General features: G+C 59.4%; 57 protein-coding genes and 1 tRNA gene (1 of these 58 running past the window's edge). 21 read left to right on the top strand and 37 right to left on the bottom strand.

From position 1 onward, the window contains the following. The 6 genes in view from flgG to ACR0KM_RS07075 are tightly spaced (at most 21 nt apart) and all read right to left on the bottom strand, a layout consistent with a single transcriptional unit that may run on beyond the window. Positions 1-167: the beginning of a flagellar basal-body rod protein FlgG gene (gene flgG, locus ACR0KM_RS07100; RefSeq protein WP_480823240.1), read on the bottom strand. Its footprint begins 619 nt before the window's first position; 167 of the gene's 786 nt are visible here — the first part of the coding sequence; its start codon is at positions 165-167; the stop codon falls past the left edge of the window. A 21-nt stretch (positions 168-188) separates the two neighbouring features. Next, positions 189-899 carry a flagellar hook-basal body complex protein gene (locus ACR0KM_RS07095; RefSeq protein ID WP_480823238.1) on the bottom strand — a complete coding sequence of 237 codons (711 nt, stop codon included), beginning with the start codon at positions 897-899 and terminating at the stop codon, positions 189-191. Further along, the gene (locus ACR0KM_RS07090; protein WP_170675403.1) at positions 899-1,171 is read right to left on the bottom strand and encodes a flagellar biosynthetic protein FliQ; all 273 of its coding nucleotides are present in this window, start codon (positions 1,169-1,171) and stop codon (positions 899-901) included. The genes ACR0KM_RS07095 and ACR0KM_RS07090 overlap by 1 nt, the downstream gene beginning before the upstream one ends. A 4-nt stretch (positions 1,172-1,175) precedes the next feature. After that, positions 1,176-1,466: a flagellar hook-basal body complex protein FliE gene (gene fliE, locus ACR0KM_RS07085; protein ID WP_480823236.1), complete on the bottom strand. Its 291-nt coding sequence runs from the start codon at positions 1,464-1,466 to the stop codon at positions 1,176-1,178. Between the two features lie 12 nt (positions 1,467-1,478). After that, positions 1,479-1,865, bottom strand: coding sequence for a flagellar basal body rod protein FlgC (gene flgC, locus ACR0KM_RS07080; RefSeq protein ID WP_480823234.1), 387 nt, complete (start codon positions 1,863-1,865; stop codon positions 1,479-1,481). Positions 1,866-1,877: 12 nt separating this feature from the next. After that, complete coding sequence (locus ACR0KM_RS07075; protein WP_480823232.1) at positions 1,878-2,264, bottom strand: FlgB family protein; 387 nt, start codon at positions 2,262-2,264, stop codon at positions 1,878-1,880. Positions 2,265-2,353: 89 nt separating this feature from the next. Here ACR0KM_RS07075 and ACR0KM_RS07070 point away from each other — a divergent pair, with 89 nt between their 5' ends. The 6 genes from ACR0KM_RS07070 (at position 2,354) to ACR0KM_RS07045 (ending at position 9,596) form a co-directional block, all read left to right on the top strand. Further along, the gene (locus tag ACR0KM_RS07070) at positions 2,354-3,691 is read left to right on the top strand and encodes a FliI/YscN family ATPase (RefSeq protein WP_480860685.1); all 1,338 of its coding nucleotides are present in this window, start codon (positions 2,354-2,356) and stop codon (positions 3,689-3,691) included. A gap of 86 nt (positions 3,692-3,777) precedes the next feature. Beyond that, positions 3,778-4,617, top strand: coding sequence for a flagellar motor protein MotB (locus tag ACR0KM_RS07065; RefSeq protein WP_480860684.1), 840 nt, complete (start codon positions 3,778-3,780; stop codon positions 4,615-4,617). A gap of 97 nt (positions 4,618-4,714) precedes the next feature. Then, entirely contained in the window at positions 4,715-6,010 is a 1,296-nt protein-coding gene (locus ACR0KM_RS07060) for a flagellar hook protein FlgE (protein WP_480823226.1), read from the top strand. 33 nt (positions 6,011-6,043) lie between these two features. Then, positions 6,044-7,495, top strand: a complete 1,452-nt coding sequence (gene flgK / locus ACR0KM_RS07055) for a flagellar hook-associated protein FlgK (RefSeq protein WP_480860683.1) — start codon at positions 6,044-6,046, stop codon at positions 7,493-7,495. Between the two features lie 2 nt (positions 7,496-7,497). Continuing rightward, complete coding sequence (locus tag ACR0KM_RS07050; protein ID WP_480860681.1) at positions 7,498-8,505, top strand: flagellin; 1,008 nt, start codon at positions 7,498-7,500, stop codon at positions 8,503-8,505. After that, positions 8,502-9,596, top strand: a complete 1,095-nt coding sequence (locus ACR0KM_RS07045; protein ID WP_480823220.1) for a flagellar basal body P-ring protein FlgI — start codon at positions 8,502-8,504, stop codon at positions 9,594-9,596. Before ACR0KM_RS07050 ends, ACR0KM_RS07045 begins: the two co-directional genes overlap by 4 nt. Positions 9,597-9,623: 27 nt before the next feature. Here the strand turns inward: ACR0KM_RS07045 and ACR0KM_RS07040 are convergent, their stop codons facing one another. The 8 genes from ACR0KM_RS07040 to ACR0KM_RS07005 all read right to left on the bottom strand — a co-directional run bounded on the left by ACR0KM_RS07040 (position 9,624) and on the right by ACR0KM_RS07005 (position 17,334). Beyond that, positions 9,624-10,268 carry a DUF1523 family protein gene (locus tag ACR0KM_RS07040; RefSeq protein WP_480823218.1) on the bottom strand — a complete coding sequence of 215 codons (645 nt, stop codon included), beginning with the start codon at positions 10,266-10,268 and terminating at the stop codon, positions 9,624-9,626. A gap of 9 nt (positions 10,269-10,277) precedes the next feature. Next, the gene (locus tag ACR0KM_RS07035) at positions 10,278-10,544 is read right to left on the bottom strand and encodes a hypothetical protein (protein ID WP_480860679.1); all 267 of its coding nucleotides are present in this window, start codon (positions 10,542-10,544) and stop codon (positions 10,278-10,280) included. 1 nt (position 10,545) lies between these two features. Then, entirely contained in the window at positions 10,546-11,883 is a 1,338-nt protein-coding gene (locus ACR0KM_RS07030; protein ID WP_480860677.1) for a DUF6638 family protein, read from the bottom strand. Between the two features lie 371 nt (positions 11,884-12,254). Continuing rightward, positions 12,255-12,551: a hypothetical protein gene (locus ACR0KM_RS07025; protein WP_480823212.1), complete on the bottom strand. Its 297-nt coding sequence runs from the start codon at positions 12,549-12,551 to the stop codon at positions 12,255-12,257. Further along, positions 12,548-12,883, bottom strand: a complete 336-nt coding sequence (locus ACR0KM_RS07020) for a hypothetical protein (protein WP_480823210.1) — start codon at positions 12,881-12,883, stop codon at positions 12,548-12,550. Before ACR0KM_RS07020 ends, ACR0KM_RS07025 begins: the two co-directional genes overlap by 4 nt. Continuing rightward, positions 12,880-14,811 (bottom strand): AAA family ATPase, encoded by a 1,932-nt coding sequence (locus ACR0KM_RS07015; protein ID WP_480860675.1) that lies wholly within the window; start codon positions 14,809-14,811, stop codon positions 12,880-12,882. The genes ACR0KM_RS07020 and ACR0KM_RS07015 overlap by 4 nt, the downstream gene beginning before the upstream one ends. A gap of 54 nt (positions 14,812-14,865) precedes the next feature. Further along, positions 14,866-15,984 carry a hypothetical protein gene (locus tag ACR0KM_RS07010; RefSeq protein WP_480823206.1) on the bottom strand — a complete coding sequence of 373 codons (1,119 nt, stop codon included), beginning with the start codon at positions 15,982-15,984 and terminating at the stop codon, positions 14,866-14,868. 270 nt (positions 15,985-16,254) lie between these two features. After that, a complete protein-coding gene (locus ACR0KM_RS07005) occupies positions 16,255-17,334 on the bottom strand; it encodes a hypothetical protein (protein WP_480823204.1) in 1,080 nt (359 codons plus the stop codon). 257 nt (positions 17,335-17,591) lie between these two features. Between ACR0KM_RS07005 and ACR0KM_RS07000 the strand changes: the two genes are divergently transcribed. Next, complete coding sequence (locus ACR0KM_RS07000) at positions 17,592-19,775, top strand: esterase-like activity of phytase family protein (protein WP_480860673.1); 2,184 nt, start codon at positions 17,592-17,594, stop codon at positions 19,773-19,775. A 101-nt stretch (positions 19,776-19,876) separates the two neighbouring features. On the opposite strand, the gene ACR0KM_RS06995 is transcribed toward ACR0KM_RS07000, so the two are convergent. The 7 genes from ACR0KM_RS06995 to ACR0KM_RS06965 all read right to left on the bottom strand — a co-directional run bounded on the left by ACR0KM_RS06995 (position 19,877) and on the right by ACR0KM_RS06965 (position 26,940). After that, positions 19,877-20,428, bottom strand: a complete 552-nt coding sequence (locus tag ACR0KM_RS06995; protein WP_480860671.1) for a hypothetical protein — start codon at positions 20,426-20,428, stop codon at positions 19,877-19,879. 296 nt (positions 20,429-20,724) lie between these two features. After that, entirely contained in the window at positions 20,725-21,192 is a 468-nt protein-coding gene (locus ACR0KM_RS06990) for an Hsp20 family protein (protein ID WP_480823198.1), read from the bottom strand. 123 nt (positions 21,193-21,315) lie between these two features. Beyond that, on the bottom strand, positions 21,316-22,134 hold the full coding sequence (locus ACR0KM_RS06985) for a trypsin-like serine peptidase (RefSeq protein ID WP_480860670.1): 819 nt from the start codon (positions 22,132-22,134) through the stop codon (positions 21,316-21,318). Beyond that, positions 22,131-22,916: a trypsin-like serine peptidase gene (locus ACR0KM_RS06980; RefSeq protein WP_480823194.1), complete on the bottom strand. Its 786-nt coding sequence runs from the start codon at positions 22,914-22,916 to the stop codon at positions 22,131-22,133. The genes ACR0KM_RS06985 and ACR0KM_RS06980 overlap by 4 nt, the downstream gene beginning before the upstream one ends. Before the next feature lie 102 nt (positions 22,917-23,018). Then, positions 23,019-24,332 (bottom strand): glycolate oxidase subunit GlcF, encoded by a 1,314-nt coding sequence (glcF, locus tag ACR0KM_RS06975; RefSeq protein ID WP_480860668.1) that lies wholly within the window; start codon positions 24,330-24,332, stop codon positions 23,019-23,021. 3 nt (positions 24,333-24,335) lie between these two features. Beyond that, positions 24,336-25,436 carry a glycolate oxidase subunit GlcE gene (glcE, locus tag ACR0KM_RS06970; protein WP_480860666.1) on the bottom strand — a complete coding sequence of 367 codons (1,101 nt, stop codon included), beginning with the start codon at positions 25,434-25,436 and terminating at the stop codon, positions 24,336-24,338. A gap of 64 nt (positions 25,437-25,500) precedes the next feature. Beyond that, complete coding sequence (locus tag ACR0KM_RS06965) at positions 25,501-26,940, bottom strand: FAD-linked oxidase C-terminal domain-containing protein (protein ID WP_480823188.1); 1,440 nt, start codon at positions 26,938-26,940, stop codon at positions 25,501-25,503. An 80-nt stretch (positions 26,941-27,020) separates the two neighbouring features. Here ACR0KM_RS06965 and ACR0KM_RS06960 point away from each other — a divergent pair, with 80 nt between their 5' ends. Both ACR0KM_RS06960 and ACR0KM_RS06955 read left to right on the top strand, forming a co-directional pair. Further along, on the top strand, positions 27,021-27,731 hold the full coding sequence (locus ACR0KM_RS06960) for a DUF599 domain-containing protein (RefSeq protein WP_480823186.1): 711 nt from the start codon (positions 27,021-27,023) through the stop codon (positions 27,729-27,731). A 35-nt stretch (positions 27,732-27,766) separates the two neighbouring features. Continuing rightward, complete coding sequence (locus ACR0KM_RS06955) at positions 27,767-28,114, top strand: hypothetical protein (RefSeq protein ID WP_480860664.1); 348 nt, start codon at positions 27,767-27,769, stop codon at positions 28,112-28,114. Here ACR0KM_RS06955 and ACR0KM_RS06950 read toward each other — a convergent pair. The 4 genes from ACR0KM_RS06950 to ACR0KM_RS06935 form a co-directional block, all read right to left on the bottom strand. Further along, positions 28,111-28,596 carry a flavodoxin family protein gene (locus ACR0KM_RS06950; RefSeq protein WP_480860661.1) on the bottom strand — a complete coding sequence of 162 codons (486 nt, stop codon included), beginning with the start codon at positions 28,594-28,596 and terminating at the stop codon, positions 28,111-28,113. The two genes, ACR0KM_RS06955 and ACR0KM_RS06950, sit on opposite strands and share 4 nt — an antisense overlap. 3 nt (positions 28,597-28,599) lie before the next feature. Continuing rightward, positions 28,600-29,070: a 23S rRNA (pseudouridine(1915)-N(3))-methyltransferase RlmH gene (gene rlmH / locus ACR0KM_RS06945; protein WP_480860660.1), complete on the bottom strand. Its 471-nt coding sequence runs from the start codon at positions 29,068-29,070 to the stop codon at positions 28,600-28,602. 44 nt (positions 29,071-29,114) lie between these two features. Then, positions 29,115-29,474 (bottom strand): ribosome silencing factor, encoded by a 360-nt coding sequence (rsfS, locus tag ACR0KM_RS06940; protein ID WP_480860658.1) that lies wholly within the window; start codon positions 29,472-29,474, stop codon positions 29,115-29,117. A 165-nt stretch (positions 29,475-29,639) separates the two neighbouring features. Next, the gene (locus ACR0KM_RS06935) at positions 29,640-30,992 is read right to left on the bottom strand and encodes a mechanosensitive ion channel family protein (protein ID WP_480823176.1); all 1,353 of its coding nucleotides are present in this window, start codon (positions 30,990-30,992) and stop codon (positions 29,640-29,642) included. 103 nt (positions 30,993-31,095) lie between these two features. Here ACR0KM_RS06935 and ACR0KM_RS06930 point away from each other — a divergent pair, with 103 nt between their 5' ends. The 6 genes from ACR0KM_RS06930 (at position 31,096) to ACR0KM_RS06905 (ending at position 36,066) form a co-directional block, all read left to right on the top strand. Next, on the top strand, positions 31,096-31,191 hold the full coding sequence (locus ACR0KM_RS06930; protein WP_254438069.1) for an isopropylmalate isomerase: 96 nt from the start codon (positions 31,096-31,098) through the stop codon (positions 31,189-31,191). A 45-nt stretch (positions 31,192-31,236) separates the two neighbouring features. Beyond that, positions 31,237-32,640, top strand: a complete 1,404-nt coding sequence (gene leuC, locus ACR0KM_RS06925) for a 3-isopropylmalate dehydratase large subunit (RefSeq protein ID WP_480823174.1) — start codon at positions 31,237-31,239, stop codon at positions 32,638-32,640. 37 nt (positions 32,641-32,677) lie between these two features. After that, the gene (locus ACR0KM_RS06920) at positions 32,678-33,232 is read left to right on the top strand and encodes an HdeD family acid-resistance protein (RefSeq protein ID WP_480860656.1); all 555 of its coding nucleotides are present in this window, start codon (positions 32,678-32,680) and stop codon (positions 33,230-33,232) included. Between the two features lie 42 nt (positions 33,233-33,274). Beyond that, positions 33,275-33,880, top strand: coding sequence for a 3-isopropylmalate dehydratase small subunit (gene leuD / locus ACR0KM_RS06915; protein WP_480860655.1), 606 nt, complete (start codon positions 33,275-33,277; stop codon positions 33,878-33,880). Between the two features lie 387 nt (positions 33,881-34,267). After that, complete coding sequence (locus ACR0KM_RS06910; protein ID WP_480823168.1) at positions 34,268-35,047, top strand: hypothetical protein; 780 nt, start codon at positions 34,268-34,270, stop codon at positions 35,045-35,047. Beyond that, complete coding sequence (locus ACR0KM_RS06905) at positions 35,044-36,066, top strand: endonuclease/exonuclease/phosphatase family protein (RefSeq protein WP_480860654.1); 1,023 nt, start codon at positions 35,044-35,046, stop codon at positions 36,064-36,066. The genes ACR0KM_RS06910 and ACR0KM_RS06905 overlap by 4 nt, the downstream gene beginning before the upstream one ends. A gap of 151 nt (positions 36,067-36,217) precedes the next feature. On the opposite strand, the gene ACR0KM_RS06900 is transcribed toward ACR0KM_RS06905, so the two are convergent. After that, positions 36,218-37,096: a Rossmann-fold NAD(P)-binding domain-containing protein gene (locus ACR0KM_RS06900; protein ID WP_480823164.1), complete on the bottom strand. Its 879-nt coding sequence runs from the start codon at positions 37,094-37,096 to the stop codon at positions 36,218-36,220. Positions 37,097-37,178: 82 nt separating this feature from the next. On the opposite strand from ACR0KM_RS06900, the gene ACR0KM_RS06895 reads away from it, so the two are divergent. Continuing rightward, the gene (locus tag ACR0KM_RS06895) at positions 37,179-38,081 is read left to right on the top strand and encodes a LysR family transcriptional regulator (RefSeq protein ID WP_480860651.1); all 903 of its coding nucleotides are present in this window, start codon (positions 37,179-37,181) and stop codon (positions 38,079-38,081) included. On the opposite strand, the gene ACR0KM_RS06890 is transcribed toward ACR0KM_RS06895, so the two are convergent. Next, positions 38,078-38,605 (bottom strand): redoxin domain-containing protein, encoded by a 528-nt coding sequence (locus tag ACR0KM_RS06890; RefSeq protein WP_480860648.1) that lies wholly within the window; start codon positions 38,603-38,605, stop codon positions 38,078-38,080. The two genes, ACR0KM_RS06895 and ACR0KM_RS06890, sit on opposite strands and share 4 nt — an antisense overlap. A gap of 91 nt (positions 38,606-38,696) precedes the next feature. On the opposite strand from ACR0KM_RS06890, the gene leuB reads away from it, so the two are divergent. Further along, positions 38,697-39,800, top strand: coding sequence for a 3-isopropylmalate dehydrogenase (leuB, locus tag ACR0KM_RS06885; protein WP_480860646.1), 1,104 nt, complete (start codon positions 38,697-38,699; stop codon positions 39,798-39,800). Between the two features lie 60 nt (positions 39,801-39,860). On the opposite strand, the gene ACR0KM_RS06880 is transcribed toward leuB, so the two are convergent. Next, the gene (locus tag ACR0KM_RS06880; RefSeq protein ID WP_480860644.1) at positions 39,861-42,047 is read right to left on the bottom strand and encodes a transglycosylase domain-containing protein; all 2,187 of its coding nucleotides are present in this window, start codon (positions 42,045-42,047) and stop codon (positions 39,861-39,863) included. A gap of 257 nt (positions 42,048-42,304) precedes the next feature. Here ACR0KM_RS06880 and ACR0KM_RS06875 point away from each other — a divergent pair, with 257 nt between their 5' ends. Then, on the top strand, positions 42,305-42,643 hold the full coding sequence (locus tag ACR0KM_RS06875) for a P-II family nitrogen regulator (protein ID WP_170537262.1): 339 nt from the start codon (positions 42,305-42,307) through the stop codon (positions 42,641-42,643). Positions 42,644-42,677: 34 nt separating this feature from the next. Further along, positions 42,678-44,003: an ammonium transporter gene (locus ACR0KM_RS06870; RefSeq protein ID WP_480860642.1), complete on the top strand. Its 1,326-nt coding sequence runs from the start codon at positions 42,678-42,680 to the stop codon at positions 44,001-44,003. Between the two features lie 116 nt (positions 44,004-44,119). Here ACR0KM_RS06870 and ACR0KM_RS06865 read toward each other — a convergent pair whose 3' ends face one another. The 4 genes from ACR0KM_RS06865 to ACR0KM_RS06850 form a co-directional block, all read right to left on the bottom strand. After that, complete coding sequence (locus ACR0KM_RS06865) at positions 44,120-45,304, bottom strand: amino acid aminotransferase (protein WP_480860641.1); 1,185 nt, start codon at positions 45,302-45,304, stop codon at positions 44,120-44,122. Further along, on the bottom strand, positions 45,304-46,158 hold the full coding sequence (gene sseA / locus ACR0KM_RS06860) for a 3-mercaptopyruvate sulfurtransferase (protein ID WP_480860640.1): 855 nt from the start codon (positions 46,156-46,158) through the stop codon (positions 45,304-45,306). Before sseA ends, ACR0KM_RS06865 begins: the two co-directional genes overlap by 1 nt. Before the next feature lie 70 nt (positions 46,159-46,228). Beyond that, positions 46,229-46,501, bottom strand: a complete 273-nt coding sequence (locus ACR0KM_RS06855) for a CBU_0592 family membrane protein (RefSeq protein ID WP_480860638.1) — start codon at positions 46,499-46,501, stop codon at positions 46,229-46,231. Beyond that, on the bottom strand, positions 46,498-47,061 hold the full coding sequence (locus ACR0KM_RS06850) for a helix-turn-helix domain-containing protein (RefSeq protein WP_480860636.1): 564 nt from the start codon (positions 47,059-47,061) through the stop codon (positions 46,498-46,500). The genes ACR0KM_RS06855 and ACR0KM_RS06850 overlap by 4 nt, the downstream gene beginning before the upstream one ends. Before the next feature lie 106 nt (positions 47,062-47,167). Between ACR0KM_RS06850 and ilvD the strand changes: the two genes are divergently transcribed. Continuing rightward, positions 47,168-49,000 carry a dihydroxy-acid dehydratase gene (ilvD, locus tag ACR0KM_RS06845; RefSeq protein ID WP_480860634.1) on the top strand — a complete coding sequence of 611 codons (1,833 nt, stop codon included), beginning with the start codon at positions 47,168-47,170 and terminating at the stop codon, positions 48,998-49,000. A 161-nt stretch (positions 49,001-49,161) separates the two neighbouring features. On the opposite strand, the gene ACR0KM_RS06840 is transcribed toward ilvD, so the two are convergent. Further along, positions 49,162-49,980 carry a sulfotransferase family protein gene (locus ACR0KM_RS06840; protein ID WP_480861768.1) on the bottom strand — a complete coding sequence of 273 codons (819 nt, stop codon included), beginning with the start codon at positions 49,978-49,980 and terminating at the stop codon, positions 49,162-49,164. Between the two features lie 139 nt (positions 49,981-50,119). Between ACR0KM_RS06840 and ACR0KM_RS06835 the strand changes: the two genes are divergently transcribed. Further along, entirely contained in the window at positions 50,120-51,697 is a 1,578-nt protein-coding gene (locus ACR0KM_RS06835) for a DUF5928 domain-containing protein (RefSeq protein WP_480861770.1), read from the top strand. 36 nt (positions 51,698-51,733) lie between these two features. Here ACR0KM_RS06835 and amaB read toward each other — a convergent pair whose 3' ends face one another. From amaB to ACR0KM_RS06815, 4 genes are all read right to left on the bottom strand, one after another. Beyond that, complete coding sequence (gene amaB, locus ACR0KM_RS06830; protein WP_480861772.1) at positions 51,734-53,230, bottom strand: L-piperidine-6-carboxylate dehydrogenase; 1,497 nt, start codon at positions 53,228-53,230, stop codon at positions 51,734-51,736. 18 nt (positions 53,231-53,248) lie between these two features. Beyond that, positions 53,249-54,355 carry a saccharopine dehydrogenase family protein gene (locus ACR0KM_RS06825; protein ID WP_480861773.1) on the bottom strand — a complete coding sequence of 369 codons (1,107 nt, stop codon included), beginning with the start codon at positions 54,353-54,355 and terminating at the stop codon, positions 53,249-53,251. 336 nt (positions 54,356-54,691) lie between these two features. After that, complete coding sequence (locus tag ACR0KM_RS06820) at positions 54,692-55,207, bottom strand: SPFH domain-containing protein (RefSeq protein WP_480861775.1); 516 nt, start codon at positions 55,205-55,207, stop codon at positions 54,692-54,694. A gap of 468 nt (positions 55,208-55,675) precedes the next feature. Next, a tRNA-Met gene (locus ACR0KM_RS06815) sits at positions 55,676-55,752 on the bottom strand. Positions 55,753-55,766 lie beyond the last annotated feature (14 nt).

The following is a 55,766-nucleotide window of genomic DNA, read 5'->3' as shown; positions in this document are numbered from 1 at the left end:
GCATTCACCGCCCCCGCCCGCGCCATCTGCTGATAATGCAGATCGGCGAATTCAGCCCGCCGCGCGTTGTAGCCGGTGGTGTTCATATTCGCGAGGTTGTTCGAGATCGTCTCAACCCGCATCTGCTGCGCGGTCATGCCCGTCGCGGCAATTTTCAAAGCCCGCATATTGGTATCTCCTTTGTCAGATCAGCGCATCAGCGCCTTCAGGGCACCGCGCACCCGTTCATCCTCGGCCTCCAGAAAACTCTGGCCCAGTTCATAGGCGCGCTGAATCTCGATCATTCGCGTGACCTGCCCGATGGCGTTGACATTCGAGCCTTCGAGGAAGCGATGCAGCACGACCGGTTCATCCACCGGGTCGACCTGTCCGCCGGCGCGGAAATGGGTGCTGCCCTCGCGGACGAGATTTTCCGGGTCCGCCACGGAATAGATGCCAATCTGACCCAGAAGCTGGCCGTTGATACTGAGCGTACCGTCGCTGCCCACATCAATTGTCGTTGCATCGGGAGGAACAAAAACCGGTGCGCCATTGCTGTCCAGAACGCGGTGCCCGTCCATGGTGACCAGGTCGCCTTCAGCACTCGGTGAAAAGCTGCCCGCGCGGGTCAGGCGGTTGCCTGCAGGGGTCTCGATCATGAAGAACCCATCGCCTTCGATAGCAAAGTCAAACGACCCACCAGTCTCGGTCAACACGCCCTGTTGCAGAGAGGTGTTGCGCACCTGCGCCCGACTGAGCGATAGCGACGGGTTTCCCGGCATGTCCCGAACGAATTCTGAGAACACTAAGCCCTGCTGGCGATAGCCCGTCGTATTGGCATTGGCGATATTGTTGGCAACCAACCGCATCTCAGTCATCAGACCGGATTGGCGAGAAAGAGTGACATAGGCTGTGTCCATCAGCGGCCTCCTGCAATAAGCGGGATCAGCGTCCCGGTGAAAAAGGTAACGAGGGTCTGGGTCATGAACCCCATCGATATCCAGAACACGATGACAATAGCGATCAGCTTGGGCACGAAGGTCAGCGTCATCTCCTGCACCGAGGTCAGCGCCTGAAACAGACCGACCGCCAGACCCGAGATCAGCGCCACCGCCAGAATCGGGACCGAGGTGATCACCGCGACCCACAGCGCCTGACGGACGATGTCATAGAACAGACCTTCGCTCAGCATCGGGTCAGACCGGCATCCGCAGGATTTCCTGATAGGCCTCGACCACCTTGTTGCGGACGATCACCGCCGTCTCAACCGCAAGCTCGGTCTGCGCCAGCGCCTGCACCAGCGCATGCGGGTCGGCTTGCCCCACCATCGACGATTGCGCGACCTGTTCACTGTGTTTCAGCGTCGCGGCGAAGTCGCGAAAGGTGGATTGCAGCCCCTGCCCAATGCCCTGATGATCGGGATCAGCCTGTGTTGCGGGGCGGGCACCGGCATAGCTCTGCGCGGCGGTCAAAGATCGGATATCCATTCTGGCTTTCCTTTATTTTCTGAGCAAATCCATCAGGCTCGACGACATTTGCCGGGTCTGATCAAACATTTTGAGGTTGGCTTCATAGCTGCGCTGCGCCTCGCGGGCGTCGGCGATTTCAATCATCAAATCGACATTCGAGCCGCGGTAATGCCCGGTTGCATCCGCCATGGGATGGCCCGGATCGTAGATACGGGTCAGGTCCCGGCGATCCAGTTTGACCCGCCCGGCCTGCACCATCTGCTGGCCGCCTTTCTCGACGGTTTCAAACGGCACCGTCTTGCGCCGATACCCCGGCGTATCCGCGTTCGAGATATTCTCGGACACATGCCGTAGCCGAGCCGCCTGAGCACGCAAGGCGCTGGCCGAGGCGGTAAGGGAATGGGAAAAATCGCTCATATCCTATCCTCCTCAGGCCCGACCCAGAGAGGTGCGTAGAATGCCAATCGAAGAACGATAGATCGCAAGCGCGCGATCATGCTGCCGTTTGACATCGACCGCTTTCAGCATCTCTTCTTCCAGCGAAACGCCGTTGCCGTTGGGATCCCCAGACGGATCGGCCGTATATTCCGCCCAGTGCTGAGCGCCCGAACCGCCATGCAGGTGGCCGGCGCGGGTGGCGGCCATCGCTACCGTGCCCCTAGTTTTCTCAAAAGCGGTCTTGAAGGCCTCGATATCGCGGGGCTGATAGCCCGGCGTATCCGCGTTTGCCATATTGCGCGAGATAACCGCCTGCCGTTGACCAGCATGGGTTGCCATTGCGTACGCTGTCTTAAAGACGTTCAGGTCATAGAACATCGGGGCTTCTCCCTCGATCGATTTCAATCAAGGCTTAACCCCGATTCCTTTAGAAACCGTTTTCAGCAAAGAGTTTTGGAGGATCCGCGATGACCGATCTTGACCTGGCGCGTTTGAAGGGAGCATTCGACAGGCTGTCTGCCACACGGCATATGGGCCGCGTCACCAGCGTTGCGCGCGGTGTGATTGAGATTGATGGCCTGGCCGGGCGCGCCCGAATCGGAGATCACCTGACCCTGCGCCGCCGTTCCGGCCCTAATCTGGCCGGAGAGGTCCTGCATGTGGAAGCAGACCTGATCCACATGCTGCCCGCCGCAGCCCCCGACGGCGTGTGTCTGGGCGATCGGGTGATTCTGGAACACACGCCGGTCTTTGCCCCCGGCCAGCATTGGCTGGGCCGGGTGATTGACCCGTTCGGAAACCCTTTGGACGGCAAACCATTGCTGCCCGGGGTGCACGCGCAGGATCTGATGCAGGCCCCACCCGCCGCCGTTACACGCAAGCCGCTGGGCGAGCGGATGGAGACGGGGTTGGCCATGTTGAACACAGTTCTGCCCATCGTGCAGGGCCAGCGTGTGGGGCTGTTTGCAGGTTCAGGCGTCGGCAAATCGACCCTGCTGGCTACGCTTGCGCGGTCGATGCAGGCCGATGCGGTAGTGGTTGCGCTGATTGGTGAGCGCGGGCGCGAAGTGAATGAGTTCGTCGAGAACGCTCTTGGTGCCGAGGGGATGAAGCGGTCGGTCGTGGTCGCGGCGACCTCGGACCAGTCGGCGTTGGCCCGCAGGCGGTGCGCGTGGTCGGCGATGACCGTGGCCGAACATCTGCGCGACGAGGGGATGAACGTGCTGTTTCTGGCCGACTCGGTCACGCGTTTTGCCGAGGCCCATCGTGAGATCGCAGTCGCCATGGGCGAGGCAGCCTCGCTGCGCGGCTTCCCACCGTCGGTCACTCCGATGATCGCCAACCTCTGCGAACGGGCGGGACCCGGAACGGCTGAACAGGGTGATATTACGGCAGTCTTCAGCGTGCTGGTCGCAGGCTCGGATATGGACGAGCCCGTGGCTGACATCCTACGTGGAGTGCTAGACGGTCACATCGTGCTGAGCCGCGAGATCGCCGAACGCGGGCGTTTCCCGGCAATCGACCTCAGCCGCTCCGTGTCACGCAGCCTGCCCGGGGCGGCCAGTGCCGACGAGAATCAGCTGATCGCCGAGACCCGAAAACTGGTCGGCAGCTATGAACAGTCCGAAGTCATGATCAAGGCGGGGCTTTATGCAGAGGGTTCTGACCCTCTTTTGGATCAGGCCGTGCGCGTTCATGACGAACTGGACGGGTTCTTTGCCAGGCGCGAGACCGACAGTATCGCCAACAGTTTCAACCATTTGCAACTGATCCTGCGCAGGGCCGGGGCGAACCTGCCCCGCTGAGGAATTCAAGACAGTTTTAAGTGTTAAGCCCGCCTTAAGACCTGCGCTGCTACCCCGATAGACGGGTGATATAAAAGGTGGTGGAGATGGGTGCGCAAACCAATGCGGCGCCAATCATCATCAAGAAGAAGCGTGTGTCAGGCGGCGATGGCCACCATGGCGGCGCGTGGAAGGTCGCGTATGCGGACTTCGTCACGGCCATGATGGCCTTCTTCATGTTGATGTGGCTGCTGAATGCAACGACCGAGAAACAACGCAAAGGGCTGGCGGATTACTTCTCGCCGACGATTCCGGTCAATCCGGTCTCGGGCGGGGGTGACGGGGCCTTTGGCGGCAACAGCATGTTCTCGGAAAAGACGCTGGTGATGGATGGTACCGGGGCCAGCAACCGCAACCCGACCGAAGCGCAACAGGCGCGCGGGTCCACCGGGGTTGACGCGCGAGGCGGCGGCAAGGGCGCGTTTGAGGATTTCTCGTCCCTGGAAGCCCAGCTATTGGGCCGTAGCGGCGAAAGCCTGATGTCGGACAAGATGCTCAAGCACATCGTGACTCGGGTCACCGATGAAGGTCTGGTGGTGGAACTGTTTGCGACCGAAGATCAGCCCTTGTTCGAATCGGGCACGGACAAGCCGACCCCGATGATGCGGGCACTGACGCTGCTGGTTGCGCGCGCGTCTGATCTGGTGACCAACGCTATCGCGGTCGAGGGGCATGTCCGCTCTGCCCCCATCGTGCTGGCGGACAATCCGGTCTGGGACCTGTCGACCGCGCGGGCGCAGACCATCCGTCAATTGCTGCAGGACAAAGGCGTCAGGCCGCTGCGGCTGGATCGGGTGACCGGTCATGCGGACCGGCATCTGGCGGTCGAAAATCCGATGGCACGACGTAACAACCGGATCGAGATCATCTTCCTGCGCTCTGGCTGATTTGCAAAGTTAGGACGCATTTTAGCTGTTAGCGGGCTGTTAAGAGGCCGTGCGGTACGTGTTGCATCAAGGACCGATGCAACAAAAGGGCGTGCCGATGACCATTTCCTCTTCGCTGAATGCCGGTGTGGCGGCGTTGAAGGCCAACGCCAACAGGCTGGCCACAATCTCTGACAACATCGCGAATTCATCGACATTCGGCTATAAGCGGGTCGAGACCGATTTTCATTCGATGGTCACTTCGGGTCAGGGCGGCAGCTATTCGGCGGGGGGCGTCAGAACCACCAGCCAGCGCCTGATCGATCAGCGTGGATCGCTGGTGACGACCAACAACTCGACCGATCTGGCGGTGCGCGGACGGGGCATGCTACCAGTGCGGCCCAGCTCTCAGATCGCGTCTGGCTCGAATGAGATGTTGCTGACCACCACCGGATCATTCCGCACCAACGAGGAAGGGTATCTGGTCACCGAATCCGGCCTTGTCCTGCTAGGCTGGCGCGCTGCGGCGGACGGGTCCATCCCCAGCGTGCCGCGCGACACGCCTGCGGCGCTGGAACCCATCCAGCTAAGCGTCAATCAACTGTCCGGCGCGCCGACTACCTCGATGAATTTGCGTATGAACCTGCCCGCAACTGCAACGGACGCAGGCGCGCCGGGTGATACACAGCCCCTCTCGGTCGAGTACTTCGACAATCTGGGCAAATCCGAAAGCGTCGATATCGAACTGGTGCCCACCGTCCCGGCGGCGGGGTCCAGTAATGAATGGACATTGACCCTGCGCGATTCCGCATCGGGTGGCGCAGTGATCGGAGAATACACACTGACCTTTACTGACAGCCGATCCGCAGGGGGTACCCTGGCCAGTGTCGCGACGGTGTCCGGGGGTGCCTATGACCCGGCAACCGGCAGCTTCGTGGTCAACGTGGCCGGCGGACCTATGGAGATTAACATCGGCCTGATCGGCGATTCTGACGGGATAACCCAGTTGTCCGATACCTTTGCGCCGGTTTCGATCACGCGCGATGGCTCGGCAGTGGGTACGATGACCAGCGTTCAGGTGGATGAGAACGGGTATGTCTACGCGTTCTACGATACCGGGGTCAGTCGCCGGGTGTTTCAGATTCCACTGGCCGACGTGCCCAATCCAAATGGCCTGACTGCGTTGGACAGCCAGACCTACGCCCCTTCGCGTGAAAGCGGCACGTTCTTTTTGTGGAACGCAGGTGAAGGGCCGACCGGCGATCTGGTCTCTTTCGCGCGCGAGGAATCGACCACAGATGTCGCGACCGAGCTGACCTCGATGATCCAAACACAGCGAGCCTATTCCTCAAGCGCCAAAGTCATTCAGACCGTCGATGAGATGCTGCAGGAAACCACCAATATCAAACGCTGATCCAACGGCTGACCACCAAAAAGGAGGTGTCCGATGAATATGTCGACAGCATTGAACAACGCCTTGGGCGGGCTGAACGCCGCCAGTCGTGGTGCGGCCGTGGTCTCAGGCAACATCGCCAACGCGCTGACGCCGGGATACGCCCGCCGATCACTGGAACTGGCAACCAGCACGATCTCGGGCAATGGTGTGCGGGTCGTTGGGGTTACCCGTCATCAGGACCCTGTCTTGCTGGCCAATCGCCGCGCAACCAATGCAGATTTGGTCACCACCACGACTCTATCGGCCTTCCACGCTGGCTTTGAAAAGCTGGTGGGCACCGCCGATGATGCGACCTCGATCGCGGCGCGGTTAACGGAGTTCGAAAACAGACTGACCACAGCGTCCAGCATGCCAGGCTCGGCTCAGCGGCTGGATCAGGTGGCCCGATCAGCCCGCGCGCTGAGCACAGCAATCAACCAGGCATCCGAGGGTGTGCGCAAAATGCGCTCGGATGCGGATCGGACCATTGGCGAGCAGGTCGAAACCCTGAACCGGACCCTGAAGGACATCGAAAAGCTGAACACCCGCATCCCGGCCATTCACAATTCTGGCGGTGACACCGGTGCGTTACTGGATCAGCGGCAGGTTCTGATTGATCAGGTCAACGCACTGGTGCCGCTGAATGTGATACCCCGCGATAACGATCAGGTATCGCTGTATGCGGATGGCGGCCTGATCCTGCTGGAAGGTTCTGCGGCTGAATTCGCGTTCTCGATCACCGGCGAGACCGCGCCGCATATGACGATTGGAAACGGACTGCTGTCGGGGCTTGAGGCCAACGGGCAGCCCGTGCGCATCACCGGGGATTTCGCACAGATTCGCGGCGGGGCGCTGACCGCGCAATTCGAGATTCGCGACAACCTGGCGGTCGAGGCGCAGGCCGATCTGGACACCGTCGCCCGTGATCTTATCGAAAGGTTCGAGGCTGCGGGCCTTGATCCAACCACCACCGCGGTCGATCCGGGCTTGTTCACCGATGCAGGCAACCGGTTTGACCCAGCCGCGCAGACCGGGCTGGCCTCGCGCATTGCGGTCAATCCGATCGTGGACCCGGACGCGGGAGGCGACAGCTGGAAGTTGCGCGCGGGCCTTGGCGCAACGGCACCTGGCGCTCCGGGAGAGGCACGCCAATTGCAAGCGTTTGGTGCGGCACTGGATCAGGCACAATCGGTAGCGGGGTCAACTCTGGGCACCGGCGATCAGCGCGCTGCCGAACTGACCGAGGCCTTGATCTCGAAGGCAGGGGCGAACGCCTATGCCGCAGAAACACGAAACACCTTCGCCGCGAACGCGCACCAGAAGATGGAGCAACTGGTGGCAGAACAAGGGGTCGACAGCGACACCGAGTTGCAGAACCTGATGCAGATTGAACAGGCCTATGCCGCCAACGCCCGTATCGTCGCAGTGGTCGACGAACTGATGGATACCCTGCTGAGGCTTTGAACATGACCCTGAATTCTATCGGCGATCTGGCACGCGGCCTGACCCTGCGCACCCGCAGCGCCGAGATCAAATCGCAAATCGAAACCCTGTCCTATGAAATGTCCTCGGGAAAGGTGCACGATATCTCGGACCGATTGGCGGGCGATTATTCGCATCTGCTGGACCTGGAACGAAACCTCGAACGGCTGCAGGCTTTTTCTGTCGCCACGGCCGAGGCCGGTTTGTTCACAGATGCTATGCAGCTTAGCCTGAAGACCTTTGGCGATTCCGTGAGCGAGATCTCGTCGTCGTTGCTGTCTTTCGGCACCGCCAATCAGACAGTAACGCATGAGCAAGCCTCGGTTCAGGCGCGCAATGAGCTGGATACCATGATCTCGGCGCTGAACGGACGGACGGGTGGGCGTAGCCTGTTTTCGGGCACCGCGACCGATGTCTCGCCCTTGCTCGACGCCGATACGCTGCTGGCCGCGTTACAAACAGAGCTGACCGGTCTGATCACCGCAACGGATATCAGACAGGCGGCCGAAGATTGGTTCAACGATCCAACCGGGTTTGACGCGGTGATCTATCGCGGCAATGCAACCCCTTTGTCGCCGATGCAAATTTCGGAAACCGAGCGGATCGACATCCCGATCACGGCAACCGATCCGGCGTTAAAAGCCGCGCTGCGCGATGTTGCCGTCGCCGCGCTGGCGTCAGAGGACGCGCTGAACTGGGCCCCGACGCTGCGGACCGCATTGTTTACACAGCTTGGCGTTGATCTTGCCAATGCGCAGGATGCCACCGTCAAGCTGCGCGCCGAGGTTGGCGCCGCAGAGGCGCGCGTGGAGCAAGCCGCGACACGCAACGCCGCCGCGAAAACCAGCGCCGAAAGCGCACGGAACACTCTGATTTCTGCGGACCCCTACGAGACCGCCGCGCGCCTGCAGACCGTGCAGTTCCAGCTGGAAAGCCTCTATTCGGTAACCGTGCGCAACGCCAACCTGTCGCTGGTGAATTTCCTGAGATGAAGATTCTTGCTTTCATATTGATGTTGCTGCCCGGCCTCGTCTCTGCGGGGGCGATCCGCCTTAAGGATCTGGTGGATTTCGACGGCGTGCGGGGCAATGATCTGGTGGGCTATGGCCTTGTCGTCGGATTAAACGGCACCGGCGATGGCCTGCGCAATTCCCCATTCACAGAAGAGATCATGTCGAACATCCTGGAACGGCTGGGCGTCAACGTGAATGGAGAGGACTTTCGACCCAAGAACGTGGCTGCTGTGCTGGTCACAGCCACTCTACCGCCCTTTGCGCGGGTCGGGGGGCAGATTGATGTGACGGTCTCGGCCATCGGGGATTCGAAAAGCCTGCTGGGTGGGACACTGGTTATGACGCCGCTCAACGCGGCGGATGGTCAGATTTATGCCGTCGCGCAGGGTACCGTTTTGGCGGGTGGCGCGGTGGCCGAGGGCGAGGCGGCCACGGTCACGCGCGGGGTCCCGACCTCGGGCGTTATCCCGTCGGGCGCGCGGGTAGAGCGAGAGATCGACTTTGAACTGGCGGATCTGACGCAGCTTAGATTGGCATTGCGAGAACCGGATTTCACGACCGCCGGGCGGATCGAGGCCGCTATCAATACCGAATTCAACCGTGCCGTTGCGCTGATGCGGGATTCAGGGACCGTAGAGTTGAGTATTACGGCGACGCAGGCGGTCTCGACCGCGCACGCGATTGGCCGGATCGAGAACATTTTGGTCGAACCCGAAAGCAAGGCCCGGGTCGTCGTGGATCAGCGGTCCGGCACCATCGTTATGGGCCGGGATGTCAGAATCTCTCGGGTGGCGGTGTCGCAGGGCAACCTGACGCTGACGGTCGAGGAAGCGCCCATCGCCGTACAGCCCAACCCTTTTGCACGCGGAGAAACAGTGGTGGTTCCCCGCACCTTCGCCGGGATCGAAGAAGACGAGGGCACCGGGCTGGCCGAAATCCCCGAGGCGACGACCCTGTCCGAAGTGGTTGCGGGCCTGAATGCTTTGGGCGTTTCGCCCCGCGATATGATCGACATTCTGAAAACCATCAAAGCCGCAGGGGCGCTTCATGCTGAATTCATCGTCAGATAGATGTGCACCTGTGAATGGCAGCCGTCGCTATTTGGACTTCCAACTGTCCAGCCAGCGACGGAAACCTTTGCGCTTTTCATCAATCGCATCGCCCGCAGCGTAGAGGCCATCCTCCATGTTCTCCAACACGGGATCGATACGTTTTTGCCGAAAGCGACGCCAACGAACCCAGATCGCCCATACCAAGGCAGCGAACACCGTCAGGAAGATGATGTTGAACCATGGGATGATGCGTACGTCCGGTCCGTCGACATGCCGGATGAACACGGCGTTTGGAAAGATCGACATGAACTCGTTCCGCCAGCCATAGTGGGTGACGACCACCCAATCCGGGTTGTCCTTGGTCGATTTGGCATCATTCGCCTCGGTATACAGATTAGCGGTGTCGAACTTGAAATAGGGCGGCCAGCCCCAGCCGGTGTCTTCATTTCGGTAGACAATCGGTTTGCCATTGGCACGCACCGCCTGAATGAACTGCACATCGCGGTTCGACAGGCTGGTCGATTGGTCCTCTGGCTCGGACCAAAAGATGCGCGTCCAGTCGGTCAGATCCTGGCGTTCTTCATAGGTATTCACGATCCGCACGACATCTTGTTGCGGCAGCGCGTATTGCAGGATCGTTCCGATCGTGACCCAGAAGATGATGATGAACGCCCATTTCACATAGGCCATGCCGTAACCTCACATATAATTCACGATATAGATCAGCGCACCAATTGCCACCCAAGGCACAACATAGACGCCCAAAATCAATTTACGCCGGAACGAATTGTCGTAGACATGCAGGCCGCGGGCCACAAATGCCTCTTTGTTGCCGGTCTTACCCTTTTCGTCCCACCAGCTTTCCAGCTTGCGCCGCCGCACACCACGCGAGTACAGCGACAGCGCAAAATAGGCAATCGTCTGAAGAACCAGCAGGATCAGGAACAGGCGCATTGCTCCGAACATTTCAGTCCCTCCTCACCGCACCCCAGGGGCCGACTCGTGCGATCACGGCGTCGCTGACGCGGTCATTGCCGCTCATGTCAGGCTCGTGGCCAAACAATGCGGCCCGGGCTCCGGATTTATCCACCTGATACTCGCGCGCAAGGAAGTCGGCAACATAGGCCTTCTTGGCCTCAGGCCAGGTCCGGTAAGTGCTGTAGAACAGCTCTTTATGGCAGATAAACAGCTGGCGCGGATCCAGCGGAGCAAGCTCGGCCAGCAGCATGTTGACCAAATCGCGCTGTGGCGTATCGGCGGCGCGCAGAGTGTAGAAATAGGCCGGGTGATCCGAGGTGATCCGAGGCCACGGCCCGCCATCCGTCGCCCAGCGCAAAAGTTGGGCCAGCCCGTGATAAGCCTCGGGCAGCCGATCTGAATGCCTGCGCGCAAGGCGGCGCATATCGCTACGATCCAGACCGGTCAGATCGACCTGGGCATCTGCAGCGGCGGCGATGGTCAGAAAATCCATCTTTTGCTGCAGGATTGCGGCCGAGTCCACGCCGCGCGCCTCGATGATGGTTTCGACCAGATCGTTGTAGTCAAGAAACTTGGCGATCTGGTTGCGCTGCGACTGGTCAAACACAAATTTGACGGGCAGGTCATCGGGTTTTTCACCCATACAGATCGCCGCCGGATGGTCCAGATCAGGGAACAGATAGAGCCCGCCGAAATGCGCTGTCCAGAAATTGCGTTGCTCGAACGCGGTGTGACGCAGACGTACGGGGTTGCGGGTGACGTCTCCGGTATCCCTGGCGGTTTCGATCATCTCGGCGATCAGCACATCGTCAAACCAGGCGTCCTCTTCGGTCTTGAACCGTTCCACCATGCCTGCGAGTTGTTGCGCCTTGCGCAGGGTACCCCCGGTCGTGTCTGCCTCGATCTCGATCTTGCGCAGGTTCAGCAAGTCGGCAGGCGTGGTGAGTTTGAAGACCGAGTTCACCAGTTCTCCGGCCACCGCATCGGTGGCGGTTAGGGCAAACAGCTGTGCCTCGTTCATTTCGATGAATTCGCGCAGGATCTCGCGCGAGGTCGAGAAATTGACGTTCAGCAGAGGCGCGCGTTTCTGTTCGGTCGTCAGCAGGATGAACTGCCGGTTGACCCCGTTAGGGTTGAGGTAGAGCGGATCGTCAAACTCCTGCCCGATCTCGGGGGAATAGCCCGAGATGTCCACATGGAAATCCGCAAGCTGAGTGGCCTTGCCCGCCAGATGCTGCAATGCGCGGTTATAGCGCTCGACCAGAGCCGGGCTGGAGATGTGGACGAGATTGCCGAACATAAGGCCTTTTTCGATGAGGCGGATCATGGGAACGCTCTCGCATGTTGAATGCGCTCTCCAAGTTCAAAACCGCTATCTAGAAAATCAGCCATTTGTCGTGTCGTCATTTGAGTAAGAGTTCAGTCGCTTTTGGCGGGTATTCCAACCTAGTATGTCCGGTATATCCACAATGGTGAACGCGACAGCAGCCAGCCCCAAAAAGTTCCTTTTGAATAAAATCCAGGGCGTTTCACCTCCCTCCGTAGTTGGATTGTTAAAGAACGGCGATATCTCTCCGAACTCGACAAAGGTAATGAGCCAAGCGCCCAACAAGGGTAGCGCCAGAATGTAAATGGCCCTTTTTAGTCCCTTAGATTTCAAATGACTTATTCCTTTCTCACTGGTTTAGTTGACACCCACTATACAAGCCCCGCTGCTGCACGACGCACAACAATCGTCGCCAAAACAAACAACGGCAACGCAAACGCCCGCGCTGTGATCTGCAAGTTGAACCCGACGTAAGATACCACACTGCCTTCGAACAGGATCAGCGTTTCCTCCCATGTCGTGCCCTCAAACCCACCGCCTGTGTTCACGCCGAACTGGGTCAGAAACAGCACCGCCACTGCGCCCAGAAAGCCGAATACGCCCCAGCGCACGGGCAAGATGAAACCCAGAACGAGTGCTAAACCGGTGATCGCAAGTGTCAACGTCATGTCATTGCCTCCTTTGACCAATGGCGCGTTGTTGCATACGCGCCTCCGGCCAAGATCATTGCGGGGACAAACCAGAACAACGCGCGACCAAGGAAATGTGAAGGCATTTCACCGGGACCAAAGGCGTGGAGCAGCGAGACCGGGCGCAAGATGGATGCGCCGTTCATCCAGATCTCGAACAGGGAACTCCAGATATAGGTGACCGCAAAGATGATCAGCGTGAGCATGGCAAAGGCCCAACCGGATGGCGGGCGACGGCGCGCGACGGCTCTGCCGAAGAAGATGCAAGCGCCGATCAGGCTTGCAAAGATCAGGATTGGGCCGCCTGTCACCCCTTGCCCTCCAGATACCGTCGTTTGGCCTCTTCCATCCGGCCCATCTCACGCACGGCGTTTTCGATGGCAACCTCGTCGCTCTTGTCGGCATAGCGGAACTCGCTGTCGGCGTAGCGGTTGATTTCCTGCATCACCATCTCAACGGTGATCGGCTGGCGCAGGTCCTCAATCATGGCCTTCTTGGCGTCGTAGTCGCGGAACAGGAACAAGTCGGGGTTCTCCATCCATTCGTCCGGCAGTTCGAAGTCCATCGCGCGGACCTTGACCGCGTCGGTGATGTTCTTGATCGCGCGGCCGGTGAAACGCTCATCCGCCTGCTGGATCGCCTTGAGATAGGTGCCCAGCTTGGCGATTGTGTCCATCTGGCCTATTTCGCCCGCCACCCGGTCGTAGACTTGCAACAAGGCGTCCTCGTGCGGGCGGGAGTGGCTTTCGAAACTGGCGGCGACGGCCTTTTTGATCTCCTGCGCGGCATAGGCGTCGTGCTCGCCCAGCGGGATGTCGTGGTTGCGGCCCATCAGCAGGTGCAGGATATCGATGTAATCCTCGCGCGTTTGCGGGCCGTCCACCAGGAACCGAGCACCCGCCCGCTGGCGCAGGGCGTCGTCCACGTTTTCAGGGTAGTTCGAGAACATGCCAAAGGTGCAGTTGCCGCGCACGACGGTGTTGGCACCCGCAAAGCTCTCCATCAACACGGCGGTGATTTCCAGCTGCCCGGCCGAGGACTGCCGGTCGCCGCGTTTGCCCGCCAGCTGGTCGATATCGTCGACGGTGCCAAAACCGATGACCGAGGGGTCGATGATCGTGTTGATAAACGCCTTGGCGTTCTGGCCGGATTTGCCCTGATAGCTGTCGATATTGTCGGTGCTCAGGTTCTGATAGCGGAACGGGTAGCCCGCGTTCTGGCAATAATCGTTGATCAGCCCGGCCATCATCTGGATCAGAGTGGTCTTGCCGGTGCCCGGCTTCCCGTCGCCCATGAAGGTAAAGATGAACCCGCCGAGTTCCGCGAACGGGTTCAGGCGGCGGTCGAAGTCATAGGCCATCAGCATCTTGGCCAGCTTCATTGCCTGATACTTGGCGATATGGTTGCCCACGACCTCATTCGGTTTCTTGAAGGTCATGGTGAGGGTGGTGGATTTGGCTTTGGAGGCCGGTGCAAACCCCCGGATCGTCAGATCGTCGGCCTCAATATGCCAGGCGGCGTTCTGGAACGCGGCCAAATGGTCAGCCGATTGCGCGCGCAGGGCGACCTTGTCCATCAACTGCTCGGCATAGGCACTGATCGCCGCGATCAGATGGGCATCGTCGGGGGCATGTTTCGCCAGCACCTGATCCAGCTCCCACAAGGTGCCGTGCAGGGCAAGCTGGCCATTGTCCGTCAACACCTCTTCGATCTCACCCAGATCAACCGTGGTTTCGCCCAGATGAGACGACATCAGATAAGCCAGCGCATTGCCCAGCACATGAGATGTGATCAAAGCCTCAGCCGTCAGCAATTCCGAAAACTCGGTCTTGCGCGCAACAGGCAAATCCCCCGCCATATTGGCCCGCTTCAAATCGGCCAACGGAGTCTGCTCCGCATATGCCTCGGCCACCGCCAAAGCGATGGCAATCGCGCGCCGAATGGCCTGCTGCGCCGTGGCCTGAGAGGGTGAGACCAGCGTATCGCCATCGTCCGACGCCTCGATCCGCTCAACCAGATGCACTCCATCGGCTCGCACGCTCCGCCGCGTCACCAATCCCGGCGTGGTGGATCGAAACCGCCGCCCCGTCGACACGCCCGGGGACCGCTCAACCGCCACATCAACCGGTTTCGCAATCCGCGGCGCGTGTTCGAACCCGTTCAACAGGGCCGTCGCCGCCGGGTAATGCTTGCGAATATCGTCTTCGCGCAATTCCATCTGATCTGACGTCAAACTCATCTCAAAAACCGCCCATGCTTCATCTTTTCAAAAATACTCTCGCCAAAGGCGAAACTAATAGCGCAACACCTGCCCCGTTTTGCTGACCACAAACTTGCGCACATCGGCAAAGCCCGGCGGGTTGCGCTCGGCCAGCACCTGAAACGGACGCTGAGGCAGAATGATTGAACGCTGCGTGCGCGTCGCTCCGGTTTCAGCCCCTTGCCCGCCAAACGGATCCAGCGCGAAGACCTCGCGCTCAACCGTCGAGAACCACCCGGCGCGTTCCTCGATCACCTCTTCGCTCTCCAACTCTTCGGTCGTCCAGGCCAGCGCCCAATCCTGCCCCTGAGGGGCCTGCGCGTCCTCCAGCACCTGCCGCAAGGGGCCGGATTGCTCGGTAAAGGCCGAGGAATACATCGGACCCACATGAATACGTCGCAGATGTTTGGGATGCAGGTCGTCGAAATCCTGATCGAACCCCTTGGCGATAGTCACCAGCTTCAAACCACCCAAGGATTGCGCCATCAGATGCGCCTGCACCTCGGGCCAGCGGCGCTGGTCCTTGGGCAAGGCCGTCCGACCGCTGTCCTCCAACTGCATCAGGTAGATGACCGGCAGATTGATCTGGCTGTCATAGACCGCCCAGTGGATCAGGAACTTGCGCCGCTCGCCCTCATTTCCGATCCAGTGGCATTCGGGATCGTTACGGGCCCAGAACAGCTGACCTTTCAGCAATTCCTCGTAGTAGAGCCTTTGGGACAGCGCGAATTGCAGCTTGGTGGGGATCTCCTGATCGCCAATGATCGTGCGGACCATGTCGGTTTTCAGGTCGTCTTCCGAGGGCATATTCGCCAGATGCACCTGCGCCTGCTGTGCGTCATTGGCCATAGTCAGCAGCTCGGCCGCCACCGGAAACCCGCTGTCGCGCTTGTCCATGGCAAGGCTACCAAAGAACCGCCCCGTATCGCGCCCGACCAGCAGGTATTTCATGGAGAGCGCGCGGAAGGTGTAGAGCAGCCCCGAGAGATACCGCGACACGATCCGCACCTCTTGCTTGCTGATCGCGCCCTCAGCCTCCATCGTCGCGGCCACGCGCAGGAGGTGGACGGTGATCACCTCGAATTTGCGGAAGTATCGACGCGAGGCGAAAGTGTCGGTCAGGCCGACATGATCTTGGGTGGGGTTAGTCATTGGCAGATTTATTACACCCGTTTGTGCGGCATTGATGAAGCCGCCAAGGCAAAAGAAGAACTTCCGAGATCAGGTACAATGCGAAGATGATAAGCCCGAAGATTACACTACCCGGCCCGACATATAGAGTGAGGAAGCCGAGCAGCTTATAAGCTCCGCCATCGACACCGATTTCATGCAGAAGGGCCGTTAGGCCATAGACAGGGAACGGCCAAACCACGAGAAAGAGGCCAATTCTGAGCAGCCTAAAGTCTTTTTGGCTAAACCACTTCATCCGCCATACAAATTCTTATCATGCTTCTCGACAATCGAGGCAAAGCGGCGAGCAAAGCGTTCGTCCGCTTTGGCCTTTTTCTCCAGCACGTCGCGAGCAAAGACCATGTGGTCCTCATGCGCCTCAAGCATGTCGGCCATTTTCTGGTTGGTCGCGGTGCCGATGGCGGCCATGGCGGATTGCGCTTCTTGGTCGGTCTGCACGCCGATCTCGTTGATGCGGTGGGCCACGTCCTGCTGCTGCGCGGTTTTCAGCGATTTGGTCAGGGCGTCATACAGCACCACGCGCTGTTGCGTGTCTGTCTGCAGCTTGTTGATCAGCACCATCTGCGTCGCCGCCTGGTTTTGCAGTGAATCGACCCAGGTCTTGCCCTTTTCGATATAACGCTCCAGCGTCTGGCTTTTGGCCAGCTTGACCTGTTCCTCCTGAACTTTGGCGTTGTATTGCTTGTTCAATTCGGCCAGTTCGGTTTCCAGCTGGGTGCGCGCAGCGGCATCCTGTTCGACGCTGATCTTGTTTTCCAGCGTGATGATCGTCGGGTCCATGCCCTGAATCTCGGTGCGCAAGGCCTCAAGCTCTGCAACGGTCGCCTCACGGTCGTCCAGCGTGACGGTCAGGTTGTCCTCGACCTTGACGCGCTGTTCCTCCAGCACGGCCAACTGACCTTCCAGCAGTTTGACGATCACGTCGGACTTAGCGATCAGGTCCTGCAGCTTGTCGTCGATATTGGCCGTGCGCATCCGTTCCTGCCGCATGGACTCGGATTTGGCCTTGGCGAAGATGCCCACAAACGACTCCCACCCGGTTTTCGACCGCATCTCGTCAAAATCCTTGGAAAACGCGTTGGTGACATCGTCCAACCCCATGATCAGCTCGGCAATATTGGCGTTCATCACCTCGGTATGGGCGTGAACATCCTCAAGCGTGGCGTTTTCGATGTCGATATCTGCCTCGGCGGTGCCAATCTTGGCACGCGCGGCCTCGATCCGCGAGGTCAGCCCTTCGATCTGCGATTGGCTTTCGCGCACCTTGGCTTGAGTTTCCTGAATGAGCGCTTCGAATTGCTGGTTCGACATCTGTCCTATCCTTGTTTTTCTTATATACCCAATAAGATAGGGAATGTTACGCCTATTTACATCCCCTCGGGCTCTAAAATCATTGAAAGATTGGCAAACTCGGGGACAAAAAGATAGGCGGGACCATCGAACGGCACAGGTAAAAGAACCGGCGCGGCAGCTGTGCAACTTGTCATCAAACTGAATCAAAACCGTCACGATCGCGCAACAATGTGCGTCCATCCCACTTGGGCCCAAGTGAGAGAGGATACCAACCGATGTCGTTGCGCTTTGTCTGCCTGACATCTGCCCTTGCCCTGACTGCTGGTCAGGCTGCGGCAGAGATGAATTTCAACCGAATTGCGTCTTTCCCCGTCGTAAAAAACATGGCCGAGGGCGCGGATACCAACCGCGAAACCTCGCCCGAAATTATCGCGGCCACTGCAGATGGCATGACATTGGTCTATACTGACAGCCCGCTTGGCGTGATCGGCATGGTCGACATCACCGATCCTGCGAACCCCACCCCTTTGGGCGCGATGGAAGTCGGTGGTGAGCCAACCTCTGTCGGGATTGTCGGCACAACGGCATTCGTCGGCGTGAATACCTCCGAAAGCTACACCGCGCCGTCGGGCAGGCTGATTTCAGTCGATATCGCGGGCAAGGCCGAAACCGGTGCCTGTGATCTGGGCGGTCAGCCCGACAGCGTCGCCATCTCGCCCGATGCCAGCTTTGTCGCCGTGGCGATCGAGAATGAGCGCGACGAAGATCTGAACGAGGGCATCATCCCGCAGCTTCCCGCAGGTGAGCTGGCGCTGGTGCCGCTGAAAGATGGCACGCTGGACTGTGCGGGCATGAAAATGGCCTCTTTGACCGGTTTGGCCGAGGTTGCGCCCACCGATCCCGAGCCTGAGTTTGTGGACATTAACAGCCGCGGTGAGACCGTCGTCACCCTGCAGGAAAACAACCACATCGCGGTTGTGGGCAAGGATGGCACCGTGATAAGCCATTTCTCGGCCGGAAGCGTGGATCTGGAGGGCATTGACGCCACCGATGAGCGCGGCGCACTGATCTTCACCGAAAACCAACCGGGTCGCCTGCGTGAACCCGATGCGGTGAAATGGATCGACGATAACCACTTCGCCACCGCCAATGAAGGCGACTATGAGGGCGGCTCACGCGGCTGGACGATCTTCCACAAGGACGGCACCGTCGTTTACGAGAACGGCACCGATTTCGAGAAAGCCATTATCCAGATCGGTCACTACCCCGACAAACGCTCGGACAGCAAAGGGGTCGAGCCCGAAAGCGTGACCGCAGCCACCTTCGGCGGTACACCGATGATCTTTGTGGGGGCCGAGCGTGCCTCGGTCGTGGGTGTCTACGACGCCACCGATCCGGCAAACCCGGTGCTGAAACAGCTGCTGCCCTCGGGCGTCGGCCCTGAAGGCTATGTAGCGATCCCCGAGCGCAACCTGCTGATCTCGGCCAACGAAAAAGACCTGATCGAAGATGGCGGCCCGCGCGCCCATATCTCGATTTTCGAATATCAGGATGCGCCCGCAACCTATCCCCATCTCACGTCAGAGGGCGCGGATGAGCTGATCGGATGGGGTGCTCTGTCCGGTCTGGTGGCAGACGCGGACGGCATGATCTATGCGGTCAACGACAGCTTCTACGGTTTCCAGCCCTCGATCTTCAAGATCGACCCAAGCCAGCAGCCCGCTCGCATCGTGGACGTGATCCGCATCCACCGCCAGGACGGCAACCCGGCACAAAAGCTGGACCTTGAGGGCATCACGCTGGATGGCAACGGTGGCTTCTATGTCGCCTCCGAAGGCCGCACCGACCGAGTCATCCCGCATGCGATCTATCATGTCGGCGCGGATGGTCTGATCAAGGACCGCAAGGGCGAGATCGGCCTGCCTGCCGAGTTGATGGCTGTCGAGAAACGCTTTGGCTTTGAAGGCATCACCAAAGTCGGTGACACCTTGTGGATGGCCGTACAGCGCGAATGGAAGGACGACCCGGCAAACCATGTCAAACTGGTGGCTTACAATCTGGAAAGCGGCGAGTGGGGTGCCGTGCACTATCCCAAAGCCCAGCCCGAAACCGGCTGGGTCGGCCTGTCCGAAATCGCAGCCTTCGGCGATCATATCTATGTCATCGAACGCGATAACCAGCATGACCACCGCGCCGTGACCAAAAAGGTCTACCGCATCCCGCTGTCCGAAATGACCCCGGCCCCGCTGGGCGGCCCCCTGCCCGTGGTCAGCAAGCAAGAGGTCCGCGACCTGCTGCCCGACCTGACCTCGACCGGAGGCTACGTTCTGGACAAGATCGAAGGTCTGGCCATCCTGCCTTCGGGCGAGGCGTTTGTGATGACTGACAATGACGGCGTCGACGATGCCTCAGGCGAGACCATGTTCTGGTCGATTGGGTCAGTGACCGCCGGGAACTGACGATCATTCCCGAATACCAAACCTACCCTGCGCAGCAATTGTGCAGGGTTTTTCGATTCAGGATTGGAAGTGATGCAGGTTAGAAGATCCAGTCCAGATCGCTATTGGTTACGCCAACGAAGCCAAAGCAGCCGTGCCAATGGGAAGCAACTGATAAACAAAACAAGCAGTATCATACCCACTGCCCGGGGATCATTTAGTAGATTTACTATGGGATTTGGCCTTTCCGAAGCAGGTTCTGCTTTTGGAACAAAAACATGTTCGATTGTCCAAGCAGATTTCGTCTCATCAGATAGTTCAGACCACCCTACGACACGAATTGCATCTGTTTCTCCGTAAATGAGTAGCAGATCCGTTTCTCCGTTGAAGCCGGGCACCTCTGTCCTTTCAACCATTTCCTCTGGCACATCGCGAAATCTAATGCGATTGCCCGAGATACTGTGATCGATAATAGTGTCCGCTCCATCACCCAGCTCAAAAGTATAGGTGTCGTAAGAGTCGTATCCGACCAGAACGTCGTTCCCTTTCGCGCCCCGAAACGCATCTCGCAGATTGGTGCCCCCGAGATCATTGTCTGCAGAATTTCCGTTTCTTACCAACCCCATATTCAGCGTTGGACCATCACCGACCATGCCAGAATAGTCTTCAGTCATGGCCGGAGGCAAAACTTCAGCCGAGCTCAGAGCCGGTAGGGACAAAAGCAAGAGCGGAACAAAATGTCGAAACATCAACAACCTGAGACAGCCAATCCCTCAAATCTGGCAGGGCCGTGTGGAAGAAACAAGGGGACATGAAACCGGAGCGTGCATTTCACGAGGTTACTAAGCGCCAGGTAGAACAAGAAAGTGCTTTGTTGGCTAAAACACAACGCCCCGCGCCTGGAGGTACGCGGGGCGTGCAGTCTGCGACAGGCCACAGAGGCAGGGCCGTCGCAAAGTGATCAAGTGCCTCAGTTCACGGCTTTGGCATCGACCACATCTTTTTCGATGGCTTTGCCATTCGAAATCTCGATCCGGCGCGGTTTCAGCGCTTCGGGCACTTCGCGCTTCAGATCGATGTTCAACATGCCATCCTCATGGCTTGCGCCGGTGACGCGGACATGATCGGCAAGGGCAAAGCGACGCTCGAACGCGCGCGTGGCAATACCGCGATGCAAATAGTTGCGCTCGGGTTGGTCGGCGGCTTTCTTGCCCGCAACGATCAGTGCGCTTTCCTTAACTTCGACCGACAGATCGGCCTCGGAAAAACCGGCGACGGCTACCGAGATGCGATAGGTGTCGGCCTCGGTCTTTTCGATGTTGTATGGCGGATAGCTTGGCTGGGCCACGTCATTGGTCAGGACCCGATCCATCATGTCTGCGACGCGGTCAAACCCGATGGTAGCGCGGTGCAGCGGTGCAAAATCAAATGTACGCATATGTCATATCCTCTTTCCTGAGCGATGTGCAAAACGGCCCTCCGTTACGGACGGGCTCTGGGTTACGCGGGCCCCTGTTCAGGCGACCCGATACACCTCAGATGGGAAGAGAGTTGACAGGGTTCAAGACCCGCCTGCGCTGATGAACTTCGCACCTGAACTGGACTTGTCAGAGCCCGGTTGCAGCCGTCGTATCGTCGCCGTCGGGCGCGGGGCATTCCGGCGCATGGCGCCCTTCAGCTCGGCCACAATGCCCGCGAGTTCCATCCCGTAGCCCACCTTCTGTGGTCCGTTCCAGGCAACGGCCGAGACAACCGAAAGGATCTGCCAGCGCGGCCCGTTTCTGGCCAGTATCGCAGACCCTGACGACCCGAAGGTCACATCGCAATTGAACGCGATCAGCCCCTGACCACGTTCAACGATGTTGCACGACCGCTGACGCGTAATCGCCTCGGCGCGGCCACGCCCATAAGAGGCGACGCTGATCTCGTTATTGAGAACACGTCCGGAATACAAAGCGAACGGGTTTGCAATGGCATAGGGAATAGGCTCTTCCAGACGCATCAGAGCCACATCAACGCGGACGTTCTCGGCCGAAACCGGCGCGTTGGCGACATAGTCCTTATGGGCCGCAATCTGAATCACCTTGCGCTCTGCCAAAGCCTGGCCATCGCTTAGGCCAGCGCGAAAAGTCACCTTCCCCTGCGCATATGGTTTTCCGGTCGCGCGATCCAGGGCGCAATGGGCAGCGGTCAGCACCAAATCCTTCGCGATCAGAGTGCCGGTGCAGAAACCGTCATTTCCGATATCCAATCGTCCGACCGCCTCCCAGCCATACAGATCGTCGCGATCGGTCAGACGGCGTTTGCCGCTGTTCTGCGCCTGCGCTGCGGTAAGACAAATGGAAACAAGCAAGACTATGGATAGGAATATGCGGCTCATGGTTTCAGAAATTTCGCCCCCAGATTTGTAGACCCCGGGCCCGTCGACGCGCGCAATCCACGCCCTTGCGACAACTCGGCCTGCAGCAATTCCAACGATTGCTCAAGCGCCGTTCCCAGTGCGACGCGACGCCCGTCCATTTCAGCCTTGGCGGCGACGACCGAAACGATACGCGGGCGGTCCCCTTCAAACGAAAAGACAGGTGCGCCCGAGGCGCCGAAATCAACATCGCAGGACATCACCAAAACGCCTGCCTGCCGCGCCATCACCGAACACACCTCTTGCAGCGAGGGTGCCTCGGCCCGGTCGTGCGCGTAAGAAACAACGCCCACGTCTTCCCCATGCGCGGGGCGGTGGCCTGTTTCGAACGGGACGACCGACGTGATGCGGATCGGCTGTCGGAGCTCGATCAACGCGATGTCGTGGCGTACACGCGTGACCGACGCCCCGCCATCAAATTCATAATCAGGATGCACCACGGTGCGCAGCGCGGCCCGATACGCCAGCGCATGCCCCAATCGCCAGCCTGCCAGAAACTCGATCCGTGCGGGGTCGATGGGCTGCTTGGTGACCTTATCGAACAGACAATGCGCCGCCGTCAGCACCAATGTGGGAGAGATCAAGGCACCCGTGCAGAACCCTGTACCGTCGATATCCAGACGGCCAACCGCCATCCACGCGCGCCCGGCATGCGAGGTCTCGAGGCGCTCCAGTCTGGTATCCTGCGCCTGCACGACCAAGGGCAGCAGGCTGATTACAAAAGCCGCAATCCAATTGCGCACGGGGGCCTCCGGTCATTGGGTCCAGCGCCGAGTCGTACGCGTGAGGTGCGGCAAAATTAGGGCAATATCAGAAATGCGCAGCACCCTGTGATGTCTACAAGATCAGCGCAGAACAGGCACCACCGGTTGCCCAGCAGCCATGGCGCGCGGGCGTGGCCCGCCGGTCGCCCAATCCAACAGTTCCACCGTATGCACAACAGGTGTCGCAGTGCCGGAACCGATCTGCATCATGCAGCCGATGTTTCCGGCTGCAATCACATCCGGTTTCTTGGCCTCAAGCGTCTGCAGCTTGCGCTGTTTCAGCTTGGCCGAGATTTCGGGCTGCATCAGGTTGTATGTCCCGGCACTTCCACAACACAGATGGCTGTCAGCAGGCTCTACTACGGTAAATCCGGTCTTTTTCAGCAGGGTCTTGGGATACGACTTGATCTGTTGGCCATGTTGCAAAGAGCAGGCCGCATGATATGCGACGACCAAATTCTGATCCATCTGTTCGGGCAGATCGAGTTGCATCAGCAGCTCGCTGATATCCATCGCGATCCCTGCAACACGCGCGGCATCCGCCGCCAGAGGATCGTTGCGGAACATGTGGCCATAGTCTTTCACCGTCGTACCGCATCCGGATGTGTTTATGACAATCGCGTCCAGCCCGTCCGCATCCATCTCGGCAACCCAGGCCCTGATATTGGCGGCAGCCGCGTGGTGACTTTCCACGGTCTTACCCATGTGATGGGTCAGCGCGCCACAGCACCCTGCCCCGTCAGCAATCACGACCTCACATCCCAGACGCGTCAGCAGGCGAATCGTGGCATCATTGATATCGGTATTCAGTGCCTTCTGCGCACACCCCGTCATCAGGGCCACACGCTTCTTTCGGGGTCCCTTGGGCAAGAAGCTCTGCGGATCATCGTTGCGGCTGACCGGCGGGATATGCTTCGGCGCCATATCCAACATCGCTTTTAACCTGGCGTCCGGCATGAGAAACCGGAAAGGACGGCCAAGCTTTGCCCCGATCAGCGCCCAGCGGAAACGCATCGGATAGGGCAATATCCGGGCCAGAACCCAGCGCAGCATACGATCTGTCAGCGGTCGCCTGTAGTTTGCTTCGATGTATTCTCGCGCATGATCTACCAGATGCATGTAGTGCACGCCCGAAGGGCAGGTTGTCATGCACGCCAGACACGAGAGGCACCGGTCGATATGTTTGACCGTTTTTTCGTCCGGAACACGCTCATTCTCCAGCATGTCCTTGATCAGATAAATGCGCCCGCGGGGGCTATCCAACTCGTCGCCCAACACCTGATAGGTGGGGCAGGTCGCGGTGCAAAACCCGCAATGAACGCAGCTCCTCAGAATCTCGTTCGAGCGCTGGATTGCCGGATTCTGCAGTTGCTCTTCCGTAAAACTTGTTTGCATCGCCTACCCCATCAGGCCCGGATTAAACAAACCGCGCGGATCGAATTTCGCGCGCAGAGCCTGTGCCAGAGCCGAGACTGTCGGGGCCTCGGGCTGAAAGCGGCTCAGGGTTTCGAAGGTCTGACGCTCTGCGCGCACCAGTGTGGCGTGACCCGAGAATTCGCCCAGCCTGTTCCTCAAATCCGTACCGGCTGCAACACGCATCCAGATCAATCCGCCCCCCCAGTCGAACAACAGCTGCTCGGCACGAGCGCGCGTTGCAACCTCTGGCGCATCACTTGGCTTGACCGACACGCGCCAGACATCTCCTTGCGAGCCATGAAAGGCGCGCACGTCACGTATGGCGTTCCAAACCGCTGCGGGATCAGCCTCTTCCGAGACCGGGCCGAACTGCTGCAGGTCAGCGGCCAGTTTGCTACATCGATATTCAACCGAGTCGGCAAAGCCCTCGACTCTGACAAAGGCCCTTTGATCACCTGGGTCATATGCTGCGCCGCTTACCTCAAACGGCGATTTCAACGCCTGCGAGAGCACACGCACCGCAGTCTCGGCATCCCCCACCGCAAGCGACAGCGTCGCAACCTGATCAGGCTTGGGAAGCACTTTCAACGAAACCTCGGTCAAAACGCCCAACGTGCCCCATGACCCGGCCATCAGCTTGACCAGATCGTAGCCGGTGACGTTCTTCATCACGCGACCACCGTTCTTGACCACCTGCCCGCGCCCATCAACAAAGCGCACACCCAGCAGAAAATCCCGGCATGCCCCGGCCTGAATGCGCCGGGGCCCCGAAACATTCGCCGCGACAACCCCGCCAATGGTCGGCACGCCCGTGCAGCCCAGCAAGCCACGATGGTCCATCGGCTCAAAGGCCAATTGCTGACCTTCCGCTTCCAACGCAGCCTCGATCTCGGCCAGCGGCGTGCCCGCCCGCGCCACCAGCGTCAATGCACCCGGCTCATAAAGCGTGATGCCACTCAGGCCAGCAGTGCTCAGCGATGGCGCTGCTCCGGTTACGCCGCGTGTCCCGCCCCCGACAATGCAAACAGGCGCCTTCAAGCCCGTTACAAGTTCAGCCAGTTCCGCTTCTGTCTCTGGTGCCATATCATTTCTTCTGTTCAAGATTACTTTGAGGGAAGCCGCGCCTGTGCGACATAGGCAGGGCCCTCTACTCTGCGGCCATCCGTCGACCTTCGGAAACGTCCAGCGGGAACACCTTCGCAGGGTTCAGCAGCCATGCGGGATCGAACACATCCTTGACCGCCATTTGCGCCTCAAGATCGGCGGGCGCATATTGATGATGCATCAGGTCGCGCTTTTCGATCCCCACCCCATGCTCGCCGGTCAGACACCCGCCTTCATCCACACAGAGTTTCAGAATCTCCGCCCCAAACGCCTCGCATTTCTCAAGATCACCGGGCTTGTTGGCGTCAAACAGGATCAGAGGATGCATGTTCCCGTCGCCCGCATGGAACACATTGCCGACGGGCAAACCGTAGTCTTCGCTCAACTCACCGATCCGGCGCAGCACGGCGGGCAGGGCGGACACGGGAATCGTTCCGTCCAGACACATGTAGTCGTTCATCTGCCCCATCGCGCCAAAAGCCGATTTTCGGCCAAGCCAGATCTTCGCACTCTCCTCAGCGGATTGGCTTTCGCGCAGTTCCACCGGATTGTGCCGCTTCGCGATCTCGATGATCTTTGACAACTGATAGTCGATCTCGGCCTCTGACCCCTCGACTTCGACAATCAGCAACGCCTCGCAATCAGGATATCCGGCATGGGCAAAGTTTTCGCAGGCCTGAATGCACAACCGGTCCATGAACTCGATCGCGACCGGCAGAATGCCCGATTTGATGATATCAGAGACACATTGCCCCGCGACCTCATTGTCATCAAACCCCATCAGGACGGGCCGCGCCCCCTCGGGCTTGCGCAGGATACGCAGCGTGGCCTCGGTCACGACACCCAGTTGCCCTTCCGACCCGCAGATCACGCCCAGAAGGTCCAGCCCCGGGGCATCCAGATGGGCACCGCCGATCTCGACCACGCGACCATCCATCATCACCATGGTCACGCCCAGCAGGTTGTTCGTCGTCACGCCGTATTTCAGACAATGCGCCCCGCCTGAGTTCATTGCGATATTGCCTGCAATCGCGCAGGCCAGTTGCGAGGACGGGTCGGGCGCGTAAAAGAAATCCTGTTCCTCCACCGCGCCGGTGACGCTCAGGTTGGTCCGGCCGGTCTGCACCTTGATGAAGCGATTGTCATAATCGACCTCCAGCACCTCATTCATCCGCGCCACGCCCAGAATGACGCAATCGGCGGTGGGCAAGGCCCCCCCAGCCAGCGAGGTGCCCGACCCGCGTGGCACCACCGGCACCCCTTCGTCATGACAGATGCGCAGAACGTCCGAGACCTCCTGCGTATTCGACGGCAGCACAGCCAGCATCGGCGGGCAGCGATAGGCGGTCAGAGCGTCACACTCATAGGCACGGGTCTCGGCCGGATCATGAATGATCGCATCCTTGGGCAAAACCCGCGACAGACGCGTGACAAGCTGGGCTTTGCGGCGCAAAACGGCGGGGTTTGGGGTGGGCATTTCCATGGCTGACCTCCAATTTGGTAAAATAATATTACCAATTTATCCATCTGGCAAGTTCGCATCCGCCCGCCTACTGTCGCGCCATGACCTGGATCGACCGCGCAGCCCTGTTCTCACCGCTGGATTACCTGGCCATCGCCCTGCTGCTTGGCGCGTGGCTGGGGATCGGTTGGCGGATCGAGAACCCATCGCCCCACAAACAATCCGTCGCGATGATGATGGATGATTTTCGGCGTGGCTGGATGCGGGAAATGGTAACGCGGCAGCCCCGCATGTTCGACGCGCAGGTCGTTGCGGCGATGCGACAGGGCAGCACGTTTTTCGCCTCGACGACCATGATCGCGATAGGGGGCGGTTTGGCGCTGTTGGGCAACACCGAACGTCTGGCCGGTGTCGCCAACGATCTGGCCATCGGCAGCGCACCCGCTGTGGTATGGGAGATCAAGATATTGATTGTAATCCTTTTTCTCGCGAATGCCTTCCTCAAATATGTCTGGGCGCATCGTTTATTCGGATATTGCGCGATCCTGATGGCAGCGGTGCCCAATGAACCCGAAGACCCCGCCGCTTATCCGCGTGCCGCACAGGCGGCCGAAATCTGCGTCACTGCCGCCCGCAGCTTCAACCGCGCCTTGCGGGCGACCTATTTCGCGCTGGCCTCGCTCGCGTGGATCCTTGGCCCGGTCGCCCTGATGATCGGCGCGGCGATCACCTTTGGTGTTCTCTATCGCCGCGAATTTGCCTCGCAATCGCGGTCGATCCTGATGAAACAGGGCACCCACACACAGTCGTGATCCCAATTCGGCCTGCAAACCCGTACATTCACGCTATGCGATATGTGATTCTTGCCGCCCTTCTGGCCAGCCCCGCCCTTGCCGATGATCCCGTCATCGAGAACGTCACCGCCAGCCAGAGCGGCGATACCTGGCGATTCGACGTGACCGTCTCGCATCCGGAAACCGGCTGGGACGATTATGCCGACGGCTGGCGCGTGCTGGATATGGAGGGGGCAGAGCTGGGGATGCGCGTGCTGCATCACCCGCATGAGAATGAACAGCCCTTTACCCGGTCACTCAGCGGTGTCGCGATCCCGGCAGGCACGTCTCAGGTGCAGGTGCAGGCCCGCACCAATGTGGATGGCTGGGCCAAAGAAACCTTTGTGATTGATTTGAACTAGAACACGCCCAACGTCAGACCCGCGCCCAGCGCCGCGCCGATCTCTCGGCATTGGTCCAGTTGATCCTGTGGAATGGTCTTTTCGGCCAGAATAGCCTCGGGCGTTTGCGCGTGGGTGCAGAGGATCAGCGGCGGCTGCACCTCTTTCAGCCGCCAGCCAGTTGCGATGCGGGCGATCTGACGGGCCGCGTTCTGCCCGTCGGACCCGGCACATATCATCTGGGCATAGGGGCGACCTTCGATCCGGCCTAGAACGGGATAGTAGCTGCGATCGAAAAACTCCTTCATCAGACCCGAAATTGCCGCCAGATTCTCGGGGGCGCAGAAGATATAGCCGTCGGCGGCCAGCAGATCCTCCGGCCCCGCTTGATCGGCGGTTTTCAGGATCGTATCAGCCTCATCTCGCGCGGCCTCGGCTGCGGCCTCGGCCATCTGCCGGGCCCCGCCTGTGCGCGAATGGTAAACGATCAGAAGCTGCGCCATGTCTCAGACCCGGTGATAAGGGCCGCCCGAGAGGATGGTTGCAGCCCGATACAGTTGCTCGGCCAGCATCACACGGACCAGCATATGGGGCCAGACCATCGACCCGAACGAGATCGAAAAATCTGCCTCGGCGCGCAGTGAGGGATCGATTCCGTCTGCTCCGCCAATGATCAGCGCCAGATCCTGCCGACCGGCGTCGCGCCATTTGCCCAGCTTGTTCGCAAAGTCTGGCGAAGACAGCACCCGCCCGCGCTCGTCCAGCGTACAGATCACAGCTCCTTTGGGCAGCGCCTTGCGCAATAACGCAGCCTCGGCTCCCATACCTGCGTTTTTCTTGTCCTCGACCTCAATCATCCGCGCGGGACCAAGGCCCAGACCGCGGCCGGTCCGGTCAAATCGGGTCAGGTAATTATCAAGCAGGGACTTCTCCGGTCCGGCGCGCAATCGCCCGACCGCAACTATGCTGATCCGCATATCTCTCTCGCCTCCGGCCCCTCAATACGGACCGGGATGGCGCCTCAGTTCGCTGAGGCGCTGCCGCCCTGAGGCAGCCACATCTTTTCCAGCTGATAGAATTCACGCACTTCGGGGCGGAAGATATGAACGACCACGTCGCCCGTATCGATCAGCACCCAGTCGCCGGCATCCTTGCCTTCGACCTTCGAGGTGAAACCGAATTCCTGCTTGATGCGATCCGTCAGCTTTTCCGCCATGGCTGCGACCTGACGGGTCGACCGACCCGAGGCAATTACCATGTGATCCGCAACAGAAGACTTGCCCTGCAGGTTGATCTGCACGACGTCTTCGGCCTTGTCATCGGAAAGTGAGGAAAGGATACGTTCAAGCAGCTTGTCGCTGATTGACTGAGAGTGGGCCATCACACTGGCCCCGTCATCGGCGGGCAAACCCGCCTGTGCATGTAGAGACAGGACATAGTCCTCCTTTGCTGCGCGCCGCCAAATCCCCGGCGCTGGGGTCCTATTAAGGTAACAAGGGGAATGCAACATTTCAATGAACAGGCGGCGCTGGGCCGTGACGCCCCCTCACTCTTTGGCGAGCTGTTGCGCGTCTGCGTCGTCCGGCAGCAGCCGCACCTCGCGCTGCGGGAACGGCAACGAAATGTTTTCGGCCTGAAACGCATCCCAAAGGGCCAGGTAGACATTGCCCCGGATATTGGTCAGCCCCTTGGTCGGATCGCTGATCCAGAACCGTAGGACATAGTCCACGCTGCTGTCGCCGAACCCTATGATATGGCAGACCGGCTCATGTGACCCTCCGCTCAGCACCCGACCCACGGTTTTCACCGACCGGATGGCCGTGGCGCGAACCTTGTGCGGGTCATCGCCGTAACTGGTGCCGAAATTCAGATCCAGCCGCACGAACTTGTCCGAATGCGACCAGTTCACCACCTGATTGGTGATCAGGTCTTCGTTCGGGATCAGATATTCCCGCCCATCCCGCGTCACCACCGAGACATAGCGCGCGCCCAGTGAGTTGATCCAGCCGAACGTATCCCCCAGCGAGATCACATCGCCGGGCTTGATCGACCGGTCCATCAGAATGATGATGCCAGAAATTAGGTTCGAGACCACCTTCTGCAGCCCGAACCCGATCCCCACACCTATCGCACCGGACAGCAGTGCAATGCCGGTCAGGTCAAACCCAAGCGTGCGGATCGCGGCCATGAAAACCGCGCCATACAGCAGCACCTGGATGCCTTTGGCCAACAGCACCTGCATCGAAGGCGTGATGTCGTCATTGTTTTTCAGACCCCGCTCGGCGGCGCGTGTTCCAAGCCGCGCCAGCGTCAGCAGAATACCGATCAGCAAAATCGCCTTGAGAATGCCCAGCGCCGAGATGTGCAAATCCCCGATGGAAATCGCGACACCATCCAGAAACCCGGCCACGTCATCGGTCAGGTTCAGCGCAATCAGAGTGGCATAGACCCACATCGACCACTTGAAGATCTGCCTCAGCGTGCGGTTGCGGACTAATCGCGAGACCAGCGCAATCGCCAGCCAGGCCGCAGCCAGCGTGGCGAAAACACCGATGATGTAGCTGCGCGAGGGCCATGTCGTCTGCTGCATCACCCAATAAAGACCCCAGGACAGCATCACGAAATAGACCAGCGTCAGGCGTCGCATCAGTTGGATAAGAATGCGCAGCCGCCATTTCGGCCAGCCGATGCGGGCGCGGGCCCATGCCTCCCACCGGTTTTGGGTCAGAAGCCTCAGCAAGAAAGCCAGCAGCCAGAGGAACAGGATAATGACCAGCTGGTATTGCCGCCACCCCGGCGTAACGACCAGTTCGATCAGATTTGAGAATTGTGCTGAGAAGGCCGCCGTCATATTGGCAAAAAGCTCGGACAGCGTTTCCGGTAACAGATCCTGGTTCATGGCCATCAGCTTGGCCATCCGTGTGAGGGGATGCAAGCCCGTACCCGGATTGAACCTTGATTGACGGCAAACCCCGTTATATCTGGTGCGCATGAGACTCAATGTGGCCCAACAGCAGAACCTGGAAGATCGCGCGCGCCTGCGCGAACGGTTCTTTGGGGCTGCCCGCACGGTTCTGGCCCGGCTATCCGCGGCCTAAGCCACCTCGCCAGCTATTTCTCATTTACATACGGGGAGAGGACAGATGTCCCCCAAAACACTCTATGACAAGATCTGGGATGCCCATGTCGCGCATGAAGCCGATGATGGCACCTGCCTGCTTTATATCGACCGCCATCTGGTGCACGAAGTGACCAGCCCGCAGGCGTTCGAAGGCCTGCGCATGGCGGGCCGCAAGGTGCGCGCACCGGAAAAGACGATTGCTGTGCCGGACCACAACGTTCCAACCACGCCGGACCGCGTGAACGGGATCGAAAACCCCGAATCGCGCATTCAGGTCGAAGCGCTGGACAAGAACGCCAAAGATTTCGGCATCCACTACTATCCTGTGCACGACGTCCGTCAGGGTATCGTTCACATCGTCGGCCCCGAGCAAGGCTGGACCCTGCCCGGCATGACCGTTGTTTGCGGCGACAGCCACACCGCTACCCACGGCGCGTTTGGTGCTCTGGCCCACGGCATCGGGACGTCCGAGGTTGAGCATGTTCTGGCCACCCAGACCCTGATCCAGAAGAAGTCCAAGAACATGAAGGTCGAGATCACCGGCAAACTGCAGCCGGGCGTGACCGCCAAGGACATCACTCTGGCCGTAATTGGTGAGACTGGCACCGCTGGCGGCACCGGCTATGTCATCGAATATTGTGGTGAAGCGATCCGCGATCTGTCGATGGAAGGTCGTATGACCGTCTGCAACATGGCCATCGAAGGCGGCGCACGCGCGGGCCTGATCGCGCCGGATGAGACCACGTTCGAATATGTCAAAGGCCGCCCCCATGCCCCGAAAGGCGCCCAGTGGGAAGCAGCGATGGATTGGTGGAAAACGCTCTATACAGATGAGGGCGCGCATTTCGACAAGGTCGTGACCCTGCGCGGTGAAGACATCGCGCCGGTCGTGACGTGGGGCACCAGCCCCGAGGATGTTCTACCGATCACCGCGACCGTCCCGCACCCCGAAGATTTCGAAGGCGGCAAGGTCGACGCGGCCCGTCGCTCGATTGAGTATATGGGTCTGGAAGCGGGTCAGAAGCTGAGCGAAGTCGAGGTCGACACAGTCTTCATCGGATCGTGCACCAATGGCCGGATCGAAGATCTGCGCGCTGCAGCCGAAATCCTGAAAGGCAAAAAGATCAAGGAAGGCATGCGCGCCATGGTCGTGCCCGGCTCGGGCCTTGTTCGGGCTCAGGCCGAAGAAGAAGGTCTGGCCGACATCTTCAAAGAGGCCGGGTTTGAATGGCGTCTGGCGGGTTGTTCCATGTGTCTGGCGATGAACCCCGATCAGTTGCAACCGGGTGAGCGCTGCGCCGCGACCTCGAACCGCAACTTCGAAGGGCGTCAAGGACGGGGTGGACGGACCCACCTGCTAAGCCCCGCGATGGCCGCCGCAGCGGCGATCACGGGACGTCTTACAGACGTTCGTGAATTGATGTAAGGTCCGCTCATATCTAGATATTTGAGGGATTGAACAAATGAGTGACTGGATCAAATGGCTCCTGCTGGGGCTTCTGTCCATAGCGTTCGGCATCTTTGTGCTGGGCGCGCCTGTGGTGGCATCCGTAGCCGTCACGGTCGTGACTGGTGTGTTGCTACTGATCTCGGGCGTCTTGCAGGTCATCGGCGGCTTCACCGTCGAAGGCGTTGGCAACAAGATCCTGTCACTCATCATGGGTGCGGTCATGCTGTTTCTGGGCTGGTCCTTCCTGGATCACCCGCTGCAGGGCACGCTGACACTGGCAACCGTGATGCTGATCCTGTTCATGGCAGGCGGCATCGCGCGGATCATCCTGTCATTCCAGATGAAGGGCACACAGTTCTTCTGGCCGACCATCATCTCGGGTGTGCTGTCGATCATTCTGGCAGGCATCATCTGGAGCTATGTCGGACAGGAACCGCAGGCATTGCTGAGCATCCTGGGAATCTTCCTGGGCATCGAGATGCTGTTCAACGGGTTTGGCCTGGTCTTCATGGCCTTCTTCGTCAAGAACGCACCCAAAGACGAAACAACCGAAGCGAAAGAAGCTTAAACGCGAGGCACGGGCGCGGCCCTACCCCGCAGGAGTGTAGAGATGGAAAAGTTTGAAAAAGTCCACGGGGTGGCCGCCCCGATGCCGCTGATCAATATCGACACCGATATGATCATTCCCAAAGTGCACCTGAAAACCATCAAACGGTCCGGCCTTGGCGTCGTGCTGTTTGACGAGATGCGCTATCACGAGCATGGCGGCGAGAACGAGGATTTCGTCCTGAACAAACCCGCTTATCGCAATACCGAGATTCTGGTCGCTGGTGACAATTTCGGCTGCGGCTCATCGCGGGAACACGCGCCTTGGGCGATCAAGGATTTCGGCATCAAGGTCGTGATCTCGACCAGCTTCGCCGACATCTTCTTCAACAACTGCTTCAAAAACGGCATCCTGCCCATTGTCGTCGAGGAAGAACATCACGCGATCCTGATGGAAGACGCGCACAAGGGCGAGAACGCCCGGATGACCGTGCATCTGGAAGATCAGCAGATCACAACTTCGGATGGTGTGGTCATCGAATTCGACATCGATCCACACCGCAAGCACTGCCTGCTGAACGGTCTGGACGATATCGGCCTGACCATGGAGAAAGATCATCACATCGACAAATTCGAAGATCACGCGAGTCAGGCCCGCCCCTGGGTCTGATTCTTGTGGGCGAATCTGTGGATACTCAACCTGATGGGGTCGCAAGAGCGGCCCCATCTTCTTTTAGGGGTTGAAATCTAAGAACATACCAGATTTAGGTCTCACTTTGAGATACACGCCCGATTTGCGTCAAAAATGATGCAATCCCGCACCAGTTGCGCCATCATTTTGCCCGAAATTGCGTGTTTTCTGCACAGCGGCTTGAGCGAAATACCGCTTATCGTCAATCTTAGCGATAACGAGGTAACCGTCAGTAAAAAGAACGGTGAGCACAAGCTTGGAAGCGAAGCCGACTTTAGAATTGGCAGCTCCGGTTTGGAAAAAAGGGTTCGGATTGTGATTGCACGCACCACGGGGGCGGCGATACGTGGAATTTTGGTGGCTCTGATGGTGCTCACCCCCGCGTTGTACCTGCCAGCTTCGACATCGAACGGCACCGAGATTGTGGTGTTCCTTGCGATTCTCGCATTCCTTTTGACGTTCTCCGAATACAACTCGGCCTTTCCCAGCTTTATCGAATTCCGTGACGCCCCGCCCGTGAACCGCCTGCGCTTTGTTGGGCTTGTTTCGATGGTCACGTTCCTGACCATGATCTGCAAGAACGTCTATGCGCCAACGCAGATGACCAGCCTGTTCTATTCGACCGGCCTGATGGTCGCGAATGTGGCAGATTTCCCCTACTCGCCCGTGCGCCTCGTGGTTCTGATGCTTCCCGATAATGCCAGCCAGCCTCTGATCGAACTGGTCCGCATCTCTGCCAGCATCGCCTATGTGGCCGCTTTGGTGACCATCGCCAGCTTTGCCTACGCCGTGAAACTGCGGGGCTGGCCGACCGGCAACGGGGCATTCAATGTCTGGACCAACCTGCCCCTGTTCGACCCGACCAAGGGCGGCGATGTTGTCGCCCGCCTACAGCGGGACGGGCGGCTGAATATCGCCATTGGTGCGTTGTTGCCCTTCCTGATCCCGGGCGTGATCAAGCTGCTGGCCACCTTTGCGACGCCTATAGCGCTCAGCAACCCGCAGACCCTGATCTGGACTCTTTGCGCCTGGGCGTTCTTGCCCGCCAGCATGATTATGCGGGGAATGGCGACGCTGCGCATCGCCAGCCTGATTGTTGAAAAGCGCCGCGCATACTCCACGTCCGAGACCACGCAGATCGCATGATCCGCGCCCTCTTTGTGCTGTTGCTGCCGCTTGCGGCACAGGCAGAGCCATTGCGCGTAGCCACCTACAACACGGAACTCAGCCGAGACGGCCCCGGCCTGTTGCTGCGCGATATCCGGCGCGGCGATGCACAGGTCGATGCGGTGATCGAGGTGCTTGCTGAAACGCGACCGGACATTGTGGCCTTGCAGGGGATCGATTGGGATCTGGAGGGGCTGACGCTGTCGGCTCTACAGGATGCGTTGGGAGATGCCGGGCTGAGCTATACCCATAGCTTTGCAGCACAGCCCAATTCGGGGATTGAAACCGCGATCGATCTGGACGGAGATGGCCGAACCGGCGGACCGGGCGACGCTCAGGGTTGGGGGCGATTCACAGGTCAGGGAGGGCTGGCTGTGCTGTCGCGCTATGATATCGTATCGGATCAGGTGCAGTCATATTCCGATCTGCTCTGGCGCGATCTACCGGGCGCGGAACTTCCTGTTTCGCGGGAGGGCGCCTTCCCTTCGGATCGGGCGCAAAAGATACAGCGCCTGTCCTCGACCGCGCATTGGATCATTCCCATCATCACCCCTGCCGGTCGTGTCGATTTAATGACCTTCCATGCCAGCCCGCCGGTGTTCGACGGCCCCGAAGACCGAAACGGATTGCGCAACCGGGATGAGATTCGGTTGTGGTCTGCGGTGCTCGACCAGAACCTCGGACCCGCCCCTTCAGACCGCTTTATCATCGCAGGGGACGCCAATCTCGACCCATCTCGCGGCGAGGGTCGCAAAGAAGCGATACATAGCCTGCTGAGCCACCCTCTGCTGCAAGACCCGGTGCCGACAGATGCCGCAGGATCGTCAGCGACGGTTTTTTGGAAAGGGGTTGGCGAAATGCGCGTTGACTATGTTCTACCTTCGGCAGATTGGGCGATCCAGGGATCGGGCGTCTACTGGCCCCCGCCGTCAGAGCGTGCGGCCGCCGAAGCCGCCAGCCGCCATCGGCTAGTTTGGGTCGATCTGTTGCCCCGCTGAACTGCCGGTGGGATCACCACCCCAACCCCGATACACCGGGGCTCCAAACTTATTCGAATAGTCTTTGAGTGGGTGCGCTCCACTTTCAACAGCAACTTTGTGACAGTACGCCAGTCTCCGGGCCGCGCGATCGAACTCGCGTATCACCGACCTATCCGGTGGGGTCTGTATCACGCCCGGAAATGGCACGTCGCAATGCGGTGTCCAGGTCTGTCTGCGCAAAGCCCTGCAGCAGAGTGTCGAAACACCTGCCATCTAGGTGGTGCGGCGTGTTCCAAAGGTACCGCATCTCAAGCAAATGCGGTGCCATGCGCCAGAACGGACGGGCCAGACGCAGCGGCCACCACCCCATCTGCTGCAGCTTGATCGTTTGCCCCGTCACACGGGACAAAGCCTGTGCCAGCTGATTGCCCGTCAGCGTGTAGCCAGCATATGCAACATCGCTATAGCGCGGCAGCTCGGCCCGCCGCGCGGCCAATGCAACGGCGGCGCGCGTCAGATCAGGCAGATAGGCCCAGGCATGTGCAACATCGGGGTTGCCCGGATAAACCAAACGACCGCGGTCCAGATGCTTGGTCAGAACCTGATCAAACCAGTTCCCCGAAGCCGCAGTGTCGATGAAATCCCCCGCCCGCAGCAAGATCGTCTGCGCCGACGAAGCCCGATAGGCCGCCTCCATCGCAATGCGAATACGGCCCAGCGGGTTTTCAGCCAGCTGCGGTGTTTCAGCGGACCACGGGGCCGCTGTGTCTGGGCTGAATACGTAAACATTGCCCGGGACAATAACGGTGGCCCCGCTGTCCTCGGCGGCCGCAATCACGTCGCGGTGCAGCGCGGGAACTTGGCGCGCCCAATCCGGATACGGCGGGTTCCAAGCGTTCACGATTACATCCATGCCGCTGGCCGCGCTTCTCAAATCATCCACGGCGCGGTTGAAACGCCGCACGTCCCAGCCCGCATCGGAAAACGCCTGAACAGCATTGCGGCCAAAACGCCCCGAGGCCCCAAGAATAAGTGCTGTCTGTTGCATCTGTCCCTCCTGATCTGCGAATATAGCCATTCGCACACATTGGGGAATTGCTGAAGAATGCAGATCATGTATTCATTTTTGAATGACTAAACCTCTGCAACTGTCTGACTGGTCCCTGATCCAAAGCTTTCTGGCGGTGGCCGAAACCGGGTCGCTTTCAGCGGCCGCCCGGCTGCTGGGGCGCAGCCAGCCGACACTGGGGCGGCAAGTGCATGCGCTTGAAGAAGAACTGGGCGTGCCCCTGTTCGAGCGGCATGCGCGGGGGCTGACGCTCAGCGAGGTTGGACAGCAGGTATTACCGATGGCTCAACAGATGCGCAGCGCCGTCAATGCGCTGGGGCTGACAGCGGCGGGGCAGGCGCAGCGGCTTGAGGGGACCGTTCGCATCACCGCCTCGGTCTTTGTATCTCATCATCTGCTGCCCCCGATCCTTGCCCTGATCCGTCAGGCAGAACCGGCGATTCAGCTTGAACTGGTCGCGTCGGACACCAGCGAGAACCTGCTGTTCAGAGAAGCCGATATCGCCGTGCGCATGTATCGCCCCGCGCAGATCGACATCGTGGCCAGGCACATCGGAGAGGTTCCTCTATGTTTCTGCGCTGCTCGATCCTATCTGCAACGCCGTGGGTCTCCGTCTACGCCTGAGGATCTGATGCAGCATGATCTGGTGGGATTTGACGCCAATCAGGACATCATCACCGCCATGCGCGACAAAGGCTGGCCCGCCAGCCGTAACAGCTTTGCCACCCGGTGCGATAACCAGACCACCTATTGGCAGCTAATCCGTGCCGGCTGCGGCATCGGTTTCGGCCAGCTCAGCATCGCGAAAGCCGACCCTGGGATTGAGGTGCTGGATATTGATGTCGAGATACCGGTTCTGCCGGTCTGGCTGGCTGCGCCGCAGGCCATGCGCCAGACCCCGCGCATTCGCAGAGTCTGGGACTTGTTAGCCGACGGGTTAAAGGCCAGATTGCAATACGCCTAAAGCGCGCCTGTATATGTGCCGCGTGCGGGGTAATCATTCGCGAGGGTGAATTTCAGCCCACCGACAATCTCGGACATTGGTGGACGAGCAAAAGGCGTCGTCTGCTGCCAGACATAATGCAGCGTCTGATCGGGCTTGATATAGAAATGCCCGGGCTCGGCAAACAGCGCAGGTTCTGCGCTGCCTTCGCGTGCCACCGAGATGTTCAGCCCCCAGCGATCACCTGCCTCGGCCATCGAAAGGCCGTACCCGACGCGCAGCTTCGAAACCCCCGCTTTCTCGACGGTTTCCGCAGCACGATCGCCTGTATCCGTGGTGATCATGATCACCTCGATACCCAGTTCGGCGAGGTCATCCAGCACCGCTTCGACTTCGCCCATCTGGCGAATGCAGATCGGGCAATGCAGGCCCCGATACTGGATGACCAGCGTGCCGTTCTCGCCTGCGTCGCGCTCGATATCGAAAAGACCGTGGCCCACGGTTTCAATTTTGAGCGATGGGGCCGGGTTTCCCGGTGTCAGCATGTCTATTCCTCACGTTTTGGCGGGTACGTCTCATTGACCCGATGTCCCGCAAACGCTAGGGCCTGTGCAACGAAACGCAAGGAGATCGTTCATGTCCAACCCTTCGCTCCTCATCCTGCCCGGAGACGGAATTGGCCCCGAAGTCATGGCCGAAGTGCGCAAAGTTATCGATTGGTTCGGTGCCAAGCGTGATCTTCACTTTGACGTGAGCGAGGATCTGGTCGGCGGTGCGGCCTATGACGCGCATGGCAAGCCGCTGTCGGATGAAACCATGGCCAAGGCGCAAGAGGTCGACGCGGTTCTGCTGGGCGCTGTTGGCGGCCCCAAATACGACGATCTGGATTTCAGCGTAAAGCCCGAACGCGGGTTGCTGCGCCTGCGCAAGGAAATGGACTTGTTCTCGAACCTGCGCCCGGCGCAGTGCTTTGACGCGCTGGCCGATTTCTCGTCTCTGAAACCCGACGTTGTGGCCGGGCTGGACATCATGATTGTGCGCGAGCTGACCTCGGGCGTCTATTTCGGTGAGCCACGCGGCATCTTCAACGAAGGCAACGAACGCGTGGGGATCAACACCCAGCGCTATACCGAATCCGAGATCGAGCGCGCCGCGCGCTCGGCCTTTGAACTGGCGATGCGCCGGAACAAGAAACTTTGCTCGATGGAGAAGGCCAACGTCATGGAATCGGGCATCCTGTGGCGCGAGGTCGTAGACCGCGTTGGCCAGGATTACCCAGAGGTCGAGCTGAGCCATATGTATGCCGACAACGGCGCGATGCAGCTGGTGCGCGCACCCAAGCAATTCGATGTTATCGTCACCGATAACCTGTTCGGCGACCTGCTGTCGGATTGCGCCGCGATGCTGACCGGCTCGTTGGGGATGCTGCCATCCGCGTCACTGGGTGCCCCAATGGCCAATGGCCGTCCAAAGGCGATGTATGAACCGGTGCACGGCTCGGCCCCCGATATCGCAGGTCAGGGCAAAGCCAACCCCATCGCCTGTATCCTCAGCTTTGCAATGGCGTTGCGCTACAGCTTTGATCAGGGGGATGAGGCCGACCGTCTGGAAGGCGCGATCGAAAAGGTTCTGGCCGATGGTGTCCGCACCGCGGATCTGCTGGCTGAAGAGGGCGTTCAGCCGGTCTCGACCGCGGAAATGGGTGACGCGATTCTGGTGGCGTTGGACGACAGCCTCTGATCCGGCGTCCATGGGAATAGCAAAGGCGGTACCCAGCGCACCGCCTTTTTCTTTGCCGGGTCAATTACCGAAGATGTTGTTCAGCAGGTTGTTGATCGCCCGGTCCAAACCGGTTTCCTTCTTGCGGCGTTGTTGCTGCGGTTGCGCGGTTCTGACCGGTGGATCCGGTGCCAGCATCGGCAGAGGCGTTGGTGTCATTCCCTCGGTCACGCGCACCATCGTTTCCTTCCAGATTTCCGCAGGCAGCCCACCACCGGTCACACCGGACAGAGGCGTATTGTCATCATACCCCATCCAGACCCCTGCCACGTAATCCGCCGTGAAACCGATAAACCACGCATCCCGCGCGGCCTGCGTAGTACCGGTCTTGCCCGCCACCTGCCAACCCGGCAGCTTCGCGCGGCCACCGGTGCCTTCGGACACAACACGTTCCATCATCCACGTCAGCTGCTTGGCGGCCTTGTCATTGATCACGCGTTCGCCGATCCCGGTTGTTGTCACCATCACCGGCTCAGTCTCGCCCAGCAGCTTCAATTCGGTCAGGCCATAAGGTTCCACCGACGAGCCGCCGTTCAGGATACCCGCATACGCTCCGGTCATCTCGATCAATGTGCTTTCGGACGCGCCCAACGCCAGCGCAGGCCCCTCGGCCAGATCATTAGCTATACCGAAACCGGCGGCAACCGTGCGCACATTCTCCAACCCCGAGATTTCAGCGACCTTGACGGCTGGAATGTTCAAAGAGTTCTTCAGCGCATCCGCCAGCGTCACCCGGCCATAGAACTTGTTCGTATAGTTCTTGGGGCACCACTGACCCGAACCCGGTATATCCACGCAATAGGGTTCATCCATCACCGTATCCAGCGGTGAATAGCCCAGTTCAAGCGCGGTGGCATAGACAAAGGGTTTGAACGAAGACCCGGTCTGGCGCAGCGCCTGCGTCGCCCGGTTGAAGGCACCCGACACCCTCGTCTTGCGCCCGCCAACCATGGCCCGCACCGCGCCATCGGCGGACATCACCACAATCGCGGCCTGCGCCTTTGATCCTTCGCGCACCTTCTCCTGGAAAATATACTTCAGCGCCTCTTCTGCCGATGTCTGCAGCCGTTGATCCAGCGTTGTGCGGATCACCACATCCTCGGTGGTGTTGCGCGTAAAGAATTCGGGCCCGCTGGCCATGACCCAATCGGCGAAATAGCCGCCAGCGCGTGCCGCTGCCGCCTCGGACAGCTCTGCCGGACGGCTGCGGGCCTCGCTGGCCTGCGCTGCACTCAGATAACCCTGATCCTCCATCAGACCGACGACCAAGCGCGCCCGATCCTGCGAGCGTTGCAGGTTATTGGTTGGGGCATAGCGCGTCGGCGCCACCAGAAGACCGGCCAGCATAGCGGCCTCTGCCGGGCTGACCTCGGCCGCGGAAATGCCGAAATAGCGCTGGCTGGCGGCCTCGAACCCGCGCGCACCTGCGCCCAGAAAGGCCCGGTTCAGATAGATGGTCAGGATTTCATCCTTGGAGTATTTCACCTCCATCGCCATCGCATAGACCGCTTCTTTCGCTTTCCGCCACAGCGAGCCCTGACGGCAATCGGCCTCATATGCCGCCTCCGATTCCCACGCGGCGGGATCATAAGGCACACCCAGACACAGCAGCTTTGCGGTCTGCTGCGTTATGGTCGATCCACCGTGGCCTGACAACGGCCCGCGCCCTTCGCTCAGGTTGATCCGCACGGCGCTGGCAACCCCGCGGGGGCTGACGCCGAAATGGCGGTAGAAGCGTTTGTCCTCGGTCGCGATCACAGCGTTCTTGAGATGGGGTGAAACCGTATCCGCCGTGATGACCCCGCCAAACTGGTCGCCGCGCCATGCAAACACCTTGCCATCGCGATCCAACAGCGTCACCGATCCCTTCGCACGCCCGTCCAGCAGGGCGTCGACATCGGGCAACGAGGTATAGACAACACCAATCGCCAGCGCCAGCAACAGAACCGCAACAGCGCCCACACGCCACGTGATCCCCCAGAACAGCCGCCAGAGCCACCGGAACAGACGGCGGAAAACACCCCCGCCCCTACCGCCCGAACTGCGGCGTGTTTTCTTGCGCGCAGTCTTGCGTGGCGCGGTTTTGCGCGCGGTCGATTTTTTGCCTGCCGGTTTGGCCGAGCGTTTGGTCGCCGTGGGTTTGCGCCCTTTGGACGGGTATCTTTTGTCCGCGACCAGTGTCGGTTTGCGGCGCTTGGACTCAGTCATGCTCAAACTCTGCCCGATTATGCTTTTGCGTCACCATACCTTGGTGAAAGCCCGCTGTAGAGGTGTGAAATACCGGTATTTCCCCTCGTTTTTGTGCCTATTTTTTAATCACCACACCCTATTTGTGCAAAAAATGTGCAACTTCGGGATCTTTTCCGCTGCGTGACAGCCCCGGAATCGTTCCCTAACGAGCGGCGTCACGCTTTTTTCTGCACGTGCAAAATACCGGCCTCGCCGGGGTAACAGAGGGGACAGACGTGAAACTGATCATTGCGACAATCAAGCCGTTCAAGCTCGAGGAGGTGCGCGAAGCACTGACCCAGGCTGGCGTGCGCGGCATGATGGTGACCGAAATCAAGGGCTTCGGCTCGCAATCCGGTCACACCGAGATTTATCGCGGCGCAGAGTACGCCGTGAATTTTGTACCCAAGATCAAGTTGGAAATCGTGGTGCCCGCAACCATGGCCGACCAGATCGTTGAGACCATCACCAACACCGCCAAGACCGGCAAGATCGGCGACGGCAAGATCTTTGTCCTCGATGTCGAGCAGGCGCTGCGCGTGCGGACCGGGGAAACCAACGAGGAAGCGCTGTAAGCGCCGCCACTTAGACTCAATTCGAGGAAGACACATGAACCTGATGAAATCTCTCATCCCTGCTGCCGCACTTTTTGCGCTGCCGCAGATGGGCCTTGCGCAAGAGGCCGCTGGCGGCGAAACCGCGCAGCATACGCAATATATCCTGACTTCGCTGCTGTTCCTGATGGGCGGTTTTCTGGTGTTCTGGATGGCGGCCGGCTTTGCCATGCTCGAAGCCGGTCTGGTGCGTTCCAAGAACGTTGCCATGCAGCTGGTCAAGAACATGGGCCTGTTTTCATTCGCCGCCATCATGTACTGGCTGGTTGGCTTCAACCTGATGTATCCCGGCGATGGCTGGACGATCCCCGGCATCCTCGGCGCATTCTCGCCCACCTCGCTCGAGCCGGTGGGTCTGGACGGCGTGGAAACCGATTTGTCCTATGCCTCTGTCGGGTCGGACTTTTTCTTCCAGTTGATGTTCTGTGCAACCACCGCTTCGATCGTGTCGGGCACCGTCGCCGAGCGTATCAAACTGTGGCCCTTCTTCATCTTCGTTATCGTCCTGACCGGTGTGATCTACCCGATTGAAGCGTCCTGGCAGTGGGGCGGTGGCTGGCTGTCCGAGATGGGCTTCAGCGATTTTGCTGGCTCGACTCTGGTCCACGCCGCTGGTGGTTTTGCAGCGCTTGCAGGTGCGATCGTACTGGGCCCACGTATTGGCAAGTACAACAAGGACGGCAAGGTTGTTCCGATCCCGGGCTCGAACCTTGCGCTGGCCACTCTGGGTACATTCATCCTGTGGCTTGGTTGGTTCGGCTTCAACGGCGGCTCGCAGCTGGCAATGGGCACCATCGGTGACATGGCCGATATCAGCCGCATCTTTGCCAACACCAACATGGCTGCAGCAGCCGGTGCCGTCGCCGCGCTGATCCTGACGCAGGTCATGTATGGCAAGGTCGACCTGACCATGGTGCTGAACGGCGCGCTGGCCGGTCTGGTCTCGATCACCGCTGAACCGCTGGCTCCGTCGCTGTTCCAGGCGCTGATCATCGGTGCAATCGGTGGTGTGATCGTTGTGTTCACCGTCCCGATGCTGGACCGTATGAAGATCGACGACGTGGTTGGTGCGATCCCGGTTCACCTGATCGCCGGTTTCTGGGGCACCTTCATCGTGGCCTGGACCAACGGTGACGCGTCCTTTGTCACTCAGATCATCGGCTTTGCTGCGATCGGTGCCTTCGTGTTCGTCGTCAGCTTCATCCTGTTCTCGATCCTCAAGGCCACCGTCGGCCTGCGGGTTGGCGAGGAAGAAGAGATCAACGGCCTGGATATGGGCGAGCTGGGTATGGAAGCGTACCCTGAGTTCTCCAAGGGCTAAGGCCTGAGATAAAAAGACAAAGGCCGGGCGCTCGCGTCCGGCCTTTTTCGTGTCGGGCCCTCCGAAGAAAAAAGCCGCGCAAGAAAGCGCGGCTTTTAGAACGGATTGCAGTTTTCTCAGACGCCTACATCGACAATCGCTTTGGCCAGGATTGGCACGGTGGTCGCGTTCAGGCCCGCGATATTCAAGCGGCTGTCGCCAACCATGTAGATGCCGTGATCAACCCGCAGCTTTTCGACCAGCTCCGGCGCAGCCCCAAGGCGCGAGAACATGCCGCGGTGCTGCGCGACAAAGCCGAACCGGTCGGAACCGCTGAGACGCTGCAGCTCATCGGCAAGCTGCTGACGCAAGCCCAGCATCGACAGGCGGACCTCTTCCAGTTCTGCGGCCCAATCGGCGCGCAGGGCGTCGTCGTTGAGGATCGTGGTCACGACGCGCGCGCCGTGGTCCGGCGGGAAGGAATAGTTCTGGCGGTTCAGGAAGGCCAGCGTGCCTTGATTCAGCGCCGTCTGACCCGCATCCGCACTGATCGCCATCAGCAGGCCGGTGCGCTCGCGATAAACCCCGAAATTCTTCGAACACGACGCCGCAATCAGGCATTCCTTGACGGACGATGCCACAAGGCGGGTGGCCTGCGCGTCTTCCTCAAGACCGTCGCCAAAGCCCTGATAGGCAATGTCGATCATCGCCACGAGGCCGCGGTCATTGATCACATTCACGACCTCCTGCCACTGCACGAGGTTCAGGTTGGCCCCAGTCGGGTTGTGACAGCAGCCATGCAGCAGAACCACATCGCCCGCATTGGCGGTTTTCAGATCGGCAATCATGCCGTCGAAATCAACGCCGCGCGTGTCGCCGTCGAAATATCGATACTGGACCGTCTCCATGCCCAGATAGTTCAGGATCGACAGGTGGTTCGGCCAGGTCGGGTTCGATACGAACACGCGCGCCGAAGGGTTGGCCATGCGGATCATCTCGAACGCTTGCCGACATGCGCCGGTTCCGCCGGGCGTCGCCACGGCAGCGATATTTGCGCGCGGAACCGACGACCCCAGGATCAGCCCGATCATCGCGTCAGCAAAGGCTGGATCACCGGCCAGACCGGTATAGGCTTTGGTCTCTTGCTCGTCGACCAGACGCCGCTCGGCCGCCTTGACCGCGCGCATCACCGGGGTCACGCCTTCGGCGTTCTTGTAGACGCCAACACCCAAATCGATCTTCTGATCGCGCGGGTCTTCGCGATACATTTGCATCAGCATCAGGATTTTATCCGCAGGCTGCGGCTTGAGGAATTCGAACATCAGGTCTCTCCGGTTGCGACGGGCAGGGTCGGGAATGCACCCCATTCCGCCCAGGAGCCGTCATAAAGCGAATGGTCTTTCTTGCCGATGCGTTCCAGCGCAAGGCTGAGGATCGCAGCCGTAACGCCCGACCCACACGAGGTGATCGCGGGCTTCGACAGATCAACTCCGGCGGCCTCGAACACAGCGCGGCACTCCTCCGGCGATTTCATCGTGCCGTTGGCGTTCAGCAACTGCCCGAACGGCACATTGCGCGATCCCGGAATGTGACCCGAGCGCAAGCCCTCGCGCGGCTCGGCCTCGGTTCCGGCAAAGCGCGCGGCGGAACGCGCATCTATGATCTCATGATCGTTCAGCTTGGCAGCGGCGGACACCTGTGTCACGTCGCGTACCAGATGGTTCTGGACCCGAACGGTCATGTGGCGGTCGCGGATAATTGGGGGCAGGTCCTCGATCTCGCGGCCTTCGGCCTGCCATTTCGGCAAACCGCCATCCAGAACCGCGACATTCTCTTGCCCCATCAACCGGAACAGCCACCAGACACGCGCCGCCGACATCAGGCCCGCGCCGTCATAGATCACAACCTGATGGCCATCCCCCACGCCCATCGCCCTTAGGCGTGACATGAATTTCTCGACCGGAGGGGCCATGTGCGGCAGATCCGAGCGGTGGTCCGAGATATCATCGATATCAAAGAACCGCGCACCGGGGATATGGCCTGCATCATATTCTGACTTCGCATCGCGCCCTTGCTGCGGCAGATACCACGACCCGTCCAGAATCCGCAGATCCGGATCCTTGATATGCGCGGCCAGCCAGTCCGTGGATACGAGGGTTTTTGGATCGTCTTGCATCAAAGCCTCCCCTGAGCGAGCTTGATTTTTCACTATACCCGGCAGCATAGGGGTTCAAGGCTGGATGCGGCTATTGCGATCTGTGGCGCAGGCGGAAATGCTGTATGATCCCGACGATGCTGATCACTATCCAGAAGCCTTCGATCAACATCGAGGCCAGATTGAAATTACGCACCAGAGAATAGACTATCAGGACCGAGCCCAGCAGGTTCACCACCGGAAAAATCAGATCGTCCGAATTCATCATCCGCATCTGCGTGGCAAAATAGGCCGCAACCACAATCAGCGCCCCGAATGAGCCGATGGCGTCCGCAATGGTGAGGCTGTCAAAGAATGTCGTCATGAATGCCCCGTGCCGTTTTCAGAGTAGTCACTGTTCTGGGCATAGTGGTGCATGTTCAGAAACGCTGCACCCTGAGCGCCCGCGCGATACCCATGGGGTATGTCGGCGGCAAAACGCAAGCCCTGCCCGGCCTGCAGGGGCACCCATTCGCCGTCTCGCAGAATATCCAGCGTTCCGGACAGCACGAAAACCTCTTCGGTCACACCTGCGGCATGGGCGGGTGAATCGTGGCTCTGGTTTGGGCGCAGGCTGACGTGAAAGGTCTCGGCCCCCAGTGCGGGATCGAAGGGAAAGACGATCTTGACCTCGATACTGCCCGGGAAGGTCACCGTCTGAAACACCGACGGGTCGCCGAACGTTGTATCGATCAGCGCGCTTAGCGGCAGTTGAAAGCCCTTCGCGATTTTCCACAGCGTGGCGATGGTGGGGCTGGATTCGCCGCGTTCAATCTGACCCAGCATGGCTTTGCTGACGCCGGTCATCTCGGCCACTTTCGACAAGCTCAGCCCCGAGGCGGCGCGCACATCCCGGAGTTTCAGCGTTATGTCGTCTGGTGCCATGTCGTCATCTTCCGAATCCGCTTGTGCGTTATAACGCACATATGATACGTGCGCTATAACGCACATCTCCCGCATATCGCAACCGGGGCAAAAGGGAAACAGCATCATGCCACTTTACCGTTCCAGAACCTCAACCCATGGCCGCAACATGGCCGGTGCCCGCGGCCTGTGGCGCGCCACCGGTATGGGCGACGACGATTTCGGCAAGCCGATCATTGCCATCGTCAATTCGTTCACCCAATTCGTGCCCGGTCACGTCCACCTGAAGGACCTTGGCCAGATGGTTGCGCGCGAGGTTGAAAAGGCTGGTGGCGTCGCCAAAGAGTTTAACACCATTGCGGTAGATGACGGTATCGCCATGGGCCATGACGGGATGCTGTATTCCCTGCCCTCGCGCGAGGTCATCGCGGATTCGGTCGAATACATGGTTAATGCGCACTGTGCCGACGCGATGGTCTGTATCTCGAACTGCGACAAGATCACGCCGGGTATGCTGATGGCCGCCATGCGCCTGAACATTCCAGCGATCTTTGTCTCGGGCGGTCCTATGGAGGCCGGCAAGATCGACATCGCCGATCTGGACGCCAAGAAGATCGACCTTGTGGACGCCATGGTCGCCGCCGCCGACGACAAGTTCACCGACGAACAGGTCCAGCATATCGAAGAAAACGCCTGCCCCACCTGCGGGTCGTGTTCGGGTATGTTCACCGCAAACTCGATGAATTGTCTGGCCGAGGCGCTGGGTCTGGCCCTGCCGGGCAACGGCTCGACCTTGGCCACGCATTCGGACCGGAAAGAGCTGTTCCTTGAGGCCGGTCGCCGCATCGTCGAGATCACCAAGCGGCACTACGATCTGGACGAAAAAGGCTTCCTGCCGCGCGAGATCGCGACGTTTGATGCCTTTGAAAACGCCATGTCACTGGATATCGCCATGGGCGGTTCAACCAACACCGTGCTGCACCTGTTGGCCATCGCGCATGAGGGCGAGGTTGATTTCACCATGTCCGACATGGACCGCCTCAGCCGACGCGTACCCTGCCTGTGCAAGGTCGCGCCCAACACCGAGAACGTGCATATGGAAGACGTGCACCGCGCCGGTGGTATCTTCTCAATTCTGGGCGAACTCAGCCGTGCGGGCCTGTTCCATGACCATTGCGCAAGCGTGCACTCGGCCACGATGGGCGAGGCGATCGCCAACTGGGACATCAAGGTTGCCAACAATCCGCGCGCGCAGGACCTATTCAAGGCGGCTCCGGGTGGGGTGCGCACGACACAGGCATTTAGTCAGTCGAACCGATACAAAGAGCTGGACACGGATCGCAAGGGCGGCGTGATCCGTTCAAAAGAACATGCGTTCAGTCAGGATGGCGGTCTGGCGGTTCTGTTCGGCAACATCGCGCGCGACGGCTGTATCGTGAAAACGGCAGGCGTGGATGAGAACATCCTGAAATTCACCGGCTCGGCCTATGTTTGCGAAAGCCAGGATCAGGCGGTCAACGACATTCTGACCGGCAAGGTGAAAGAGGGCGACGTGGTGGTGATCCGCTATGAAGGCCCGCGCGGCGGGCCGGGGATGCAGGAAATGCTCTACCCGACCTCGTATCTGAAATCCAAGGGTCTGGGCAAAGCCTGCGCGCTGCTGACCGATGGGCGGTTCTCGGGCGGCACCTCGGGGCTGTCGATCGGTCATGTCTCTCCCGAGGCGGCCGAGGGTGGAGAGATCGGACTGGTGCAAACCGGCGACCGGATCGAGATCGACATTCCCAACCGCACCATCCATCTGGCCGTATCCGATGAGGAACTGGCCGCCCGGCGCGAGGAACAGGACGAGAAAGGCTGGCACCCCGCCGCGCCGCGCAAACGCAAAGTGTCCACGGCGCTGAAAGCTTATGCCAAGCTGACCACAAGCGCAGCCAAAGGCGCGGTTCGTCAGGTGTAAAACCAAAACGGGGCACACCCGCACCCGCTACGTGCCATCGGCTCCGCCGATAGCCCTTGCGGCTTTGGGCCCGGCGCCGCGCAAAGCGCGGTGCCGGGCCCAACCAGAGGAGATGTTTCGTAAGAAACATTGACGATGGGCGGGAGAACCTTTGCCCCTGTTCAATCGCCCAGCTTGGCGTGAATCTCGTCCAGATCGATCTCGGCAATCGGCATCTTGTTCGCCGGGTTTTCGAAATCGTATTTGAACAGCTCGAAATCCTGTTTGTAGATTTCATAAACCAGGTGCATCGACAGATCGTCGAAATAGTCCTCGACCGGGTGCGCGCGTTTGGGTCCATGACCCTCGGACTCGTTGAAGCGCGGAATCTCGGACAGGGTTACGGGGTGCGCGGTGTCAAGACTGTCCAGCACATCCTGCATCCCGTCATTGAATTTCTCGGTCCAGAAGATGTGGTCATACTGACCACCATTCGCGATCAGGGTCGAGACATGACCCGACATGGCTGACCAGTGAATATCCGGGTCCATCGGACGCCGCCAGCGGATGGTATCGCGCGCAAACAGCAAAAACCTGCGGAAACTGGCGATCTGGTCGAATTCGCCCTTGCCGTCATCTCCGCCCACTTCGATCCCGTAATTGTAGACCAGCGTCGGCACGAGGTTTCCGCGATAGCGTTTGCCGTTGCGTTGGATGCCGCAGATCTTGTCGAAAAAAGAGCTTAGAATCCGCGTATAGGGATTGCGCACACAGGTAAAGGTGTAGGACCCGTGCGACTTCACATTCCGCGCAATCGGGTCCTGACTGGCCCCAAAGGCCCATTTGTGCATCCCGTCGATCGCGTCATGAATATCGCCATCGAAAAACTGACCATGATCCGAGTAGTACATGATCTGACCAATGGTCGAGCAGGCGCATTTCGGCACCACGCGGTACACCATGCTTTCGCTTTCGGTCATCCATGTTCCGGGAAAACCCATCTGCTGCGCCTCCTTGGCCGGGTATCCGGGTGATACCTCGGCTTATTGGCCCAAAGAACCAAAAATATTCTGTTTATTCAATCGCTCATCCTCAGTATCACGGTTGCAAACGGGCAGAAACGGAAATTGCGGAACACCGATGGCAACGATTGCCTATATCCTGCTGTGTCACAAAGACCCTGACGCGATCATTGAACAGGCCGGGCAACTGACGGCGGCAGGCGATTGCATGGCGATCCATTTCGACGCCCGCGCCAACGCGGCGGCCTATACGCGCATCCGCGAGGCTTTGAAGGACAACCCGAACGTCACCTTTGCCCAAAAGCGCGTCAAATGCGGCTGGGGTGAGTGGTCTCTGGTTCAGGCCACACTGAACGCGCTGCAGGCGGCGGTTCAGGCCTTTCCGCGCGCCACCCATTTCTACATGCTGTCGGGCGATTGTATGGCGATCAAGACGGCGGAATATGCGCATCGCTTTCTGGATGAGCACGACGCGGATTTCATCGAAAGCCATGACTTCTTTGAAAGCAACTGGATCAAGACCGGCATGAAAAAAGACCGGCTGATCTATCGCCATTATTTCAACGAACGCACGCAATCACGGCTGTTCTACGCCTTTTACGAAGCCCAAAAGCGCTTTGGCCTGACGCGCGACATTCCGGCCGACCTGCAGATCATGATCGGCAGCCAGTGGTGGTGCCTGCGCCGGCGCACCGTCGAGATGATCCTGGACCTGCTGCGCCAGCGCCGGGATGTGATCCGGTTCTTCTCGACCACTTGGATACCGGATGAAACCTTCTTTCAAACCCTGGTCCGCCACCTGATCCCGAGACAGGAGATCGACAACCGGACACTGACCTTCCTGATGTTCTCGGATTACGGGATGCCGGTCACCTTCTACAATGATCACTATGACATGCTGCTGGGGCAGGATTACCTGTTCGCGCGCAAAATCAGCCCAGGCGCACATGAGTTGAAACAACGGCTGGGGCAACTTTACGCCAGCGAAGGGGTCAGCTTTGATATCTCGGGCGAGGGGCGCAACCTCTATCACTTCCTGACCGGGCGCGGGCGGGTCGGGCGGCGTTTCGGGCAGCGGTTCTGGGAGGCCGGGAATACGCTGGGCCCGAACCGTCAGGTGCTGCTGATCGTCTGCAAGAAATGGCACGTGGCCAAGCGGCTGGTGGATCAGATCGCGTCCGAGACCGACACTCCGTGCATCGAATATATCTTTGACGAACAGGACACGCCCCTGCCCGATCTGGGCGGTATCGAGACCACACTGAAGAAACGTTCGCGCCACCGGCGGGCGGTGGTGCGGATGCTGTTTGATCACTTTGGCACGGACCGGCTGGTGCTGTGCCTTGATCCGTCCAATCTGGAGGTGATCGAGGATTTCTGCGCCGATCAGGCCCAGACGCGCATTCTTGAGATCGAGTGCGACTATTCCGACGACTACCTGAAAGGCCACGCCCATCGGGTGGGGCTGGCGGGGCAAAACAGCCGGGATGCGTCAGTCACTCGCCTGCTGCCGACTCTGCGCAACGCTTTGGCATACGACTCGGAACTGATCCGGGGCACCCGGCATGATGGCTTGTTCCACCTGCGCGAGACTGCGAATCGCGCGGACAACGAAGCGGCCATTGCCGCATTTCTGGACCTCAGCGCCGAGCAGGCCAGCGCGGTGATGAAACTGGATTACCTGTTTGCCGATTGAATCCGGCAGCGCGCTGGGCGCTGCCGGAGAGTTTCCTTAGATATCGAATTTCACACCCTGCGCCAGCGGCAGTTCGGCGGAGTAGTTCACCGTATTGGTCTGACGCCGCATATAGGCTTTCCATGCGTCCGAACCGCTTTCGCGCCCGCCACCGGTTTCCTTTTCACCACCAAACGCGCCACCAATCTCGGCCCCCGAGGGGCCAATATTGACGTTAGCGATACCGCAATCCGAACCGGCTGCGGTCAGGAACTGTTCCGCCTCGCGCATGTTCAGCGTGAACACGCAGGACGACAGGCCCTGTGGCACATCATTCTGAATGTCGATCGCCTCGGCGAAATCATCATAGCCCATGACATAGAGGATCGGAGCAAAGGTCTCAGTCTTCACGGTCGCGGTCTGGCCCGGCATCTCGACGATGGCCGGCTCCATGTAGACACCGCCCGGCACGCCTTCGGTCACGCGATTGCCGCCGAACACGGTGCCACCCTCGGCCTTCGCCGCCTCAAGCGCTGCTGTCATGGCATCGCCCGAGGCTTCGTCCACCAGCGGCCCGACCAGCGTGCCCTCGGCCAGAGGATCACCGATGGGTAGACCTGCATAGGCCTTCTTAAGACGGGCCACCAGTTCCTCGCGGATCGAGTTATGCACGATCAGACGGCGCAGCGTGGTACAGCGCTGACCCGCCGTGCCAACGGCCGAGAACACAATCGCGCGCACCGCCATTTCCAGATCCGCCGAGGGGCCAACGATCATGGCGTTGTTGCCGCCCAGTTCCAGAATGCACTTGCCGAACCGCTGCGCCACGATCGGCGCAACCGCGCGGCCCATGCGGGTCGACCCGGTGGCCGAGATCACCGGTACATCCTCGCTGGCGACCAGCGCCTCACCGAGCGCAGCGCCGCCGATCAGGGTCTGCAGCAGCCCCTCGGGCGCATCGCCGAACCGGGCCAGTGCGCGTTCGAAAATCTTCTGGCAAGCCATCGCGGTCAGAGGCGTCTTCTCGGACGGCTTCCAGATCACCGGATCGCCGCAGACCAGCGCCAGCGCCGCGTTCCACGACCAGACCGCCACGGGGAAGTTGAAGGCCGAAATCACACCCACCGGCCCCGCCGGATGCCAGGTCTCCATCATCCGGTGACCGGGGCGTTCAGAGGCAATGGTCAGACCGTAAAGCTGCCGCGACAAGCCCACGGCGAAATCGCAGATATCGATCATCTCCTGCACTTCGCCCAGGCCTTCCGAGGTGATCTTGCCCGCCTCCCAGCTGACCAGCGCGCCCAGCTCATCCTTGGCGGCGCGCAGTTCTTCGCCCAACAGACGGATCAACTCGCCCCGCCGGGGCGCAGGCACAACGCGCCACGCTTTGAACGCCGCCTGCGCGCGGGCAAAGACCGCCTCCATCTCAGCCACGGGTGTCTCGTGCACCTCGGCCAGCAAGCCACCATCGATCGGAGAGGTGACGCGCAGCGTGCCCCCCGTCAGCTCAGCCGCAGTCAGGTCCAGTTTCGCCAGAGTTGTTTCTGCAGTCATCACGATGTCTTTCATATCTCAGGCCGCCTTGTTCTGTTCGGTTACGTCACCGGCGCGATAAAGCCGGCCAAATTCGGTGTTCAGGAAATCCGCAAGCTTCACCTGCTCTTGCCGGACAAAACCTTTCGAAGGCAGCGCCCCGGTCCGCATCAGGTCAACAACGCCCAGCACACCTGCCGCAGTGGTGATCTGAATCGCGCTCCAGACCTGACCGTCGATGGTACGGGCAAAGGACTTGTTGATCAGGGATTTCTCGCGCAGCGTGCCGCCAACCATGCCCTTGGCGGTGCAGTAGACCAGAACGACGTCCTGATCGGTGCGCGGCAGCGCGGTCTCAAAAATCTCTTTCAGCAGATCACGGCGACGTTCCAGCCCCAGATCGTTCAAAAGCAGGCGCAGGATATCGCGATGCCCCGGATAGCGGATCGAGCGATAAGACACCGCCCGCGCCTTCCCATCCAACGTCTCGGGCAGCGTACCCAACCCGCCCGAGGTGTTGAAACATTCATACTCCACCCCGTCATGGCCGATCAGTTCGTAATCTTCCAAAGGCGCGGTCTTGATCCGCTCGCCGTTCACGATGGCATCGCAGGGGTTGCAATATTCATTGATCAGACCATCGGTCGACCATGTCAGATTGTATTTCAACGCATTGGTCGGATAGAGCGGCAACGCCCCCACCCGCATATGCAAGCTGTCGATCTCGTCGAACTCAGCCGCCAAAGCCGCACCGGCAATACCGACAAACCCGGGCGCCAGACCACACTGCGGCATGAACGCCGACACACTGTCCTGCGCCAGATCGCGCACGGCGTTGGTGGCCGCCACGTCCTCGGTCAGATCAAAGTAATGCGCCCCAACGGCCTTAGCCGCCCCCGCAATCGCCGGTGTCAAGAAAAACGGAGCCGCAGAGATCACCGCATCGAACCCGGCAAGCCCTTGCTCAAGCCCTTTTGGGTCCGTTGCATCGATCTGCCGAGTGGGAATGCCCCGCTTTTTGAAGGCCGCCAAAGCAACCAGGTCGTGATCCGCAACCGTGACCGAATAATGGGCCGATGATTTCAGCAGGGTCGCAATCATCTGACCGATCTTCCCTGCTCCAACAACGCATATGTTCCAGCTCAAAACATGCCTCCATCCTCAGTTTGCCTAAGTATGGATGGCGCTTTGTTCGTGGCGCAGGGTGTATCTTGACGGTTATGTCGAAATCGCCGTCATTATATCGCTTTTTACGTCATAATCACGGACATGTTGGCCTGTGTTTGCAGCATACCTGAAATGGGAGGGTCGCACGCTTTTGCACCGCATTTAGAGCGGGCAAGCAAGCACGATCATTCCTAGGACACGATACAGTCGTGATGCGCAGAACTGTGTTGGATACTACCGATAAAGACGAGGACCCAAACATCCAAGAACGGGTCGTATATGCGGTCTTTGCCGTCGTTCTCTCATATCAATAAACTACTCATGGGCACAGTTTTCAAGGCGCACGAATGAGCGAAAGTAATTTACCCCAACTTGTTCAAACGCTTGGTTTCTTTCACGAAAGGCGGAGTGTAAGCGACTAGAAATAGTCTCCCGGTCAATCATTGCTGCTTCTGGAAGTCCCAGAGTCTCTTGTATCAAACCCTGTATTTTTGCGACAGCGGCAGTTTCGCTTCCCTCAATATGGTATGATTCCAAATCGGATATCCTCCAGATTACTGAAACTGTGGCATTGCAACCGTCAATAGACTGCGGGCTTACGATATCTTCAGGTCTCTCAGGTATTGTTTTTTCGATCAAAACGGTTTCAAAAAATGGGACACACGTAGGTCGACCGGGGCGCACCTTTCGCTTTGTGCCCCCATCCTTGCCAAAAACTAGAGCTTCGCTATCGGGAGGAACTGTGAAAATCCCGCGGCCAAGAGTAGCCGTCTGAGCAGATGCTTTCAAAGGCAATACCACCGCGAAGATCAACAGAGTTCCGATACGCAAAGCCACGCTCCTTCAAAATTCTTTTTCGAAAATTTACTCTTCTGGTTGCATAGCAATCCTAGAGACCAAGACCAACCAGCGACTCGTTGCCATCAAGCCCGCGATGCAATCCTGTTTTGCAAAAAGTGAGGAAATGGGTTCAGAGCCGCCATGCGTGATATCATCTTGAGCCTTGGCATTTCCCCACCCGGGGTATACGCGGGGCCGCGTATGCCCTGGGGTAGAGAGAAAATCCTTGTTTATAGGTCTGCGGGCAATGCAGTTTCACTTGGCTGACGGTGCAGACGGAGACTGCGGATTGGTTTTCGTCTAGGAAGAAGTGAAGCGGCGATTCTGACGGCAGGTTTCGATTCTAATAGGGTGCCATAGTTTGATGTGCAGCATAGCACCGCTTTAGCACAACGCTCCAACACGCCGAACACAAGAAGCGCCCATTGGGGCGCTAAGTTATTGATATATTTCTGACGCTGGTTGCGGGAGCAGGATTTGAACCTGCGACCTTCAGGTTATGAGCCTGACGAGCTACCGGGCTGCTCCATCCCGCGACACTTTTTTGTGG

The organism is Ruegeria sp. G10 (assembly GCF_056533645.1).
Note: the sequence above shows the minus strand (reverse complement) of the source record. Positions and strands in the feature narration are given on the sequence as shown.

Coding starts and splice junctions, on each gene's coding strand:
- ACR0KM_RS07095 (WP_480823238.1), bottom strand. CDS start 899: ATGGACACAGCCTATGTCACTCTTTCTCGCCAATCCGGTCTGATGACT.
- ACR0KM_RS07090 (WP_170675403.1), bottom strand. CDS start 1,171: ATGCTGAGCGAAGGTCTGTTCTATGACATCGTCCGTCAGGCGCTGTGG.
- fliE (WP_480823236.1), bottom strand. CDS start 1,466: ATGGATATCCGATCTTTGACCGCCGCGCAGAGCTATGCCGGTGCCCGC.
- flgC (WP_480823234.1), bottom strand. CDS start 1,865: ATGAGCGATTTTTCCCATTCCCTTACCGCCTCGGCCAGCGCCTTGCGT.
- ACR0KM_RS07075 (WP_480823232.1), bottom strand. CDS start 2,264: ATGTTCTATGACCTGAACGTCTTTAAGACAGCGTACGCAATGGCAACC.
- ACR0KM_RS07070 (WP_480860685.1), top strand. CDS start 2,354: ATGACCGATCTTGACCTGGCGCGTTTGAAGGGAGCATTCGACAGGCTG.
- ACR0KM_RS07065 (WP_480860684.1), top strand. CDS start 3,778: ATGGGTGCGCAAACCAATGCGGCGCCAATCATCATCAAGAAGAAGCGT.
- ACR0KM_RS07060 (WP_480823226.1), top strand. CDS start 4,715: ATGACCATTTCCTCTTCGCTGAATGCCGGTGTGGCGGCGTTGAAGGCC.
- flgK (WP_480860683.1), top strand. CDS start 6,044: ATGAATATGTCGACAGCATTGAACAACGCCTTGGGCGGGCTGAACGCC.
- ACR0KM_RS07050 (WP_480860681.1), top strand. CDS start 7,498: ATGACCCTGAATTCTATCGGCGATCTGGCACGCGGCCTGACCCTGCGC.
- ACR0KM_RS07045 (WP_480823220.1), top strand. CDS start 8,502: ATGAAGATTCTTGCTTTCATATTGATGTTGCTGCCCGGCCTCGTCTCT.
- ACR0KM_RS07040 (WP_480823218.1), bottom strand. CDS start 10,268: ATGGCCTATGTGAAATGGGCGTTCATCATCATCTTCTGGGTCACGATC.
- ACR0KM_RS07035 (WP_480860679.1), bottom strand. CDS start 10,544: ATGTTCGGAGCAATGCGCCTGTTCCTGATCCTGCTGGTTCTTCAGACG.
- ACR0KM_RS07030 (WP_480860677.1), bottom strand. CDS start 11,883: ATGATCCGCCTCATCGAAAAAGGCCTTATGTTCGGCAATCTCGTCCAC.
- ACR0KM_RS07025 (WP_480823212.1), bottom strand. CDS start 12,551: ATGACGTTGACACTTGCGATCACCGGTTTAGCACTCGTTCTGGGTTTC.
- ACR0KM_RS07015 (WP_480860675.1), bottom strand. CDS start 14,811: ATGAGTTTGACGTCAGATCAGATGGAATTGCGCGAAGACGATATTCGC.
- ACR0KM_RS07010 (WP_480823206.1), bottom strand. CDS start 15,984: ATGACTAACCCCACCCAAGATCATGTCGGCCTGACCGACACTTTCGCC.
- ACR0KM_RS07005 (WP_480823204.1), bottom strand. CDS start 17,334: ATGTCGAACCAGCAATTCGAAGCGCTCATTCAGGAAACTCAAGCCAAG.
- ACR0KM_RS07000 (WP_480860673.1), top strand. CDS start 17,592: ATGTCGTTGCGCTTTGTCTGCCTGACATCTGCCCTTGCCCTGACTGCT.
- ACR0KM_RS06995 (WP_480860671.1), bottom strand. CDS start 20,428: ATGACTGAAGACTATTCTGGCATGGTCGGTGATGGTCCAACGCTGAAT.
- ACR0KM_RS06990 (WP_480823198.1), bottom strand. CDS start 21,192: ATGCGTACATTTGATTTTGCACCGCTGCACCGCGCTACCATCGGGTTT.
- ACR0KM_RS06985 (WP_480860670.1), bottom strand. CDS start 22,134: ATGAGCCGCATATTCCTATCCATAGTCTTGCTTGTTTCCATTTGTCTT.
- glcF (WP_480860668.1), bottom strand. CDS start 24,332: ATGCAAACAAGTTTTACGGAAGAGCAACTGCAGAATCCGGCAATCCAG.
- glcE (WP_480860666.1), bottom strand. CDS start 25,436: ATGGCACCAGAGACAGAAGCGGAACTGGCTGAACTTGTAACGGGCTTG.
- ACR0KM_RS06965 (WP_480823188.1), bottom strand. CDS start 26,940: ATGGAAATGCCCACCCCAAACCCCGCCGTTTTGCGCCGCAAAGCCCAG.
- ACR0KM_RS06960 (WP_480823186.1), top strand. CDS start 27,021: ATGACCTGGATCGACCGCGCAGCCCTGTTCTCACCGCTGGATTACCTG.
- ACR0KM_RS06955 (WP_480860664.1), top strand. CDS start 27,767: ATGCGATATGTGATTCTTGCCGCCCTTCTGGCCAGCCCCGCCCTTGCC.
- ACR0KM_RS06950 (WP_480860661.1), bottom strand. CDS start 28,596: ATGGCGCAGCTTCTGATCGTTTACCATTCGCGCACAGGCGGGGCCCGG.
- rlmH (WP_480860660.1), bottom strand. CDS start 29,070: ATGCGGATCAGCATAGTTGCGGTCGGGCGATTGCGCGCCGGACCGGAG.
- rsfS (WP_480860658.1), bottom strand. CDS start 29,474: ATGGCCCACTCTCAGTCAATCAGCGACAAGCTGCTTGAACGTATCCTT.
- ACR0KM_RS06935 (WP_480823176.1), bottom strand. CDS start 30,992: ATGAACCAGGATCTGTTACCGGAAACGCTGTCCGAGCTTTTTGCCAAT.
- leuC (WP_480823174.1), top strand. CDS start 31,237: ATGTCCCCCAAAACACTCTATGACAAGATCTGGGATGCCCATGTCGCG.
- ACR0KM_RS06920 (WP_480860656.1), top strand. CDS start 32,678: ATGAGTGACTGGATCAAATGGCTCCTGCTGGGGCTTCTGTCCATAGCG.
- leuD (WP_480860655.1), top strand. CDS start 33,275: ATGGAAAAGTTTGAAAAAGTCCACGGGGTGGCCGCCCCGATGCCGCTG.
- ACR0KM_RS06910 (WP_480823168.1), top strand. CDS start 34,268: ATGGTGCTCACCCCCGCGTTGTACCTGCCAGCTTCGACATCGAACGGC.
- ACR0KM_RS06905 (WP_480860654.1), top strand. CDS start 35,044: ATGATCCGCGCCCTCTTTGTGCTGTTGCTGCCGCTTGCGGCACAGGCA.
- ACR0KM_RS06900 (WP_480823164.1), bottom strand. CDS start 37,096: ATGCAACAGACAGCACTTATTCTTGGGGCCTCGGGGCGTTTTGGCCGC.
- ACR0KM_RS06895 (WP_480860651.1), top strand. CDS start 37,179: ATGACTAAACCTCTGCAACTGTCTGACTGGTCCCTGATCCAAAGCTTT.
- ACR0KM_RS06890 (WP_480860648.1), bottom strand. CDS start 38,605: ATGCTGACACCGGGAAACCCGGCCCCATCGCTCAAAATTGAAACCGTG.
- leuB (WP_480860646.1), top strand. CDS start 38,697: ATGTCCAACCCTTCGCTCCTCATCCTGCCCGGAGACGGAATTGGCCCC.
- ACR0KM_RS06880 (WP_480860644.1), bottom strand. CDS start 42,047: ATGACTGAGTCCAAGCGCCGCAAACCGACACTGGTCGCGGACAAAAGA.
- ACR0KM_RS06870 (WP_480860642.1), top strand. CDS start 42,678: ATGAACCTGATGAAATCTCTCATCCCTGCTGCCGCACTTTTTGCGCTG.
- ACR0KM_RS06865 (WP_480860641.1), bottom strand. CDS start 45,304: ATGTTCGAATTCCTCAAGCCGCAGCCTGCGGATAAAATCCTGATGCTG.
- sseA (WP_480860640.1), bottom strand. CDS start 46,158: ATGCAAGACGATCCAAAAACCCTCGTATCCACGGACTGGCTGGCCGCG.
- ACR0KM_RS06855 (WP_480860638.1), bottom strand. CDS start 46,501: ATGACGACATTCTTTGACAGCCTCACCATTGCGGACGCCATCGGCTCA.
- ACR0KM_RS06850 (WP_480860636.1), bottom strand. CDS start 47,061: ATGGCACCAGACGACATAACGCTGAAACTCCGGGATGTGCGCGCCGCC.
- ilvD (WP_480860634.1), top strand. CDS start 47,168: ATGCCACTTTACCGTTCCAGAACCTCAACCCATGGCCGCAACATGGCC.
- ACR0KM_RS06840 (WP_480861768.1), bottom strand. CDS start 49,980: ATGGGTTTTCCCGGAACATGGATGACCGAAAGCGAAAGCATGGTGTAC.
- ACR0KM_RS06835 (WP_480861770.1), top strand. CDS start 50,120: ATGGCAACGATTGCCTATATCCTGCTGTGTCACAAAGACCCTGACGCG.
- amaB (WP_480861772.1), bottom strand. CDS start 53,230: ATGACTGCAGAAACAACTCTGGCGAAACTGGACCTGACTGCGGCTGAG.